This window comes from Pseudomonas kitaguniensis (assembly GCF_009296165.1).
GTDB lineage: Bacteria > Pseudomonadota > Gammaproteobacteria > Pseudomonadales > Pseudomonadaceae > Aquipseudomonas > Aquipseudomonas kitaguniensis.
Window position 1 is genome coordinate 1 of sequence record NZ_VUAZ01000015.1, and the last position, 57,216, is coordinate 57,216.

General features: G+C 55.0%; 52 protein-coding genes and 2 pseudogenes (1 of these 54 only partly in view). 22 read left to right on the forward strand and 32 right to left on the reverse strand.

All coding sequences use genetic code 11. The features are described from left to right. The 4 genes from F0169_RS03165 to F0169_RS03180 form a co-directional block, all read right to left on the reverse strand. Positions 1-2,065: lipase family protein (locus F0169_RS03165; protein ID WP_152745486.1), on the reverse strand; the 2,065-nt coding region annotated here is incomplete at its 3' end. Between the two features lie 11 nt (positions 2,066-2,076). Then, positions 2,077-2,853 carry a hypothetical protein gene (locus F0169_RS03170; protein WP_152745488.1) on the reverse strand — a complete coding sequence of 259 codons (777 nt, stop codon included), beginning with the start codon at positions 2,851-2,853 and terminating at the stop codon, positions 2,077-2,079. A gap of 133 nt (positions 2,854-2,986) precedes the next feature. Next, positions 2,987-3,763 (reverse strand): hypothetical protein, encoded by a 777-nt coding sequence (locus F0169_RS03175; protein WP_152745490.1) that lies wholly within the window; start codon positions 3,761-3,763, stop codon positions 2,987-2,989. Further along, positions 3,760-4,029, reverse strand: a complete 270-nt coding sequence (locus F0169_RS03180) for a hypothetical protein (protein ID WP_152745492.1) — start codon at positions 4,027-4,029, stop codon at positions 3,760-3,762. Before F0169_RS03180 ends, F0169_RS03175 begins: the two co-directional genes overlap by 4 nt. Between F0169_RS03180 and F0169_RS03185 the strand changes: the two genes are divergently transcribed. Then, entirely contained in the window at positions 4,022-4,324 is a 303-nt protein-coding gene (locus F0169_RS03185; RefSeq protein ID WP_152745494.1) for a hypothetical protein, read from the forward strand. The two genes, F0169_RS03180 and F0169_RS03185, sit on opposite strands and share 8 nt — an antisense overlap. Before the next feature lie 77 nt (positions 4,325-4,401). Here the strand turns inward: F0169_RS03185 and F0169_RS03190 are convergent, their stop codons facing one another. The 11 genes from F0169_RS03190 to F0169_RS03240 all read right to left on the reverse strand — a co-directional run bounded on the left by F0169_RS03190 (position 4,402) and on the right by F0169_RS03240 (position 13,707). Next, positions 4,402-5,526, reverse strand: a complete 1,125-nt coding sequence (locus F0169_RS03190) for an ROK family transcriptional regulator (protein ID WP_058412581.1) — start codon at positions 5,524-5,526, stop codon at positions 4,402-4,404. Between the two features lie 95 nt (positions 5,527-5,621). Continuing rightward, entirely contained in the window at positions 5,622-6,389 is a 768-nt protein-coding gene (locus tag F0169_RS03195) for an inositol monophosphatase family protein (RefSeq protein ID WP_152745496.1), read from the reverse strand. After that, a complete protein-coding gene (locus tag F0169_RS03200; RefSeq protein WP_058412579.1) occupies positions 6,389-7,150 on the reverse strand; it encodes a glycerophosphodiester phosphodiesterase family protein in 762 nt (253 codons plus the stop codon). Before F0169_RS03200 ends, F0169_RS03195 begins: the two co-directional genes overlap by 1 nt. Positions 7,151-7,176: 26 nt before the next feature. Further along, on the reverse strand, positions 7,177-8,268 hold the full coding sequence (locus F0169_RS03205; RefSeq protein WP_152745498.1) for an ABC transporter ATP-binding protein: 1,092 nt from the start codon (positions 8,266-8,268) through the stop codon (positions 7,177-7,179). Further along, positions 8,265-9,158 (reverse strand): ABC transporter permease subunit, encoded by an 894-nt coding sequence (locus F0169_RS03210; protein WP_058412577.1) that lies wholly within the window; start codon positions 9,156-9,158, stop codon positions 8,265-8,267. The genes F0169_RS03205 and F0169_RS03210 overlap by 4 nt, the downstream gene beginning before the upstream one ends. Further along, positions 9,151-10,047 carry a carbohydrate ABC transporter permease gene (locus F0169_RS03215; protein WP_058412576.1) on the reverse strand — a complete coding sequence of 299 codons (897 nt, stop codon included), beginning with the start codon at positions 10,045-10,047 and terminating at the stop codon, positions 9,151-9,153. Before F0169_RS03215 ends, F0169_RS03210 begins: the two co-directional genes overlap by 8 nt. Continuing rightward, positions 10,044-11,351: an extracellular solute-binding protein gene (locus tag F0169_RS03220; protein ID WP_152745500.1), complete on the reverse strand. Its 1,308-nt coding sequence runs from the start codon at positions 11,349-11,351 to the stop codon at positions 10,044-10,046. The genes F0169_RS03215 and F0169_RS03220 overlap by 4 nt, the downstream gene beginning before the upstream one ends. A gap of 86 nt (positions 11,352-11,437) precedes the next feature. Next, positions 11,438-11,842, reverse strand: a complete 405-nt coding sequence (locus tag F0169_RS03225) for an ExbD/TolR family protein (protein WP_152745502.1) — start codon at positions 11,840-11,842, stop codon at positions 11,438-11,440. A 1-nt stretch (position 11,843) separates the two neighbouring features. Next, positions 11,844-12,533, reverse strand: coding sequence for a MotA/TolQ/ExbB proton channel family protein (locus tag F0169_RS03230; RefSeq protein WP_152745504.1), 690 nt, complete (start codon positions 12,531-12,533; stop codon positions 11,844-11,846). 9 nt (positions 12,534-12,542) lie between these two features. Continuing rightward, positions 12,543-13,325: an energy transducer TonB gene (locus tag F0169_RS03235; RefSeq protein ID WP_152745506.1), complete on the reverse strand. Its 783-nt coding sequence runs from the start codon at positions 13,323-13,325 to the stop codon at positions 12,543-12,545. Positions 13,326-13,386: 61 nt separating this feature from the next. Further along, complete coding sequence (locus F0169_RS03240; protein WP_152745508.1) at positions 13,387-13,707, reverse strand: glycoside hydrolase family protein; 321 nt, start codon at positions 13,705-13,707, stop codon at positions 13,387-13,389. 330 nt (positions 13,708-14,037) lie between these two features. Between F0169_RS03240 and F0169_RS03245 the strand changes: the two genes are divergently transcribed. Next, a complete protein-coding gene (locus tag F0169_RS03245; RefSeq protein ID WP_152745510.1) occupies positions 14,038-14,892 on the forward strand; it encodes an exonuclease domain-containing protein in 855 nt (284 codons plus the stop codon). Here F0169_RS03245 and F0169_RS03250 read toward each other — a convergent pair. The 4 genes from F0169_RS03250 to F0169_RS03265 all read right to left on the reverse strand — a co-directional run bounded on the left by F0169_RS03250 (position 14,889) and on the right by F0169_RS03265 (position 17,437). Further along, entirely contained in the window at positions 14,889-15,257 is a 369-nt protein-coding gene (locus tag F0169_RS03250; protein ID WP_152745513.1) for a hypothetical protein, read from the reverse strand. The two genes, F0169_RS03245 and F0169_RS03250, sit on opposite strands and share 4 nt — an antisense overlap. Then, positions 15,254-15,496: an IS66 family insertion sequence element accessory protein TnpB gene (gene tnpB, locus F0169_RS03255; protein WP_241679043.1), complete on the reverse strand. Its 243-nt coding sequence runs from the start codon at positions 15,494-15,496 to the stop codon at positions 15,254-15,256. Before tnpB ends, F0169_RS03250 begins: the two co-directional genes overlap by 4 nt. A gap of 263 nt (positions 15,497-15,759) precedes the next feature. Beyond that, positions 15,760-16,020: a DUF6124 family protein gene (locus F0169_RS03260; protein ID WP_152745514.1), complete on the reverse strand. Its 261-nt coding sequence runs from the start codon at positions 16,018-16,020 to the stop codon at positions 15,760-15,762. Between the two features lie 532 nt (positions 16,021-16,552). After that, positions 16,553-17,437, reverse strand: coding sequence for a hypothetical protein (locus F0169_RS03265; RefSeq protein ID WP_152745516.1), 885 nt, complete (start codon positions 17,435-17,437; stop codon positions 16,553-16,555). A gap of 744 nt (positions 17,438-18,181) precedes the next feature. Between F0169_RS03265 and F0169_RS03270 the strand changes: the two genes are divergently transcribed. The 14 genes and pseudogenes from F0169_RS03270 to F0169_RS03335 form a co-directional block, all read left to right on the forward strand. Next, complete coding sequence (locus tag F0169_RS03270) at positions 18,182-18,379, forward strand: helix-turn-helix transcriptional regulator (protein ID WP_102368055.1); 198 nt, start codon at positions 18,182-18,184, stop codon at positions 18,377-18,379. Positions 18,380-18,777: 398 nt separating this feature from the next. Continuing rightward, entirely contained in the window at positions 18,778-19,734 is a 957-nt protein-coding gene (locus F0169_RS03275; protein WP_152745518.1) for a YagK/YfjJ domain-containing protein, read from the forward strand. Positions 19,735-19,873: 139 nt separating this feature from the next. Continuing rightward, positions 19,874-19,989 (forward strand): annotated as a pseudogene (locus F0169_RS27525) (AAA family ATPase); the annotation flags it as partial. A gap of 190 nt (positions 19,990-20,179) precedes the next feature. Then, a complete protein-coding gene (mads1, locus tag F0169_RS03285) occupies positions 20,180-20,383 on the forward strand; it encodes a methylation-associated defense system helix-turn-helix domain-containing protein MAD1 (RefSeq protein WP_152745520.1) in 204 nt (67 codons plus the stop codon). Continuing rightward, positions 20,376-20,987: a DUF1819 family protein gene (locus F0169_RS03290; protein ID WP_152745522.1), complete on the forward strand. Its 612-nt coding sequence runs from the start codon at positions 20,376-20,378 to the stop codon at positions 20,985-20,987. The genes mads1 and F0169_RS03290 overlap by 8 nt, the downstream gene beginning before the upstream one ends. Then, the gene (locus F0169_RS03295) at positions 20,984-21,640 is read left to right on the forward strand and encodes a DUF1788 domain-containing protein (protein ID WP_152745524.1); all 657 of its coding nucleotides are present in this window, start codon (positions 20,984-20,986) and stop codon (positions 21,638-21,640) included. Before F0169_RS03290 ends, F0169_RS03295 begins: the two co-directional genes overlap by 4 nt. Positions 21,641-21,651: 11 nt before the next feature. After that, entirely contained in the window at positions 21,652-25,203 is a 3,552-nt protein-coding gene (gene brxC / locus F0169_RS03300; protein WP_152745526.1) for a BREX system P-loop protein BrxC, read from the forward strand. Between the two features lie 8 nt (positions 25,204-25,211). Next, positions 25,212-26,345 (forward strand): AAA family ATPase, encoded by a 1,134-nt coding sequence (locus F0169_RS03305; protein ID WP_152745528.1) that lies wholly within the window; start codon positions 25,212-25,214, stop codon positions 26,343-26,345. Continuing rightward, the gene (locus F0169_RS03310; protein ID WP_152745530.1) at positions 26,345-26,842 is read left to right on the forward strand and encodes a hypothetical protein; all 498 of its coding nucleotides are present in this window, start codon (positions 26,345-26,347) and stop codon (positions 26,840-26,842) included. The genes F0169_RS03305 and F0169_RS03310 overlap by 1 nt, the downstream gene beginning before the upstream one ends. A gap of 2 nt (positions 26,843-26,844) precedes the next feature. Next, the gene (pglX, locus tag F0169_RS03315) at positions 26,845-30,348 is read left to right on the forward strand and encodes a BREX-1 system adenine-specific DNA-methyltransferase PglX (protein ID WP_152745532.1); all 3,504 of its coding nucleotides are present in this window, start codon (positions 26,845-26,847) and stop codon (positions 30,346-30,348) included. 211 nt (positions 30,349-30,559) lie between these two features. Beyond that, positions 30,560-33,067, forward strand: coding sequence for a BREX-1 system phosphatase PglZ type A (gene pglZ, locus F0169_RS03325; RefSeq protein WP_152745535.1), 2,508 nt, complete (start codon positions 30,560-30,562; stop codon positions 33,065-33,067). 12 nt (positions 33,068-33,079) lie between these two features. Further along, complete coding sequence (gene brxL, locus F0169_RS03330) at positions 33,080-34,819, forward strand: BREX system Lon protease-like protein BrxL (RefSeq protein WP_241679040.1); 1,740 nt, start codon at positions 33,080-33,082, stop codon at positions 34,817-34,819. Then, a complete protein-coding gene (locus F0169_RS27665) occupies positions 34,819-35,181 on the forward strand; it encodes an MIT C-terminal domain-containing protein (RefSeq protein ID WP_241679041.1) in 363 nt (120 codons plus the stop codon). Before brxL ends, F0169_RS27665 begins: the two co-directional genes overlap by 1 nt. 522 nt (positions 35,182-35,703) lie before the next feature. Next, positions 35,704-35,919: pseudogene (locus tag F0169_RS03335) on the forward strand (bacteriophage T4 gp5 trimerisation domain-containing protein); the annotation flags it as partial. Between the two features lie 126 nt (positions 35,920-36,045). Here the strand turns inward: F0169_RS03335 and F0169_RS03340 are convergent. The 3 genes from F0169_RS03340 to F0169_RS03350 form a co-directional block, all read right to left on the reverse strand. After that, entirely contained in the window at positions 36,046-36,741 is a 696-nt protein-coding gene (locus tag F0169_RS03340; protein WP_241679042.1) for a hypothetical protein, read from the reverse strand. 195 nt (positions 36,742-36,936) lie between these two features. After that, the gene (locus F0169_RS03345) at positions 36,937-37,566 is read right to left on the reverse strand and encodes a histidine phosphatase family protein (protein ID WP_152745537.1); all 630 of its coding nucleotides are present in this window, start codon (positions 37,564-37,566) and stop codon (positions 36,937-36,939) included. Between the two features lie 94 nt (positions 37,567-37,660). Next, positions 37,661-38,014 (reverse strand): hypothetical protein, encoded by a 354-nt coding sequence (locus F0169_RS03350; RefSeq protein WP_152745539.1) that lies wholly within the window; start codon positions 38,012-38,014, stop codon positions 37,661-37,663. A gap of 138 nt (positions 38,015-38,152) precedes the next feature. Here F0169_RS03350 and F0169_RS03355 point away from each other — a divergent pair, with 138 nt between their 5' ends. Next, positions 38,153-38,500 carry a helix-turn-helix domain-containing protein gene (locus tag F0169_RS03355; RefSeq protein WP_152745541.1) on the forward strand — a complete coding sequence of 116 codons (348 nt, stop codon included), beginning with the start codon at positions 38,153-38,155 and terminating at the stop codon, positions 38,498-38,500. 66 nt (positions 38,501-38,566) lie between these two features. Here F0169_RS03355 and F0169_RS03360 read toward each other — a convergent pair whose 3' ends face one another. From F0169_RS03360 to F0169_RS03395, 8 genes are all read right to left on the reverse strand, one after another. Beyond that, entirely contained in the window at positions 38,567-39,460 is an 894-nt protein-coding gene (locus F0169_RS03360; protein WP_152745543.1) for a recombination directionality factor, read from the reverse strand. Positions 39,461-39,534: 74 nt separating this feature from the next. Next, complete coding sequence (locus F0169_RS03365) at positions 39,535-40,539, reverse strand: YqaJ viral recombinase family nuclease (RefSeq protein ID WP_152745545.1); 1,005 nt, start codon at positions 40,537-40,539, stop codon at positions 39,535-39,537. A 79-nt stretch (positions 40,540-40,618) separates the two neighbouring features. Continuing rightward, a complete protein-coding gene (locus tag F0169_RS03370; RefSeq protein ID WP_152745547.1) occupies positions 40,619-41,587 on the reverse strand; it encodes a DUF932 domain-containing protein in 969 nt (322 codons plus the stop codon). Between the two features lie 91 nt (positions 41,588-41,678). After that, positions 41,679-42,008 (reverse strand): hypothetical protein, encoded by a 330-nt coding sequence (locus F0169_RS27670; protein WP_152745549.1) that lies wholly within the window; start codon positions 42,006-42,008, stop codon positions 41,679-41,681. Between the two features lie 274 nt (positions 42,009-42,282). Then, positions 42,283-44,313, reverse strand: a complete 2,031-nt coding sequence (locus F0169_RS03380) for a DUF262 domain-containing protein (RefSeq protein WP_172979316.1) — start codon at positions 44,311-44,313, stop codon at positions 42,283-42,285. After that, complete coding sequence (locus tag F0169_RS03385; protein ID WP_152745553.1) at positions 44,303-45,799, reverse strand: DUF262 domain-containing protein; 1,497 nt, start codon at positions 45,797-45,799, stop codon at positions 44,303-44,305. The genes F0169_RS03380 and F0169_RS03385 overlap by 11 nt, the downstream gene beginning before the upstream one ends. Before the next feature lie 16 nt (positions 45,800-45,815). Next, the gene (locus F0169_RS03390) at positions 45,816-46,544 is read right to left on the reverse strand and encodes a hypothetical protein (protein ID WP_152745556.1); all 729 of its coding nucleotides are present in this window, start codon (positions 46,542-46,544) and stop codon (positions 45,816-45,818) included. 203 nt (positions 46,545-46,747) lie between these two features. Further along, positions 46,748-47,353, reverse strand: a complete 606-nt coding sequence (locus F0169_RS03395; protein ID WP_152745558.1) for a HEPN domain-containing protein — start codon at positions 47,351-47,353, stop codon at positions 46,748-46,750. A 225-nt stretch (positions 47,354-47,578) separates the two neighbouring features. Here F0169_RS03395 and F0169_RS03400 point away from each other — a divergent pair, with 225 nt between their 5' ends. From F0169_RS03400 to F0169_RS03410, 3 genes are all read left to right on the forward strand, one after another. After that, on the forward strand, positions 47,579-49,060 hold the full coding sequence (locus F0169_RS03400) for a hypothetical protein (protein ID WP_152745560.1): 1,482 nt from the start codon (positions 47,579-47,581) through the stop codon (positions 49,058-49,060). Positions 49,061-49,123: 63 nt separating this feature from the next. After that, positions 49,124-52,525 carry a TM0106 family RecB-like putative nuclease gene (locus F0169_RS03405; protein ID WP_152745562.1) on the forward strand — a complete coding sequence of 1,134 codons (3,402 nt, stop codon included), beginning with the start codon at positions 49,124-49,126 and terminating at the stop codon, positions 52,523-52,525. Positions 52,526-52,571: 46 nt separating this feature from the next. Then, positions 52,572-53,240 (forward strand): ankyrin repeat domain-containing protein, encoded by a 669-nt coding sequence (locus F0169_RS03410; protein WP_152745564.1) that lies wholly within the window; start codon positions 52,572-52,574, stop codon positions 53,238-53,240. Between the two features lie 49 nt (positions 53,241-53,289). On the opposite strand, the gene F0169_RS03415 is transcribed toward F0169_RS03410, so the two are convergent. Further along, positions 53,290-54,165: a BrxR family helix-turn-helix transcriptional regulator gene (locus F0169_RS03415; protein ID WP_152745566.1), complete on the reverse strand. Its 876-nt coding sequence runs from the start codon at positions 54,163-54,165 to the stop codon at positions 53,290-53,292. A 119-nt stretch (positions 54,166-54,284) separates the two neighbouring features. Here F0169_RS03415 and F0169_RS03420 point away from each other — a divergent pair, with 119 nt between their 5' ends. Next, positions 54,285-54,542: a hypothetical protein gene (locus F0169_RS03420; protein WP_054990308.1), complete on the forward strand. Its 258-nt coding sequence runs from the start codon at positions 54,285-54,287 to the stop codon at positions 54,540-54,542. Between the two features lie 10 nt (positions 54,543-54,552). After that, positions 54,553-55,605 (forward strand): ADP-ribosylglycohydrolase family protein, encoded by a 1,053-nt coding sequence (locus F0169_RS03425; RefSeq protein ID WP_152745568.1) that lies wholly within the window; start codon positions 54,553-54,555, stop codon positions 55,603-55,605. A gap of 472 nt (positions 55,606-56,077) precedes the next feature. Here F0169_RS03425 and F0169_RS03435 read toward each other — a convergent pair whose 3' ends face one another. After that, positions 56,078-57,216, reverse strand: the 3' portion of a protein-coding gene (locus tag F0169_RS03435; RefSeq protein WP_152745572.1) for a LeoA/HP0731 family dynamin-like GTPase. Its footprint extends 568 nt past the window's final position; only the last 1,139 of its 1,707 coding nucleotides appear in the window; the start codon falls outside the window, past its right edge — the gene reads right to left on this strand; the stop codon is at positions 56,078-56,080.

A 57,216-nucleotide genomic window follows, 5' to 3' on the forward strand; every position in this document is an offset into this window, starting at 1 on the left:
CCGCGTGAGCCTGCCAGCGCAACAGGCTGTCTGCGAGTGCTTCCGCGTCTTCTGAAAGCAAGCCGTAGACGTTCGCAGCGGTCACCTTCTCATAACGCAACGTGGCCAAGCGGTCACGCGTCTGTTGCACTTTATGGGTTTCTCGACTGAACGCTTCAACCGCAGGTTCGTGGTTTTCGCGGTATTTATCGCCACGCGCATACAAGTCTCGGCGGCGGAGGAACAACTGTTCGTTAATGCGGATCAGAGCAGTGTCTACAAAATCGAATTCACGCGGGGTGACCAGCGAGCGTTTGAGCTGCAGCGATTCCTGCGCGCGTCGAAGCGCGGCCCAGCAATTGGGAATGTAGCCTCCAACCATTGAATGGTTGCCTTTGTGCTTTAAGCCTTGAGCGATAAGCCCGGGGCGGTCGGGCAGTCCGTTGATTTGCTGCACGGCCAATGTGCAGGCGGCGTGCTGGGTAATGGTGTCGCAACCGGGCTGCCAGAGGATGGAAGAGGTTTCTTTGCCGCCCAACTCCACCGGGAGGAAGTGGCGTAACGTGCCGTGGTGTTCATACGGCTCGCCGCTGAGGTTGGTAATGCCCGCAACGAACACCGAGAGGCCGACGGGGACGTTTACGAAGGTTAAGGCGGCGCCAGTCGCGTAGACCGGGGTTTTGGTGTTCATCCAGGTGCCGGGCACGCTGGGCACCGGGTCGTTGTGGTTGACCATGCGGTAATGCACCAGGTTGGCGGCCGCTTTTACGAAGGTGGCGTCAGCCGCTCTTGGGGCGCCGTAGGTGTAGAGCGTGATGTCGGCACTATACTTTTTCTGCCGACGTAGCATTTCCGAGAGCAACAAGGTGATGGCGCCGCCCAGGCTATGACCGCAGATGATCAGTTTTTGGCCGGTGTAGAACTTCTCGAGATAATCGACCGTAAGTTCATAGACTTTAAGCGCAGCCTCATAGAATCCTCGGTGGACGTTACCCACACCTTCCGCAAAAGGTACTTGAAGTGCATCGGCATCACGCAGGGCGTCCGCGATTATTTCATTGGTGCCGCGTACGGAAATCAGGATCAACTCATCGTTGTGCGTGATAAACGCTTGGGTGTCGGTGTTATCAATTTGGTCTCGATCATCCAGAAAGTGAATGCTGGCCGGGTGCTCCTGTTTTTCTTCTAAATCCGGGCTGTTCGCGGGGTACAGATCAGGGTCAAACGGTACGATTTCCAGGCGTTTTGAATACGGCACATCTTCGTATAGTGGGTAGTACGCGGTGGTTTGGGCTGGGTCCACTGTCCAGATTTCATCGAATTTGGCCAACGCATCACCGAACCAGTTACCCATACTTGGTTTGCTCGGGAAACTTACTTTCTTGTCTCTGATGGGCGCCTTGTCGGGCTCTTGCCCAAACGGGTGGTAGCTCAAGGTGGCCATAATGGCGAGCTGATACGGGTTCAGTGCACAGAACTGCGGGTCAGTAGACAGCATCGGACACAGGGCGCGTAAAGGGCGAACCTCCAACACGCTGTGTTTATTGGCAAGCAAGCAGACCCCACGCTTTCCATGCTCTTGCATCAGCGAGGCCCAGCGCCGCATGGCCGGGTATTGACACTCGACTTCAGGCGGCAGATGCGCAACATGGTCGACGAAATGACGAACTTCGACCTGGAAGAAAAAGTCTGCACACGCTTGCGCAGGGTTTGTTGCAGTGCGCGAGCCGTCTTTATGAAGGTGGCGGGTTTGCTCGGCGCGAACTTGCAGTTCAGTTATCGGGAGTGGGTAGTGAGGCCTTTTCTGTAGATAGGCATAAAATTCATTTCCACCCTGATACGGCTTTTTGAAAATCAACGCTACCGGCCCCGCGAAGTGGTTCTCGACTTTGCCTGCGCCTGTAGCGTCGAGTTTACCCTCGTAGGTATAACCTTCTGAGTCAATGACTTCGTAAGTTAATCCGGAATAAGGTTGCCCTTCACCATTTTCATCAACTAACTGAAAGCTGGTCCATTTGCCTCGAATAGGGCAGGTAAGCATGCGATCGTTTAGCGGGTGCCTCAGCTCATCATCCAACTTACTCATTGATATATTCCTTATTCTGTACAGTTGGGGTAAATGGTGCAGCTGCGCCCATCAGGCATTTTGAAACTGCTGAAGTTTTTATGGTTTCCAAAACAGAACGCATACTGGTCTTCAAGGGCTTTGCCCATGCAGCGTTTCCAACCATTCGGGACTTTGACCCAAGTATCTCCGATTGCAGGTATTTCTTCTTGAGTCAAATTGATTTTCAGTTTTACGGTTTTATCTGGTAGTTGATCCAAGGTGTAAGCCCCTACAGGACGCCCTTTAGTTACCAAGCCGTGGTCGTCGATTTTTTTGCACACGAGCCCCTTTGAAATATAACGTTCAGCCCCCATGGTACGAAATAGCCATTGACACTGACCATTTATCGCACTCTCGTTAGCAGAGTTGAAATACCCTTTGTACTTATCTTCCAGTTGCTCTCTAATAACTATCATCGCTGAATCAACTCCGAACTCGCCGCGATGCTTTCCATAAGTTCCGTAGACTTTAATTTCAACGCGATAGATAACTAATGGGCAGCCTTCAATGGTGCGATAGATGGGGATTTCCAAGTCGCGCTTGTAGCGTTCTTTATAATCCAAGTGCCATCTTTGGTTGTAACCTATATGAGGCTTTTTAACCGTGCATGTTTCTCCCTTGGCAGGTGCGTACCTGGCGACTGCTTCGTAAGTAAAGTCAGGAGGAAAATCAGCCATGAAGGTGAAGCTCTCCGAGTCCCCGGTAGCACACCCTGTTGTCAGCATTACGTAGCCCCCCAGGAACAGGGTTTTAAGTGCATTCGTCATAGCGAGGCGTTCCCTTGCAGAGATCCATCAACTAGCTGAAGAATCGTCCAGTTGCCTTGGGGTGGGCAGTTAAACGTGCGGCTATGTAACGGGTGCTTTATCTCTTCATCCAATGCGCTCATTGAGCGTTTCCTTATTCTGTACAGCCGGGGTAAATGGTGCAGATGCGCCCATCAGGCATCTTGAAACTGCTGAAGTCTTTGTGGTTTCCAAAACAGAACGCATATTGGTCTTCAGTTGCTTTGCCCATGCAACGTTTCCAGCCATTCGGGACTTTGACCCAAGTATCTCCGATTGCAGGTATTTCTCCTTCAGTTAAGTTGATTTTCAGCTTTACAGTTTTACCCGGTAGTTGATCCAAGGTGTAAGCCCCTACAGGGCGCCCTTTCGTCACCAAACCCTGATCGTCAGTTTTCTTGCAGTCGAGAAGCTTGGAAATATAACGCTCAGGCCCGATAGTACGGAACAGCCATTGACACTGGCCATTTATCGCGCCCTCTCCAGCAGAATCAAAAACCCCTTTGTACTTATCTTCCAGTTGTTCTCTAACAATAATCATCGCTGTATCTGCGCCGAAGTCACCACGCGCTTCTCCATAAGCGCCGTACATTTCAAGTTTGACGCGATAGATGACTAATGGACAACCTTCAAAAATTCGATAGATGGGAATTTTCCACGCCGGCTTGTATCGTTCTTTGTAGTCCAGGTGCCATCTTTGGTTGTAACCGACATGGGGCTTTTTAACCGTGCACGTTTCTCCCTTGGCGGGGGCATATCTGGCGACGGCCTCATAAGTGAAGTCAGGTGGGAAATCAGCTATAAACGTGAAACTCTCCGAATTCCCGGCAGTACACCCTGCTGTCAAAACTACGCAGGCTCCCAAGAACAGGAATTCAAGTAAATGCGTCATTGCGAGGCCTCTCCTTGCACAGACCCATCACTTTGCGCAACGCGGTAAATTGGCCCAATACCTGCGCCAGTGCTGTTGAATACCATAAAGGCTGGTGTGTGCAGTAGACGTCCGATATTCAAGCCAGCAGGTTCGCTGACCCGTTCCAGCTCAAAAGAAAAGGGCGTGCTAATGGACGGCTGGCCAATGAACGAAAAAGCCTGAACCTCATGTTTTAAATCGTTGGTCGCCAGGTTGAAACGCGTTTGAGAAGTTGCTTTGAACATCCGCCTGTTCCTTGCCGGACTTGTAGCGTGGACCCACTTGCAAGCCATGGGCGAACGCTTGCATGCGCGCCTGTGGCGTGTGGGGGCTAAAAATCAGGTTAAACAAGGTGCGCAAAGAAAATATGCAGGAAACTTCCTATATATAAATGGAATTTTCTCTGATTCAGGTTGGGCTTGGGATGAAGTTGCCAAGAAAGGTGACGGAGTGAAGCGGTTATTGCCCGAGTCCGAGTTCGATGAACCCGACCGTTTAATGTCATCAAGCAATCGCGCTGGCTACGGTTGCGCAACCTGAAAACCTGAAGACGCCCGCACAGCAAGTGCGCGTGCAGTGTTTTTGGCAGCCAGCCAAACCCTGCAGCGCCTGGCGGGCTAGAGAAAAAAGCGCTCTTTCAACGGGATCAATGCAGCACCAATGGCGGCGGCATCACCGTTGCTTTCGGTCAGTAACAGCTTGGGCCGGGGCGCGGGCGTTCCATAGCGCGGTGAGCCCCAGAAGCTCACATTGTCGATCAGTCGCCGCCCGAGTTCGGCAGGCACCTGCCCGCCGAATACGATGGCTTGCGGGTCGAACAAGCCGGTCAGGGTATTGATCAAACGATCCAGACCGGGCCGTACATGCTCGACCCACTCATCGACACCCGGCCAGTTGATGTCGAACCGGTTGCGCAGGTCTTCGATGGAGTCGATCTGAATAGCCTGCTTGTGCAGCGCATCCATCAAGTAGCGCAGCGCAGGGCGCCGCTCGACTTCATCGTGGGTGTACAGCATGACTTCGCCCGCATTGCCATTGCTGCCGAAGTACGGCTTGCCGTCGATGACGATGCCGGTGCCGAAGCCGTAATTGAACGACAGGTACACGAAATTGCTCGCCCAGGCGCCTACGCCGATAAGGCTTTCGCCAATCGCCCCGGTGGTGGCGTTGTTCTTCAACCACACCGGCATATCAAGCGCCTGTTCCAGCAGCGGGCGCAGGTCGATCAGTGACCAGTCTTGCAGCGGCTCGGGGGCGTTGACGCGGCCCTCGTCGATAAAGTAGCCGGCAATCGCCACGCCGACACCCAGCAGATGATCGCGGCTTAGCCCATTGCGCAGGAGCATGCGGTCAATGACTTTGCCGAGTGCTTCCAGCGTCGAATTCAAGCTCAGCGGCGGGGTGCGCAGCGTGACTTCTTCCAGCACGTTGCACGCAAAGTCGGCGATGCACACCACCGCCGAATCCGTATTGATGGAGATGCCCAGTACATAAACCGCCTCGTTGGCGAGTTCCAGGCGCAGGCTCGGTTGACCGCGGCCGTTCTTCACGGCTTGACCCGTGCGAATAAAGCCTCGGCTGATCAAGTCTTCGATGATGCGGTGCACGGACTGTTGCGCCAGGTCCATTTCTGCCGACACGGCGGCTCGGGTGATTCCACCGCTGCGCCGCAAAATATCGAGAATTTTGCGCTCGTTCAGGCTGGGGTGGTAATCGCGCTGTAGAAGGTGTTCTGCGTCCATGAGTGTGTCGGCTTCAACTGTGCAATGAGTAGATTTTGCGCTAGCGCGGCAGTCTAAAGCCTCTGATGGCGCAGGGGGTCGAATTCATGAAATTTTCATGCGGGCGCCGACAGAACAGTGTGGGCCAAGTCACACAGTGGTTGGGTGCCCGCCACGAGTGTGAGCCCGAAGGGTACGGCGAGCCCTTGGGTCGAAATGCTCAGGCCTGCTTCGCTGCAGAGCAAACGCCCGGCGGCGATATCCCACACGCTGGTGTAGCGTTCCACGTAGCCGCTTGTGTAGCCGAGTGCTGCGAAACCCAGGCCGATGGTCGCGCAGCGGTAACCTGCAACGCCCCAGCCGGCCTGGCGAAACTGCAATTCCATGGCGCCGATGTGTTCCGGGCGCCAGTGCCGGTTCTCGCCAATGGCGGCCACTTTCAGCCCCTCGCACTGCGCGGTTCGCTCGGTATACACGCCGTTCTTGCGCAGCCCAAAGCCCTTGGCGGCGCTCAGCGTGTAACCCAGCGCGGGGTAGGCCACGGCCCCCACCTGCGACTCGTCGCCTTCGACATAGGCAATCGAAATGCCCCACAACGGCGACCCGCTGACAAAGTTGGCGGTGCCATCGATCGGGTCGATCACCCAGCCACGCCCCTGCAGGTCACCGCCCAGTTCTTCGCCGAGTAACGCTTCGCCTGGAAACTCGCGCGTGAGTTGCGCGCGCAGATGGTTCTCGACCTCCAGGTCGGCACATGACACCAGGTCTTGAGGATGCTTGACCATCACCGACAGCGAAGCGAGGTTGTGGAAGTAGCCCAGCGCAATGTTCGCGGCGCTGGCGGCCAGGCGTTCAGTGACGTGCAGCCGATACTCCAGACTCATCAGATAGCTCCCTGACGTACGTTGATGTCCAACAGGTTGGGATAATCGGTCAGCACCGACTGGGCGCCACGGCTTAACAGATAGCGCGCACGCTGTGGGTCATTCACCGTCGCCACGGCAAACTCGACTTCGCTGTCGCGCAGACGCCTCAAATGGCCCTCATCCAGAAACGGGTCGACCACATGCAGGATCTGGCAGTCATATTCCGCCAGCAGCGCGGCCGGATCCGCCGGCGCAACCAGGCTGGCCAGGCACAGCGGAACCTCTTCCCACAGCGCCCGCGCCTTGCCGAGCGCGCGCGTCGAAAAGCTCGACACGAACAGCCGGTGAGGGCCGAGCGGCCATTTCTGGCGCAATAACGGAATCACCGCCTCAGCGGTTTCCAGGTCATCACCGATGGTCGGCTTAAGCTCGACCTGCAGGCCCAGCCCCAGGCAAATCGCGGTGTCGACCACTTCTTCGAAGGTGGGCACAGTCACGCCCGCGTAGGTGTTCGAAAACCATCGGCCCGCGTCCAGTGAACGAATCTGCTCAAGCGTGTTGAGCACTACTGCACCGTGCCCGGAGGTGGTGCGATCCAGGGTGTCGTCATGGATGACTACAAGGGCGCCATCGCGGGTGAGCTTGACGTCAATCTCGACCCACTGCGCGCCCATCCGCGCAGCGATTTCAATGGCGGTCAGCGTATTTTCCGGGGCGAACGCACTCGCGCCACGGTGCGCAATCAAGTTGCTTTGAACCACGCGTGTTTTATCGTTCATGTGTAAACGTCATCCTCAATGGAAGATCAGGAAATTCGTTGACCGCTGGCGCCGTCGAACAGCAAGGCTTCGTCGGCCGGAAACCACAGGCTGATGGTTGCGCCAACGTGCACTGCCGGCGACTCCGAGTGACTGACCAGCACCGGCTGCCCCGCGACCCGGCAATGAATGACGCGGTGGCTGCCCAAGTCCTCCACCGCGTTAACAGTGGCGACCACGCCGGTGGCGGCGACTTTCAGGTGCTCGGCACGCACCCCCAGCACCAGCGGGCGAGGGGTTGCGACAGTGGCCGGGGACCTGAACGGCAGGACTTGGCCGTCGCCCAAAATCAACAGGCCTTCAGGGCTGCATGCCACCTCGATCAGGTTCATCGGCGTGGCGCCGAAAAAGCGCGCAACCACCGTAGAACCCGGGCGTTTATAGAGCGCGTGGGGCGTGTCGATCTGTTCCACCCGGCCCTTGTTGAGCACAACTACGCGGTCCGCCAGGGTCATCGCCTCGGTCTGGTCATGCGTCACGTACAGCACGGTGGCGCCGGTGTCCTGGTGAATGCGCCGCAACTCTGCGCGCATCTCTTGGCGAAGGCCGCTGTCGAGGTTGCACAACGGCTCATCGAACAGCAGCACCGGCGGGTTACGCACCAGCGCCCGGCCAATGGCGACGCGCTGGCGCTGGCCGCCAGACAATTGCCCGGGCTTTCTGGCCAGCAAGGCGTGCAGCCCAAGCGTGCTGGCGATGGCCTGCACACGCGCCAAGCGTTCTTCGCGGCCAACCCCCGACAATTTCAGCCCGTAGCCGAGGTTGTCTTCGACCGTCATGTGCGGGTACAGCGCATAGTTCTGGAACACCATGGCGCACTGGCGCTCGTTGGGCGGGCGCCGGGTAACGTCGACACTGCCGATATGAATGCTGCCCGCATCCGGCTTGTCGAGGCCGGCGACCAGCCGCAACAGGGTCGACTTGCCGCACCCCGACGGGCCGAGGATGACGCTGAACTGCCCGGCGGGGAATTCCACTTCCAGCCCATCAAGAATCGCTGGGCCGTGCTTGCTGTAGCGCCTTGATAGCCCACTGACACGAATGGCCGGCGCTGCGCTGTCGACTGTAGACCGAGTCATTTACCTACCCCTACAAGCCCTTTGACGAACCAGCGCTGCATCACAGCGATGACCAGAATGGGCGGAATCAGACTGAGCAAAGTGGCGGCCATCAGCAGCGACCACTGTGGAAGTTGAGTGGCATCGGCGGGCGCAAAATTGGCCGCGCCGAGTACCAGCGTGCGCATGCTGGTGCGGTTGGTGGCCACCAATGGCCACAGGTAGTCCTTCCAGGCCGAAATAAACACCAGCGTGCCGAGCGCCGCGAAATTGGTTTTCGACAGCGGCAGCAGAATGTCGACGAAAAACCGCCAAGGGCTGGCGCCATCCAGGCGCGCGGCCTCTACCAGGTCGGAGGGCAGCGTTTGATAGAACTGGCGGAACAAAAACGTGCCGGTCGCCGACGCGATCAATGGCAGCGCAAGCCCCGGATACGTGTCGAGCAAGTTGATGTGCGGCACCGGGATCGCCGCAATCCCGAGCAGGTCGAGCAGTGCGCGCAGTGGCCCCAGCACATCGCCTGCGACCGCGTAGGTCGGGATAATCCGCACCTCCACCGGTAACAGCAGGGTGCCGAGCACCGCCACAAAGATCAGCGATTTAAACGGCGTCTTGAAATACACCACGGCAAATGCGGTCAGTGCCGATAACGCCAATTTGCCGACCACCACCATGCCCGTCACGATCAGGCTGTTGCCCATCAACGTGACTACGTCGAGTGTGTGCAGCACCTCGCCCACGTTGACGAACAACTGGCTGCCTGGCAGCCAGGGCATGCCGTGCGCAAGAATTTGCTCGTTGCTCACCGACGCCGCGCACAGCGCCAGGTACAGCGGCCCGAGCGCAAACACAGCGCCCAGCAGCAGCAGGGCGTAGGCCAGCGCGGTCGAGAGCGGGTGACGTTCAACCATGATGTTCTCTCCGGCGATTGCGCCAAGCCAGGTAGCGGTACTGAGTGACGCTGAGCACGACCACCACCACCAGCATCAGCACCGACAGGGTTGAAGAACCGGCCAGATCGATGCCGACAAAACCATCCTGATAGATCTTGAACGCGAGGATTTCGGTGGCATTGCCCGGCCCGCCGTGCGTCAGTCGCTCGACCAGGCCAAAGCTGTTGGACAAGCTGTCCAGCAGCCCGACCACGAACACGAAGAACAGATAAGGCGCGACCATCGGCAGTTGGATGTCACGCAACCGCTGCCATGGGCTCGCGCCATCGAGTGCCGCCGCCGCCAGGCAATCCTCGGGCACCGACTGCAAGCTGGCGACGATCATCACGATGTTGAAGGGCAACTGGCACCAGGCGTAGGCAAACACCAACAGCGTCATCGCCTGCCAGCCTTTGGCAGACGGCGCCCAGGCTTCGGGCACCCAGTGATTGATCCAAGCCAGCGGGCCGAAGATCGGGTTGGCCAGCACCTGGAAGATGATCCCCAGCGTTGCCCCCGACACCGCATAGGGCCAGATCAGCACATTGCTGAAAATCTTGTAGCCGCGAACTTTCAGTTGCAGGCAGGCGGCCAGCACCAGCGCCATAGCCAAGGCGAGCAACGTGCTGAACAGGCTGAAGACCAAGGTTGTGCCCAGCGATGAGAGCACGCTCGGGTCGTTAAGCACCCTGACGTAGTTGGCCAGCCCTGCGAAGATTTCGCTGCCGCCAAACGGCTGCACATAATGAAACGACCACCAGAACGCCTGCACGGTCGGCCAATAGAAGAACAGTAGCACCGCCAACAATTGCGGGAATGCAAGAAGCAACGGCAAGAAGCGCTGGGAGAACTGCGCGTTATGGCTCATGGTTTGACGCCTTTGTTTGTCGCGCTGGGGCCGTAGGTGTTCTCGAACAAACGCAGCAATGCGTCACCCTTTTGCGCCGCCTCGTGCAACGCATCTGCCATCGGCTTCTGCCGGGCGAGCGCACTCCATACCTGTTGTTGCCAGGCGAGTCGCAGCAAGGTGGTAAACCCTGGGCGTACCTCGAATGCCTTTGCTTCATGACCCAGCGCCAAGGCATTAAGGCCGACCACGGTTGCATTGCGGGCAGGCAGTTGCGCAAGGGCGGCAGCGGCAGCGCCCTGTGTGACCGGCAAATAACCGGTTGCCTGGCTGAACAGCGTCTGTACCGACACCTCTCGCAGAAACATCAGAAACTCGGCAACGGTCTGGTACTGAGCCTCACTTTGCCCGCGCAACACCCACAACGCCGCCCCACCCGGGAGCGACGCGGCGCGTTGCTGACCAGCGAATACCGGTAAAAAATGGGCGTTCACGTCATCGGAATCAGCGCTGTAGATCAGCTTCGACGCGCCGGTCGAGCCCACCAGCAGCGCGCAGTCGCCGGACGCGAACGCCAGCTCCTGGCCGCCGCTGCGGGTGGCGGCCTGATCAATCAGCAAACCATCGGCCATCCACTGCGCAACCGATTGCATGAGGCGCAGGTGCAGGCCTTGATCGAATACCCACTGCGTGGCGTCTTTACTCAGCAAGGGCGCGCCCATCACGGCGCTGCTTTGTTCGAGCCACACCCAGGGGCCAAAATCTGTGACCGAGGGGCATTTGCTGCCATGCGCTTTCAGGGCGACCAAGGCCGCGCCGAAGGCTTCCCACGTATCCGGCGCTTGGGTGATTCCCGCCGCCGCGAGCTGATCGGCATGGCTGTAAAGCACCGCCGTGGACGTCGCAAACGGCTGCGCCCAGAGCTTGTCATCGGCATTGTTGTAGTACGCGGCCACGGCGGGCAACAAGCGGTCTTGAGGCACTTTGTGCCACGCTTGCAGGAACTCTTCCAGGCTCAGAACCGCCGCGCTGTTGAGCATCTCCGGCGTGGCCACATCGTAGATTTCAACCAGCGCCGGGGCTTTACCCGAGCGGTAGGCGGCCACGGTTTTTTGCAGGTTCTGCTCATAGGAGCCCTGAGCGATGCAGCGCATTGGCAGCAACTCCGGGTGGGTCGAGTTGAAGCGCTCGCACAGGGTCTGGATCGCCGTACTGGCAGCACCGGTATGCCCATACCAGAATTCGACGCCGGCATCGGCGGCGCATGCCGAGCCTGCACTCGCCGCCGTCAGTATCGCAGCCGCTAAAACTGTTCTAAAACGCATGGTCTATAACCGCTGAAGTCAGCACGGGCCGACGTAAATAACGTGTGCAACTCAGGGAGTTGCCAGTAAGTCGTTCCAGCCGGGTGTTACTGACTTTGCGTGATCACCGACAGCCGGGCGATGTCCGCTTTCTGCACCAGCGCGAGCACTTGAGCGACGCGGCCGTAACCCGTGAGCGTGTCGGCACGCAGTGTCAGCGCAACCTCGGGGTCTTGGGATTTAAGGGCGACCAATGCTTGCTCGAGCCCATCGAGCGGCGTCTTTTTTTCATCGATGAACACGCTGCCTGCGGCATCGATACTGATCGCCACCGGCTTGCTGTCGTCCAGGGTCGCCGTGGCGACGGTCTGCGGCAGATTCAGCGGGATCGCGTTGTTCAGCAAAGGCGCCGTCACGATGAAGACCACCAGCAGAACCAGCATCACATCGACCAAAGGGGTGATGTTGATGTCGCTGATGGTGCTCTCGTCGTTGCTCGTAGTGAAGGCCATGTCAGGCTGCTCCGCTCAGTTGGCGCTGGGTGTCGCTGAGGTGCCCGTCGCCGAGGTCGAAGCCATGCCGCTGCGCGCGGTTCATCAGGTTAAGCGCGAAGCTGTCGAGGTCGGCCGTTATCAGTTTCAGGCGCCGACCAAGAAGGTTGTAGGCCAGCACCGCCGGCACAGCCACCGCGATACCCACGCCCGTGGCGATCAGCGCCTCGCCGATCGGCGCCGCCACCACCGCGATGCTGGCGGACTTGGCGGTGCTGATCGCTTGCAGCGCATGGATGATGCCGAACACGGTGCCAAACAGCCCGATGAAGGGCGCGGTGCTGCCAATCGACGCCAGCACGATCATCCCGTGCTCCATCACATGCCGCTCACTGTGAATCTGCTTTTGCAGTGAGCGCTGGAGCACTTCCTGACGGCTCCAGCCATCCACCGGGCAAGGCCCCTCGCGGCCTTTGCTGAGCGCCAGTTGCGTGGCGCCGGCTAACCGCGCCAGTTGCCCCTGATGCTCTTCGGCGGTCACAGACGCCTTGAAGCTGGCGGTCGACCAGAAGCGTTCGGTGTAGCGTTGGTTCTGGCGGCGCAGCTTGATCAGTTGAACCCATTTGGCAATCAGCAACGCCCAGGTAGCCAACGAAAACAGCAGCAAAATGCCCATGGAAGCCTGGTGAATCAGGGTTGAATAATCGGTCATGGCAAAACCTCAACGAGATAGTTTGAGCTCAAGCGGCACGGTGACCCAGCCATCAATGGCCGTATCGCCACGTTTAGCGGGAATGAACGTCCACTGGCGAACGGCGGCCAATGCCGCCTCGTCCAGCGCAGGCGAGCCGCTACTGGCAGCGATCTGCACAGTGTCGGGTCGCCCATTGGGCATAACGTGCACGCGCAATTGCGTGGTGCCTTCCTGATGCCTGCGCGCTGCCGCAGGCGGGTAGGCCGGCGCCGGGTTATTCAGGTAGCCCGCTCGGCCCACGGGGCCGGTGACCGGCAACGGTGCAGGCGCCGCGATAGGCTTTGGCGCGGCATCCTTGGTGGGCACAGCATTTGGCGGCGCAGGGGCGGCGACAGGCTTGGGCTCGGCAGGTCGGGGCGTCGTCTTGGCAACAGGCTTGGGTTGCGGACGCGGCTTCGCTATCGGTGACGGCTGTTCCATTGGCGGCGGAGGTGGTGGAGGTGGCTGCTCCGGTTCAGGCGCGGGCGCGACCGTTGCAGGCGGCGGCGCGACCATCTGCATAGCGATCGCAAGGGGCTTGGCGGGTTCTTCCAGTGGCTTGGCCGGTCGATCGGTTTGCAACCACGCCCACAGCGCGATATGAGTGCCCACCGCCACCACCACGCCAAACACATACACCTGCCATCTAACGGCGGGGCGGTTAGCGTCGGGTATCGGCAGCGCAGCAAATACCGCCGGCGACAACAGTGCACCCGTGGCTGGCCCGCCCCGGAGCGACGGCGGGCGGCGCGATAAACAATGCGAAAGCATGGCAATACCCATCTGTGAACAACGTGCTTAGTCGTAATCGGAGGCCGGAACAAATATATTACTACGTGTTATGTGTATTAATTGTGACGTAGCGGCGCATCAAGGCCCGCCGCTCGTAATGCCCTGCCTCAGCGCGAACCACACAGCCCGACCATGTGGTGTAATCGTCCCTGCTCGGCGTGGCTGCCGGCCAGAGTGCATCCGGCAGGATTTCCCAATTGCGCAAGTCCGCAGACCGCGCAGGGCCGATCCGCACGTTCCAGTGGCACAGGTTGGGGGCGTTGAGGCTGCGCGGGGCGGACAGATGGAATCGATGCGTGTGGTCTTCGTGTTGGATGAACCAGAAACCCCATACCCAATGCTCAGGCAGGAATAACGGCATTGACTGCTCCGGAATATTACTACTCTTTATGGGTTGTAATATGGCGCACGCATGTTTCGGTTTTGTTGCATTGAGGATGGGGTCAACGACGAGAGGATTTAGCAGGCTTTGATCAGCAGGATTTTGGGGGGCGATATTTTGAGTGATCGTAACGGTGCTGGAGTCGCCATGCATCGCGGATAAACAAAAAGGGTGGCGACCGTGCGCGAGTTAGCAGACCAGGAATCAAGGAACCCGGCGCACCTCTTCTGATAGGGATGTAGAGTCTCAGGGGTAATATCAGCACACCTGAGCGAGGTCTAGTCCTTGCTCGTCGATCCGGAGTTGAAAATGGATTTTACTGTCATTGACGTTGAGACCGCTAATCCCAATCTAGCGAGCATTTGTCAGGTAGGGATTGCAGTATTCCGGGGCGGGGTGCTTCACGAGTCCTGGAGCTCGCTGGTCAACCCTTACGACTACTTTCACCCGATGAACGTATCTGTGCACGGAATTGATGAAAGCATGATCGCAAGCGCCCCATCTTGGGCGGAGGTTTATCCTCGGATCCTTCCATTTGTGACGGGCCAGATTGTTGCCAGCCACATGCCTTTTGACCGGATTGCTACGCAGAGAGCTTGCCAGAATTCGGGCCTGGACCACTTTGACTGCTCCTGGCTAGATACAGCGCGAGTGGCGCGCCGAGCATGGAGTGAATTTTCCCGATCAGGATATGGGCTGAAAAATCTAGCATCTACTTTCGGCATTACCTTTCAACACCACGACGCACTTGAAGATGCGCGTGCGGCTGGCGAAATACTACTTCGCGCCATAGCTCACACTGGCTCCTCCGCTGTTGAATGGTGTTCCATCGCTGATCGCCCCCTGTCGCCAGCGCTACGCACTACCGAAGGCCTCACAGTGGTGCAGGATGGCGTCCTGGCTGGAAACGTAGTTGTGTTCACCGGGGCGCTATCTATATCTCGTCGGGATGCTTCAGAGATGGCAGCGGCGAGTGGCTGTGAGGTGGGCGCAGGCGTGACCAAACACACCACGCTTTTAATCGTTGGCGATCAGGACATCAGCCGATTGGCTGGAAAAGATAAGAGCTCGAAACATGTCAAAGCAGAGGAGTTAATTTCTAAAGGGCAGAAAATTCGCATATTGGGGGAAAGCGATTTTAAGGCACTGCTACGGTCGGTTTAGACAGGCAGAAGGTACTTGGCTATGTCCGGCGTAAAGGTCACAGTCATTTTCGTTTTCGTGCAAACAAGTGTGCGCTCTGTCTTTAGGTCAACGTCGAGGTCTTCTCCCCGGAGGCCTTGCCACTGTGCCAGGTACTTGAGCGAGCCAAATTTTTCAAGCTTGAGCAACTGGCGACCTACACCGCCTTTCCATCCAAGCACTGGAAGCTCCCCATTCTTGCATCCAGCGGCGAGTTCCGGTTTCTCCTCAGCGCGCTTGCGGCCAACTTCCCAGCACGTGATCAAGCCATGATCTGAGCTACTCCACATTTCCTCGTGACTTAATCCGGTTCTTAAAGGCTCATTGATATTGCGTCGAACGATCATCTCTCATTGCTCCTGTTTTTTTCGCGCCTGAGTTGGAGGTGCCAAGTATGCATCACTCCTGATGGCTGACCATGTTGTCGTAAAAACCGCGTCATGGACGTACCTGCTTTGTGAGTGAGGTCTGTCGAGGTTTTGAAATGCGCAGACTCGAGGTGCCTGGACCAAAGGTAAAATGCATTGTGCTCCCCGTACAGGATTTTAACGCCGTTGCGGAGTTCTTTGAGGAAGACGAAAAGCATCGGCCCGAACGCTGCCACTCTATATCCAACTCGACCAAGGCAGCCAGGCCGTCGACTGATTTTCGAAAGTCGACGGCTTGGGACAGAGATAGAGGTTTTCGACTTTAGCGTCGGGTCGCTTCATGAGGTGCCGGCTCCGGAAAAGAATCGGCAGCACCGCATTGGAGACCAGTTAATCGCTTTGAATGTAGAGTTTTTGGAATGCTTTCGGAGTTTCCAAAAGGCCGGGTTGCTGTAACGCGACTCGGCCTTTTTTTGTTGTGCTACTGCGAGGATGCTTTTGCGTTGTTGGTGGGCACCAGTATCGCCAGCAAACGCTCGATGAATAATGTTCCCAAGACCACTAATTGTTGGCTGCCCAACAGCTTTTGACGGTGTACGCCTTCAAGCTCGAAGGCAAGGTCAGTGATGATTGCGTCCAGCGAGGCGAGGGTTTCGCTGGCTTGGATCAGCAGTGTTTCGGTATTGGCGCTTTCATTGATGCTGAAGAGAGAAGCTGGAGGATTGGGCGTGATTTTTTTCATGATGAAGCTCCCACACTGTTTGAGGAGCTGACACCCTCTGCTGTCAAACAGTAATGGGTGGCAGCTGTACGCGGGTTGACAGACCGGAAGTGTAGGAACCCGGCGCACCCGAGGATGCCCCACGCACAGCCGCCATGAACGAGACGGAACACGCAAAGCATGCCGCTAAATCAAGGGGTGTGACAGGTTACACTTTTCGGCCTGTCAAAGCCGGTCGCTGATGGGCAGCGACAAAGGGAAGTTAGCGCCAATTTTGGAGCATGCGCCAGTTCACCGATGGCTCGACATTTCGTAGGAAGGATCCGAAGGCTTGGCTGCTGGGGAGTTTTTAATCTCCAGAAACGGCAAAACCCGCACTGGGCGGGTTCTGTCGATGCTTCGAATTGGTGGGCCGGGGTAATCTGAACAGGTCATCCAATATATTGATTAATAAAGAAATTATCTGTTAAATTATTTTAATGGAATACCATTTGGAATACCGATTCATAGAGTGCGGGGAAATACGATGCGCCCCGTTTTTCTTAGGGAGTCACTAGGTTAACGGTTTTCCGATTTCCGTCAGGTATTTGCCTGCTTTCGCTTCTGCTGTAATCAGCCGCTCCAAAAACGAGCCACGCTTTAGATCGTGCGTTTTTGCCAGCTCATCGAGGAGTGTGATTACGGTTGTCGACAACATAACGTTGACTTGCTTCTTGTCTGGTGTGCGTTCGCCGAACTGCTGGCGGCTCCATCGCTGCTTGATACGCTGAATAATGGCCTTCTGCTCGTTTCTTTCAATCTTCGCTCTGTCGAAGAAGATGAGCAGGTCTTCATAGCTGCTGATAGGCAGCTGTCTTCTCGGCATGGACTGATGGTTTCTCTCCAACCACTCCCATGCGCATTCGCAGCGTTTTGCGCCTGTCTTCTTATCTTCAAACCAAGCGAACGCGCCGTCCCCTGCTTTGTGCCTAAGCCACTCTCGACGGAGGCGTTCGATTTCGTCTGCCTTATCTGCAATATCGGCATTCCAGAGGTCGAGCATGGCTATCAGGCGGTTTCTTCCGGCGAGGTGTACTGCTCCTCGGGGCAGACCTCGAAGAGGCCCTAAATCCGTGATGCCTTCAATCCGGCCTAGCAGCCACTGATATTGCCTTTCGTCGCCGTCAATCCATTTGAGGTGTTCATCCAGGACCATAAACCGGTCTTTCTCCTGGCTCAATCTCCTGCGCACATCATTTTTCCGCGTCAGGCACTGAGCGATCGTATTCCTCATGGTCAGTCCGTTGCACGTGGCGGGGTCTAGGTCGGCCTTTTCAAAATGGTAAAGGTACAGCCATAACCAGATGTCGCGACGGGGGCTCTGTTTCGACTCGTTGAGTAGCTGAGCCAGCTCATCTCGCCCAGCATCCTTTACAGCAACGCCATCTCTTACGGCCATAGATAAATCCTATCAATTACAACAAGTATTAAGTTTATAGCTATTTTTATAGATCGCTATTCTAGTGCAATTCTATGTCAGCTCTATGATTGCTCTATGAAGATTCAATGAGAATTGTATATCTATTCTAGGTTAATTCTATGTTTTAAATAATCGTAAAAAACTTCGTATTTATTGGAGTCTAGAAGGGTTTTTAAAGGGTTAGTCGGTAAGCGGATGATGCATTTACCGTATGATTTTATCAATTTCAATAAGGATCTTTTTTTGGAGCTGCCACAAGGGCGCTGGCGGATGGTTGAAACAGAGGTTGTGTCGAGTACCGATGAGGTCAGTCGGAGCCTGCGGAGGCGTTGATGGTGGTGCTCTCATTGCCAATGAGTTAGTGATGTCGACTGCACCTATGAGCGGTCATGGGAGAGGAGATAGGGTTTGCCTCTATTAGCCCGTCGCGGCTTATCCAGGCAAAGGACATGGTCGAGGGAAGGGCTGATCGCGGCAGGGGCCATTCGTCGTCATGGCGATTGAGCGGCTAAGGTATTTGCGGAGCGACTGACATCGGAATGGATGGGTAGCCATTGAAATCCTCACTAAAATCGACTCGCACTTGCAGGTAGGTTTTGCCTTGGCGGATTCAAGACAGTTGAAGCATCAGGAAATGCTAGGGCGATTTACGCTGCGAGGGAAGTAACCAGTTTTTTCATACCGGCCCCGCCAATTCTCTGAACCAATCAGAGGGCTGCGGCCATGAAGAAATTGCTCCGTAAGAAAGACGTGCTGGCGGCTACAGGCTTTAAGAACTCGACGCTGTACAAATACATCTCCGAGGGCAGATTCCCGAAACCTGTGTCATTAGGGGAGCGTGCGGTCGCGTGGGTAGAAAGTGAGGTCGAGGCTTGGATCGAAGCGCGGATCAGTGCGCGTGATTTGGCTGAAGAGATGTAGGCCGGCAACCACGGTAACGGGTTTGAGTCACGATTTTTCATGATGCGCCATGACTGGCTCACTGCCGGTCATGGCGTTTATGCGGCCTGGGGTGGGTGTGCTCTCGGCTAACTCCCTCAGAAGGCGGTTGGGTAAATTTCTCGGAAGGCTTGGGAGCTTTGATCCTTATTGCCCTATCTGGTCGGGAGCGTTCACTTGAGTCGGAGCTGCATCTATTTATATAGCTAATAGCTCCTAGTTAGATATTCACTACCAATCTACTAGCCATGAGATAGTCATCACGACATATGGATAATTTACCTACAGTCCAGTCATTGGAGGTTATCAAGGCGGGAGGTCACTGGTTATAAATTGCACAGTCGGTATCTGGTATGAAAACGACTACCAGGTCCACAATCATGAGCAACTGCAACCCCTACACCAGCCTCCCCCAATCCGATGTCTCGATTCAGATCGAGCGACTCGTCAAGGCTATCGAGCAGTGCGACACCCCTGCATTCCGGTTGCCAGGCTTACGCTCAGCTCATGAGCCGCCAGAGCGGACAAGGCTCTCCCGGTACTTCGATCGCATCCAGCAGATGGTTGATTTATTCGATGATCGTTGCCAATACCGTTACAGCGAACACCTGCAAGCGTTCTGGGACGCCTGCCAGGACATTGGGCTGGAGCGGAGCTGTACAGGGCCTGTTTGCTTAAACGATAGCGCTACAGCCTACCTGGACCATTACAGCAGTATGAACGTGCTAGTTAACCGGATCCGTCAATTGACTGGTGAGCTGCGGTATGGCCGCCAGAAGGGGGATCGTCGCTATCTGGCTCAGCAGCAGGCGGAGCGTGTGTGTGACTACTCGGATGCTATGGTTGATCGCTACTCGCGGACCCTAATCATTCGGGTCAATCTGTATTACCGCCAGACGGTTCAGACTAAGCAGCGTGTCGAGCAAGTATTCGACGATCTAGACCGGTTGCTCGCTGAGCGTGAGCGTAACCCGATTTTCGACTATCTCATTGGCTATATCTGCGCAGTAGAGCAGGGGGAGGATCGCGGCTACCACATCCATGCGGCTTTCTTCTTCAACGGTAACGAGGTATGGGCTGACGTCTACAAGGCCCAGCAGATTGGTGAGTTGTGGGAGCGCATTACTAGAGGGCAGGGCTACTTCCACAGCTGCAACCACGACAAGGAAAAGTACAAAGACGACGACAGGCTGGGTATAGGCATGATTCTTCGAAGCGACCGGAAGATACGCAGTCATGTCCACTATGCGATGCGCTACCTGGTCAAAGACGATCAGCAGCTCCGGTTGAAGCCCTTTGGGGCTCGATGTCTGCGGATAGGGCAGATTAGCAGATAGCTCGTCAGCGACAGCGTCAGGGTTATGTGTGGGCGGCAGAATGGAACTTGACGCGCCGCGACAAGGTAAGTTGTTTGCTGACTGCCTCAAGTGTGGAAGCCGGAATTTCAGCCAACGGCGTGCAGGAGTTATGGGTCTAACGCTGGGCGACGCGATCCTCCATCGGCTGTTCATAACGCTTATCGGATCGAACTGAGGGGTGAAACGATGCGCAGACGCGTGACGAAATTAACGACGACAGGGACTTCAGTTTAACAATGCAAAACTGCGTTGCTGCACTCCGACTTTCTGGCCGTATGAGCGTGGAGTGGATGGCGGGATGTTGGCGAGCTTGGTGGCCGGATAGCGTGGAATGCGCAATTGAATCCTGAAAATCAGCTTTAACCTTATTTAAACGGACAAAAACAGCTAATATCAGCACGTTTTTTTATCGGCAGATTTAGCTATGACTGATCGTTGGTACAGCGTTGATGAAATTGCCGAACACCTCGGCGTCAGCAAGGATACCGTTTATGCCTGGATCGCCAAACGCAGCATGCCAGCCCACAAGGTCGGTCGGTTGTGGAAATTCCAGAAGGTGGAGGTAGATACCTGGGTCAAAGCAGGCGGAGCCAGTGACGAATCGCAACAGGCGCAAAGCGATGGCTGAGCGTTATCGTCTTTCTTTCACCACGGGTGGGCTATTTTTGCAGGAGGCACCGCTGGTTGTGGAGCGCTATCTAACGCTGCGTGATTGGAAGAATACGCGGGAGCAGGTGCGTGGTGAAAACCTGTTGCAAGTTCGTACATTATCTGCGGCGACACGTATCAGTAAGGAATTGATCGCGCGTCTGGAGCTGTTGAGTCCAGAGGAACTGGAGTTCTTGGTGGATGGCAGCATGCGCGAACAAGGCTACCTCCTGTGGGCTGCAACATGCCGGCGCTATGCATTTATCCGCGATTTCGCACGCGAAGTTCTGCGCGAGCATTACCTGCTTATGCGCCTACAACTCACGACAAGCGATTACGATGCCTTCTGCAATGCCAAAGCTTTGTGGCATGCCGAGCTGGATGAATTGGCTGCGTCCACGCAAAGCAAATTACGGCAAAATCTGTTTCGCATGTTACGAGATGCCAGCTTGATCAGCGCACAGCAGCAGATTCAGCCTGTGTTGATAACTCCAGTGCTGGCCCATTTACTGGCCCGCCACGGTGAAGAGCAATTGATGATATTTCCGGCAACTGACCATGAAATTAAAAGGTGGCTGCAATGAGTCAGAAAATCAGTCAGCAGCCGCTGGCGGCTCGTTTTGAGCACCTAGTGAATGTCATGAGTGGACGGCGCTTTCTGGAAATGAAGGGGCTGAATAACGATCTGCCGTTCTATATCTGCGAATTCAAGGCGGCAGAGGCCTTTGAGATACAACGCATGCAGCGGCAATTGGTCAATACGCTTGCTGGCTTGCGTGTCGATTGCATACACGGGCGTGGCGTGAAGGTGTTGGAAATCAGCCTCTATGACCTGACCATCGATCTTTTAAAAGCTCGTGAAGGCGGTGACGAAGGGGTCAGTTTGTGGGAGCAGATCCGGGCAGTTGAATCTGATTTAGACAAAGATAGCCTATTAGAGCTTTTGCAGGGTGTTTTGGATGTCAAGGAACATCTGATCCCGGCTATTGGTGAGCGGATTACCCGGGAGGATTACGACGTTTTGTTTCTCTCCGGCATCGGAGAAGTTTTTCCCTATATCCGCTCGCACAACGTACTCAATAACTTGCAAAGCACGGCCAAGAACAAACCTACGGTGATGTTCTTCCCCGGTGAGTATCGGCATTCGCTGGAACAGGGCGCGTCACTGGAGTTGTTCGGTTTGCTACACGACGACAAATATTACCGCGCATTCAATATTTTCGAGTCTCAGGTGTAAGGAAGCAGTCAATGGAACTCAATGGTATTTTCAAAAACTCCGTCGGCCGTCCGATTGAAGGCGTCATTAAAGCTGACGACGAGACCAGCCTGTACAACGAGCTGAGCGAATACGTACTCACTGACGAAGTTGCCAAGCGGCTTGAGCATTTCCTGGATGCCTACACTGATTACCATCATGCCAACGGCGTCTGGGTGTCTGGTTTCTTCGGCTCGGGTAAGTCGCACCTGCTTAAAATGCTTGCCTTATTGCTGGAAAACCGCCGAGTTGATGGTAGTACTGCACTGGATATTTTTCTGCCCAAGATCAAGGGTGACGATGAGTTGCTGCGCGCTCAGCTCAAGAAAGCTGTAGCCATCCCGTCGAAAAGTATCCTCTTCAACATCGACCAGAAAGCCGACATCATCAGTAAGACTCAGATCGACGCCTTGCTTTCGGTGTTTGTCAAAGTGTTTAACGAAACGTGCGGTTACTACGGTAAACAGGGGTATATCGCCCAGTTTGAGCGCGATCTAGACAGTCGCGAAATGTTCCACCCGTTCAAGGGTGCCTACCAGAGCATCGCTAACAAGTCCTGGGAGCGTGGTCGCGAACAGGCGCTGCTGGAGGCAGGTAACATCGCTAAAGCCTACGCTCAGATCACTGGCGAAGACCTGGCACTATCCAAGGGTATCCTCGACAAATACCGTGCCCAGCACAGTGTCTCCATTGAAGACTTCGGCAACCAAGTCAAGGAATGGCTGGATAAACAACCAATCAACTTTCGTTTGAACTTCTTTGTCGATGAAGTCGGCCAGTACATCGCCGATAACACGAAGCTCATGACCAACCTGCAGACCGTGGCGGAAAGTCTGGCCACCAAGTGCCAGGGTAGGGCGTGGATTATAGTCACCGCACAGGAGGATATGGACTCCGTGATGGGGGACATGAGCAAGCAGCAAAGCAACGACTTTTCTCGGGTCCAGGCGCGTTTTGCCAACCGCCTCAAGCTAACCAGTGCCGACGTGGCTGAGGTGATCCAGAAGCGCTTGCTTACCAAGAACGATACCGGTGCGGAGTTGCTGAAAACCGTCTACGAACAACAGTTCAACAACTTCAAAACCCTCTTCGAGTTTGCCGACGGCGGCCAGCACTATCAGAACTTCCGCGATCTGGAGCACTTCACCTACTGCTATCCATTCGTGCCGTACCAGTTCCCGCTGTTCCAGTCGACTATTCGTGGAATATCCATGCACAACGGCTTTGAGGGCAAGGCTAACTCGGTGGGCGAGCGCTCCATGCTCGGTGTATTCCGCGAAGTAGCCATGGCTATCGACAACGAACCAGTGGGCCAGCTGGCGACCTTCGATCGAATGTTCGAAGGCATTCGCGGCGCGCTGAAAAGCGCTATTCAAAGCGCCATCAACAATGCCGAGCGGCACCTTGGCGACCCATACGCGGTGCGCGTGCTCAAAGCACTGTTTTTGGTCAAGTACGTCAAGGAGTTCAAGGCCACTCTGCGCAATCTCAATGTACTGATGCTGGAACGTTTTGGAGAAGATATTCCAGCCCAACGTAAGAAGCTGGAAGCGGCAGTTAACTTACTGGAGCAGCAAACCTACATTCAGCGCAATGGCGAGATCTACGAGTACCTGACCGACGAGGAGAAGGACATCGAAGAAGAGATCAAGAATACTGAGATCGAATCTGCCGATGTCATCAAGGAGCTGGAAACCTTACTTTTCGACGGTGTGATCAAACAGCGCAAGGTCCGCTATTTAAACGGTCAGGACTACGCGTATACGCGCAAAATGGACGACCGCTCACTTAGTCGTGAGTTTGAATTGGCCATCCACATAGTCACTCCACTTAGTGATAATTTCGATAACCTCTCAGTGCAACGCATGCAAAGCATGGGCCGCGATGAGCTGCGCGTGGTGCTGCCGGCTGATGCCCGGTTCATGCAGGATCTCACCCTGCACAAGCGCACTGAAAAATACATCCGGCAGAACAGCAGTACCCAGCAGGAAGCGGTCAAACGCATCATCGATGCCAAGGGCTTTCAGAATACGGAGCGTTTGGCTGAGCTCCAAGGTCGTGCCAGAGAGTTGCTCGGCAAAGCGCACTTGATTATCAACGCTGCCGATGTAGATGCCAGTAGTAACGACGGTCAAGCCCGTATTCTCAAAGGCTTCTACCAACTGATCGAAACTACTTATCCGAACTTGCGTATGCTGCGCGATGTGCCGTTTAACGAGAACGACATCGGCAAATACTTGCGCCAGGCCCAGGACGGCTTGCTTGGCAACGACGTCACAAGTCTGACCGAGCCTGAGCAGGAGCTGCTGGCTTATATTCAGAGCAACGCCCGCAGCGGTGTGCGTACTACGGTCAAAACTCTTTTGGAGCGCTTCGAGCGTAAAAATTACGGTTGGTACTATGCAGCTATCCTCTGCAATCTCGCTCTGCTTTGCGCACGCAGTAAGGTGGAAGTCCGGCAAGACAGCAACCCTCTGGAAGGCGAAAACCTGGAGCGCAGCCTGCGTAATACCAATGCCCACACCACCTTGGTGCTGGAGCCGCAAATAGAGTTCAGCGCCTCCCAAGTTCGCCATCTCAAAGAGTTTTTTGCTGACTTTTTCGACCGTCCCGCCAGCTGCAACGAAGCCCGTGCTCTGGCGCGTGAAACCATCGAAGCCATCAAAGAACTGGAGACTGGCTTAGCTGAGCTGCATGGGCAAAAAACCTTGTATGGTTTTCTCACCGTGCTGGATGGAGTGATGGCTACTCTCAAGGAAATTGGCAGCAAAAATGCCAGCTGGTTTCTTACCGACCTGTCCCGCGCTTCCGACTCCATGCTCGATACAAAAGAGCAGATTATTGAGCCGCTATGTCGTTTCATGGGCAGCCCGCAAAAAGCTATTTACGATCAGGCTCGCCAGCTGGTGCTGGAGCAGGAAGACAATTTCGCATATGTGGGCACGCATGACGTCGACATTGTTCGAGGGGTGCTGACTGACAATCGCCCGTGGCAAGGTAATCGCCTGCAGCAAGCCAAGCCTATACTGGACTCTTTGCAGCAACGCATTGTCAATCAACTGGAGATTGAAAAAAAATCCGCCGCCAATCGTCTCGACGAACTGTCCCATCGGCTGCAGAGCACTGATGAATACGCGGGCCTTAGTTCGGAGGATCAGGCAAAACTGGCCAAACCTTTCGCTGGCGCTGTGCTGGCGCTGCAAGGTCAGAAACGGATTGCAATGATCCGCGATCAGTTGCGTGACTTTGAAGATGAGCGCTATCCGCAGTTGTTGTTGCAACTCGAATGTCTGGCCAAGCCAAAATCGGTCGTCCCTCCTTTCAGCGCTTCAGCTGGGACTGCCGAGTCGCCTGATGGCGGCAAACCAGCGACTACAACACCTCCAGCATCCCCCGTTGAACCCCGCCTGGTGCCAGCCCGCACGATCAAGGTGGCTTATGCCAAACCTTGGCTGGCCAACGAGTCTGAACTGGATGATTATCTCCAAAAACTGCGCGAAGCCTGGCTGAAGGAAATTCAGACTGGTAATCGCGTGCAGGTGTAAAGGCTCATATGCTAGAAAAACTCGAACTAAAGAATTTTGCTAAGTTTGCTGATCTCATCATTCAATTTTCGCCACGCATCAATATCCTCATTGGCGAAAACGGCACGGGGAAGACTCAGTTGCTTAAGGCCGCCTACGTCGCCCACTCAGCTTTGAGCGATGAGCTGCAAGGTGCAGATCTGGCCAAGCGGCTTTGTAGAGTCTATCAACCTACAGGCGACAGTCTTGGCAAACTGGTTCGGCATGGCACCCCGGTGGGATCGCACGCCGAAATACACTCTCAATTTGCTGGCGGCCAACGCTTGCGGGCCAGGTTTACCTCAGCCTCGAAAACCGCATCATTAACCGAGATCATCGCTCAACCCGCTCTGGGCGCCCCGCTTTTCTTGCCCACCAAGGAGGTGCTATCCCTGTTGCGCGGCATTAAAAGCAAAGATGCTGACCTGAAAACCATAGAGTCTATCTTCGACAGCACCTACTTGGATCTCTGTGGAAAACTGATAGTTAAGAAACCACTCAAGACGGGAGACCTCATCGAAAGTGATCCTCGTTTCGGTGCTGTTTACGAAAAACTGGTGAATGCTCTGGAGGGGCGCTTTAGTCTGACCGACGTCGGTGGGTCGGTGCTGATGTCTTATGATCCGGGCCAGTACCTCGTGCAGCGAGACAAGGATCAGCACAACCTGAATACTCGCGTGAAGGAGGCATTTATCGCCAATAAGGGCGAAAGCGTGTCGGCAAACATGGCGGCTGAGGGTATCCGAAAACTTGGTATTCTTCAGCTGTTACTGCGAAATCGCCAGCTCGACCCGGGTCGAACTGGCACCGTGTTCTGGGACGAACCTGAAACCAATATGAATCCCAAACTGATGAAACTGTTGGTGGAAATAATGCTGGAGCTGTCACGCAATGGTCAGCAGGTCATTCTGGCAACTCACGATTACGTTCTACTTAAATGGTTTGATCTTCTTGTAAAAAGAGGACAGGGCGATCACATTATGTTTCATGCGCTTTCAAATGCAAATGGACAGTTGGTCGTACAGTCTGCAGATGACTACCGGCAATTGAACTGTAATGCCATCGCCAATACCTTCAGTAACCTCTATGACGAAGAAATCAAGCGCTCACTGGGAGTTGCTTGATGACCATTTTATCTGAGGATGACCTGGAGTTTGACTTCAATTTAGCTGTTGAGGCGATATGCTTCGATAACAACACCTTGCACCAGCAAAGCACGATGAAACGTGTGGATTTCATCGCCGAATTCGCCGACCACTATGTCTTCCTTGAGATTAAGGATCCTGATAGGCCGGCGGCCGCAAATCCAGACGCATTCACGCAAAAGTTACTAGGCGGGAACTTAATTCCAGATTTGGCTGGAAAGTACAGAGACAGCCTCTGGTTTCGAACGCTGAGTGGTAAAGCTGACAAACCCATTCAGTACATCGTGTTGCTGTCGATGGCCAGTTTAGAGCCTGCATTGCTTCTGGCAAAACAGGATGAGCTACAACGCGCATTGCCAATCCGGCATACAGACTGGCCTACGCCATGCGCTCAGGCCTGTGCCATTTTGAATTTAGAACAGTACAAAAAGAAGTTCGGCGCAGATTCTGTCCGCCGCTTGAGTGCCGGGGAGTAATTATGGAAACCACCAAACTACGCCGTTTTGCCCAATACGCCCGCCGCACGCTGTTGGAGCTGGTCGAGGCGCGCCTGCAACTGGTGTTGCAAGTCGGCAGCGCCGCGCGACGTGAAAACGCCGAGGCCATCAAGACGCTTGAAGAGGCGATTAATAGCCACAGCGAAGCGCAGGTGGTCGAGCGTGTGGCATATACCTGGTTTAATCGATTCTGCGCGCTGCGCTTCATGGATGTGAATCGCTACACCCGCATTGGCGTGGTATCGCCCGCCGAGGGGCAATTTCAGCCCGAGATCCTAGCCGAAGCCAAGATGGGGCATATTGACGGAGAAACGGTGCCGGAAAAAATCCATCAACAGATCCTTGCCTTGCTTGGCGGAAACGCACCTAGCCATGACCCGCAGGGCGAAGCTTATCGCCTGCTGGTGGTGGCAGCTTGCAATGCCTGGCATAAGGCCATGCCATTCCTGTTCGAGCGAATCGACGACTACACTGAACTCCTGATGCCCGACGACCTGCTCTCGGGCAACTCCATCTTGGCCTATACCCGTGAGGCGATGACGCCAGATGCCTGTGTCGATGTTGAGGTAATCGGCTGGCTTTACCAGTTCTATATCTCTGAGAAAAAAGACTCGGTATTCGAAGGGCTAAAGAAGAACCAGAAGGTCACACCTGAGAATATTCCCGCTGCCACCCAGCTATTCACACCGCATTGGATTGTGCGTTATCTGGTAGAAAATTCTCTCGGCCGCTTGTGGCTGCTGAACCATCCTAGTTCGAAACTAGCTGAGCAGATGGAGTACTACGTCGCACCTGAACAGCCGGAAACCGATTTCCTGAAGATCGCCAGTCCAGAAGAAATCAAAATTTGCGACCCGGCCTGCGGTTCCGGCCACATGCTCACCTACGCCTTCGACTTGCTCTACGCCATTTACGAAGAGGACGGTGTTGACCCGGCCGAGATTCCGGAAAAAATCCTGACCTATAACCTTTATGGCGTAGAGATCGACGAGCGAGCCGGGGAGTTGGCCGCTTTTGCGCTGACTATGAAGGCCCGCGCCAAACAGCGCCGGTTCTTCAATAAAGGCATCAAACCTAACATCTGCGTGTTGGAAAACGTGAATTTTGCCGCAGATGAACTGGCTGAGTACATGAGCTTTGTCGGACGTGATCTGCTCACAGCGCCATTGCAAGCCACTCTGCGCCAATTCGAAGAAGCCGACAATTTTGGCTCCTTGATCCGGCCAGATGTCACCGATGTGGCAGAGGTACTCCGTTTGCTTGCCGCTAAAGACGTGGCCGGACAGCTGTTTCTGAGCGAGACGCACAGAAAAGTAATGCGAGCCCTGCGTCAGGCGGACTATCTCAGCCCTCGATACCATGTTGTGGTTGCGAATCCGCCTTATATGGGCTCAGCAGGGATGAACCCTACGCTGAAAGGTTTTGCAGCGAAGCAGTACAAAGTCAGTAAGGGTGATCTTTTTTCTATGTTCATTGAAAGATCCTTCGAACTGTCGAGACAGCATGGGTATATAGCTATGATCACGCTTCAGAATTGGATGTTTTTGTCCTCATATGAAGCAATTCGATCAGAAGTCCTCAAGTCTGCTCCAATCAAATCACTGGTGCAGGTAGGGTTTAACTCATTTCCAGAGCTAAACTCGAAATTCGCACTGGGAGCAGCCTTCGTTCTTCAGTTGCAAGGGACTGCGAAAGTTAGCGAATATATAAATCTGAACGATGCGCCCCATTCCTCAAATAAACAGGAAGTTTTTCTCGAGAGAAAGCGAAGTGGAAAAATATTTCGTGTAAATCCTCGGCAGTTTTTAAACATTCCAGGATCGCCCATCCAGTATTCTTTGAGCCAAGATGTTTTTCATGCTTTTGAGAAAAATCCGAAGTTCGGAGAGCTTGTCAATGCGCGTAACGGCATGACTACCGGTGATAATGAAAGTTTTGTCAGACGCTGGACCGAGGTGTCTTTTTCACGGATAGCCATCTCATCCCTCACTGATGCGAATACATCGAATGCGCGCTGGTTTCCTTACAATAAGGGTGGCCAGACTCGAAAATGGTATGGCAACCAAGAAATGATTGTCGACTGGAGAACCGATGGATATGCGATAAAGGCGATAAAGCCAAAGTCGACACCTCGAAACACGGACTTTTTTTTCCGTGAGAGCGTTTCGTGGTCAGATATAAACATCAAGAATCCATCATTCAGATTTTACGACAATAGTTTCTGCTTTGATGCTGCGGTAAATAGTGCATTCCCAAAAGATAGAAGTGAGCTCCTAAGGATTCTCTCCGCGTCCAATAACTGCTTTGTGTCCTGGATGGCACCAATCTTAAATCCGACAATGCATTTCAAAATTGGTGACTTCAGCGCATTGCCTGCGGTTTTTAGAACGGATGACAGAGTTGAGCAGGAGATGGAGGCCGTCTTAGCGATCGCACGCGCCGACTGGGACTACTCGGAAACCTCATGGAACTTCACGAGCTTGGCGCTATTGCATCCTGACTACCGTCAACCAACTTTGAAAGCCATTTACCAGAAGCTGAGAACTCATTGGTGCGAGATTACGCTGGAGACGCAGCGACTTGAGCAAGAGAACAACCGCATTTTCATTGAGGCTTATGGCCTGCAGCGTGAGCTAGTACCCGAGGTGCCGATCCGCGAAATTACCCTGACCTGCAACCCGCATTACCGCTACGGTGGCATCAAGACCGACGATGAGCTGGAGGCGCTGCTGCTTGCCGATACCATCCGCGAGCTGGTGTCATATGCCGTGGGTTGCATGTTCGGCCGCTATTCGCTTGACAAGCCTGGCCTGGTTCTGGCTAACCAGGGCGAGACGATCGAGGACTACTTAAAACAAGTGCCGGAGCCGAGCTTTGTGGCCGATGACGACAACGTCATCCCTATGCTCGACGGCGACTGGTTCACCGATGACATTACCGAGCGCTTCCGTAAATTCCTGCGCGTGGTCTTTGGCGAGGAGCATTTTGAGGAAAACCTGAGATTCATTGAGCTGGCTTTGGGCAAAAATGGCAACGCTCGCAGCATTCAGGAGTATTTCCTTAAAGATTTCTACACCGACCATGTAAAGCGCTACAAGAAGCGCCCCATCTATTGGCTGTTCAGCAGCCCCAACGGCACTTTCAATGTGCTGATTTATATGCATCGTTACCGGCCAGATACGGTGAGCGTTGCGCTCAATGGATACCTGCGCGACTTCCGCAAAAAGCTCGCAGCGCACTTGGACTACCAGCAGCAGGTGGGTATTAGCACCTCCGCGAGCCAGGGTGAGAAGACCCGCGCCCTCAACGAAATCGAGACACTGAAGAAGCAACTGTTGGAGCTGGACGACTACGAGCGTGACACTTTGTACCCGTTGGCCATCGAGCAGGTGGTCCTGGATCTTGATGATGGCGTTAAAGTCAATTACCTCAAACTAGGCTCGGCGCTCAAGAAGATCAATGGACTGGATGCCAAGGAAGACTGATATGTCAGGAGGCTTCGAGAAGGCGCTCACGACTCGCCAAGCGATACGCAATATCGATGGCTGGACGTTTGTGCTCCCGGCAATCCAGCGAAATTTTGTCTGGTCGCCCCAGCAGATCTGCATGCTATTTGATTCCCTAATGCGCGAGTAGAGGAACGTTTTCGATGATCGAGGAAGTGTTGGACGAAGATGAAGAGATCGAGGCCGCGGCATGAGTAACGCCAAAATCACTCAGGCCCTGAGCAACCTGTTCGACAAGCAGCGCATAGTGTTCTGGTATGACACGCGCCTTGAGTTTCGTGCTGATTTCGAGACGCTGGAGTTGCCGGATGTCGAGAAAATCGAGCTGGCTAACAATGAGTTTGGCGTGAAGTACCGCCTCCTACGGGAGCAACCGGAACAGAAGTTTCTGCTCTACCGTGAAGGTGCTGAGCCTCCGCATTTGCACAATTGGCTGTTGGATGTGCAGCTCGCCAGTGGCAATTGCTTCCGTACCGATCAGGTTGCCCTGTGGCTGGCTGAGCTGGAGTTGGGACCGGACTGCTATCCGTTGTTGGAAGCGCATGTGGCGTTTTTCGAATCAGCCAAGCGCCGCGAGGCACTCGGTAAGTTACTGGAGCCAGGTGATTCGCAGAACCTGCTACAACGCAAAATGCTTGCTGTATGCGCCGGCAACGAGCCGCGCCTAGATGTGATTCTTGAAAACCTGCTGGGTGATCTGGCCGCTAGCAAGGATGTGCGGATCAAGTTAATCGAAAGCAGCGGCTTGAGTGCCTATCTGTGGGAGCAGGTGAAGCGCGCCTATGGCTATAGCTCCGAGCAACCAGGGTTGCACGACTTCGTTATCGAGCTGTTTAAGGCTTGTTTCATGCTTGGGATCGACCCGGCTTATAAGGCGCGACTGTCCGCTGAGGCGCTGGTGTTCCTCAAACGCTGGAAGGACAGTCGTTCCCATGAGCAGAGTTTCGAGACACTATCTGAGCAGTGCGCAGCGGTGCTGCAGATCGACGACAAGCTACAAGCCCTGGACTGGCGTAGCCTGCTGGAGCTGGATTATTTCGAGCTGATCGACCGCAAGATCCTTAGTGAGCTGGTACGTGCCGTTGTGGCCCGTACAGTGACCGCTCAGGAGGTGGAGCAGTGGGTACGCCAGCGTCGTCAGAGCCACTGGTTTGAGCGCTTCAAGGATGTGTACCTGGCGCTGGAGCATGCGGCGCAGTTCATCCAGGTGCTGGATATCACGCAGCTGCAAATAGAGTCGCTGACTGATGGAGTGCAAAAGTACGCCAGCCATTGGTTCAGACTGGATCAGCGTTATCGCAAGTTCGTCTATCACCTGCGCGAATCCGGCCAGGCTTCGTTGCTGGGTGAGTTGGCTATTCAGGTCGAGAATCTGTACGGCAACAACTACCTGAGCCGTCTTAATGACCGCTGGCAGCAGCACGTGGATGCGGCTCAGCAGTGGGAGGCTGCGCCCGTTGTGCTGCAACGCAATTTCTTCAACCGCTTTGTGCAGCCCTTTGTGGAGCGAAAAACTAAGGTGTGCGTGCTGATTTCCGACGCGTTCCGCTATGAAGTAGGCGAGGAGCTGCAAAGTCTTATTCGTCAGGAAGATCGCTTTGAGGCCGAACTGGATCCGATGCTATCGATGCTGCCGAGTTACACCCAGCTAGGAATGGCGTCGCTGCTACCCAACAACAATCTGCAACTGGCCGACAATGACAGCGGTGATGCCATCGTGGATGGTCAGAGCGCTCAAGGCTCAGTCAACCGGGGCAAGATATTGGCGACCAGAGTTCCAGCATCCCAGGTGGTACGAGCCAAGGATCTACTGGCGATGAACCAGGCTGACTCTCGTGCCTTGCTGCGTGACAACGAGGTGGTTTACGTCTATCACAATCTGATCGACAAGACCGGCGACACTCGTGATACCGAGGAACGGGTATTTGCCGCGGCCGAGGAAACGCTTAGTGAGCTTATCCGTCTGGTGAAGAAGCTGACCAACGCCAATGCCAGTAATCTGCTGATCACTGCTGATCATGGCTTCATCTATCAGAATCATCCGCTGCAGGATAGTGATTTTCTCAGTAGTGAGCCGGAGGGCGGTGAGGTCCTCTACCGCGATCGGCGTTTTGTACTGGGTCGTAGCTTGCGCGAAGGAGCCAGTTTCAAAACTTTCAGCCCGTTGCAGTTAGGGCTGGCGGGTACGCTTATGGTACAGATTCCCAAGTCCATTAACCGTCTACGCCTTAAAGGCTCCGGCAGCCGTTTTGTGCACGGTGGTGCCACGCTGCAAGAAGTTGTGATCCCGGTCATTCGAATTAACAAGAAGCGCCAGAGCGATGTGGGCCGGGTGGATGTGGAGTTCATCGGTGGTGGTGGGAAGACCATCACCACCGGGCAGTTGGCGGTGGTCCTCTATCAAACCGAGGCAGTGACCGAGAAGCTGCAGTCGCGCCGACTGCGAGCAGGTCTGTTCACGCTGGATGGTGAGCTAGTATCCGATCAGCATGAGCTGTTGTTCGACTTCAGCTCTGCTAACCCGCGTGAACGGGAGTTGCCCGTGCGCTTCATTCTTAGCCGCAGGGCAGATGAGGCAAATAATCAGCAGGTGGAGCTGCTCCTTGAAGAGACCGTGGAAGGCACTACACACTTCACACGGTACAAAGCCGCTCGTTACTCCATTCGCCGCTCGTTCAGTAGCGAGTTTGATTTTTAAGCAGGAGCTCCAATGAGTCAGCTCGACGACAAGATCAACCAGCACTTTGCCGGCCTGGTGGTGCGCAAGGACCTGGTCAAGGCGGTGAAAGGCAACGCTATTGTGCCTTCGTATGTGCTGGAGTACTTGCTCGGCCAGTACTGCGCGACCAATGACGAGGCGACGATTCAGACCGGTATCGAGACGGTCAAGGAGATCCTGCGCAAGCACTATGTTCACCGCAACGAGGCGGGGCTGGTGCGTTCGACCATCAAGGAAAAGGGCAGGCACAAGGTCATCGACCGCATTAGTGTCTCATTGAATGACAAGGATGACGTGTACGAGGCCGAGTTCGCCAACTTGGGCATCAAGAAGGTGCTGATCGACTCCAGCACTGTCAAGGCTCACCAGAAACTGCTCGTAGGCGGTGTTTGGTGTATCGCGGACGTGGAGTATGAGTACACCGAAGACAAATCAGCTTCGCCGTGGATCTTGTCTTCGCTTAAGCCGATTCAAATCTCCCGCTTTGATTTCGATGGCTACTTGGAAGCGCGCAAGCAGTTCACAACAGATGAGTGGATCGACCTGCTGATCCAGAGCGTCGGGTTCAATCCGCAGATGTTCGGTAAGCGCAATAAGCTCGCGCAACTTATTCGCTTGATCCCGTTCTGCGAGCGCAATTACAACCTGATCGAACTGGGGCCGAAAGGTACCGGTAAGTCGCACGTTTATTCAGAGTTCTCGCCCCACGGCATTCTGATCTCCGGTGGTGAAGTGACGGTGCCAAAGCTGTTCGTCCATAACGGCACAGGTAAGCTCGGCCTGGTGGGTTACTGGGATGTAGTGGCTTTCGATGAGTTTGCCGGCAAGCAAAAGCGAGTGGACAAGGCGCTGGTGGATATCATGAAGAACTACATGGCCAACAAGTCGTTCTCACGCGGAGTGGAAACCTTGGGAGCAGAGGCCAGCATGGTGTTTGTGGGTAATACTGATCACACCGTGCCGTACATGCTTAAGCACACGGACCTGTTCGATCCGCTGCCGGAAAAGTTCCACGATTCAGCCTTTCTCGATCGCATTCACAGCTACATCCCCGGTTGGGAAGTGGATGTCATCCGTGGCGAGATGTTCTCCAGTGGTTACGGCTTCGTGGTGGACTACCTGGCCGAGATCCTGCGCTCGCTTCGTAGTCATGATTACTCGAATCGCTACAAAGGCCAATTCACCCTGTCCGACCAGATTTCCACCCGCGACCGGGATGGCATCAACAAGACCTTTTCTGGTTTGATGAAGATCCTGTACCCGCATGGCGAGGCGACAGACGCTGAAGTGGAAGATGTATTGCGCACTGCAATTGAAGGGCGCAAGCGGGTGAAGGATCAGTTGCTACGCATTGACGCGACCTATCCGGCCGTTCGTTTTGCCTACAAGGGGGCTGATGCTCAGGAACGGCTGGTGCGCACTCTGGAAGAGGATGAGTATCCCAATCAATACCATCGAAGGGGAGCGACTGCAGTTTCTACTGCAGACTTACCCCAAGTCGGCACTGACCCTTTGGCGCTTATCGAGGCAGCGCCAGCCATGCAAGGGCCAACTTCGCGGGCATTCAACCCTGCGCGAATGGAACCAGTGCTGAGGGAGCAGCATTTGGTCTTCCACGAAAATCAGCGAGGACTGAGTTTTGACAAGTTGTTCAGTCCCTATCTGGTAGGTGCCAAGCGCATCATCATCACAGACCCCTATCTTCGTATGTTCATCAGTTGCGCAACTTGATGGAACTGATGGAGAGCATCAGCAAGCTGCAAGGCCCAGAAGATGAGGTAGTTGTTCATGTGGTGACCGTTGAGGATGATTCCAATGGTGGTCGTCAGACCGAATGCCTGCAAAAAATTGCAGATGCTTGCATAGGTGTTGGAATTCACTTTACCTGGGCTTACGACACCTCTGGCACCAAGCATGACCGTGACATCACCACTGATTCGGGTTGGAAAATTGTGCTTGGTCGTGGCTTGGACGTGTTCCAGCGCTTTGAACTGAATGATGCCTTCAGCTTTGCTAATCGCTTGCAGCAGCATAGGCAGTGCAAAGAGTTCAGCGTGACCTTTGTCAGGCTTGAGCCGGCTGCGGATTCGTAAGTTGTTTATGGTGACCAAGTAATTTGCAGTCTGGTTGCTGCTTGGTGCCAGGTATAAGGATAAAAAGGCTAATATCAACCGCCTAAGCGACACATAAACCAGGCACGGCAAAAAAACGAGGCGTGTATTGAGAGCGATGTTAGCGGTGCCGCCGGATTCTACGACAGCTCCAAGAAACACTACGCATTCACCCTACGTTCCGCGAGCGGAGCTGATTTTGTTCCAGAACTCGACTACATATACTCATCGGAGGCCGTCTAGGCACGGCGTAAGGCGTCGATGTGTGCTACGTCGGCCAAGGTTGAGGAAAATGTGCGAAAGCCAATATCAGCGGATACCGTAGAAATGCCCCTGAAGAAGATTAGCTGGTTAGATCGAGTTGCAGGATTCTTGAAATAAGGGTACGCGTCAGGCGGACACACCTTTCTGAATGCGCCGGCGTCCTGACTGCACTTGACGCGCTCATAACCATAAGGCCGGTGGCACATGCGGCAGTTCAAATGTTGGATTCCCGCAACCGGCGATCAAACCCGTACCGTGTTCAAAACACTCAGTTCACACGGTGGCGGTGGGTTTAACAAACTGCGTATCGAAGATCAGAAAGGTGCGGTAAAAATCTTTCTGTATGCCCAGCGCGACTGGGACGAAAACATCGAACACTACTAAATAATCCGCGTCGGCAACGAGCGGCATTACACCATTGAGAAGAACACTTACACCGAGCTGAAGGCTGAAGAGCGCTGCATATTATCGGAATCGGATTGAAACAGTTGAGTCGTTTGATAGGCGATAAAGGTTGTAGCTGTACATTATGTTTTTCAGTTAAACAAAAAATAAAGGCACGGGAAAATCCGTGCCTTTATATTAGTTGATTCCGACAGGATGATCATTTTTATCATAGCAAATTGGATACTCGCAGTGTCCGCCTGCGTTGAGAACTTCTAGTTCGTAGACAGCTGGCAGGTATTGCTTAAGCTCCTCCTTGAGCACTTTCTCACCGTTGATGGTGCATTCATCGTCTGCGCGCGGGTTGCACCAGGCTTCCTTTACGTCGATTGTTTTGGTGGGTTTTGTCATGGGTGTCTTTTTGACCTGTGGTTCATCATCGATTGATAGGCCACTCGTTGCATTCGCATCCAGTGAGTAGGCAGCAATAGAGTCTTTTAAACTCGCATTACTAATGCCGTGATCAAGTAAAAAGTTCTGAAGTATTGTCCGGGATTGAGCGTAAGTAACTTGTTTCCCCTTTTTATTTGGTCCACCATCCATGCGATAGGCAATCGGATAACCATCCTCACTTTCATAGATGTAATAGTAAATGGAGAGACTAAAACTGAGGTCTTGGCCGTACATGCCATAGATACCTGAACCATTGGATGCACGGCAAGTGCCTCGTACGCATTTACCGCTGATGTGGTTGCTGAAGGTGACGTTGCGCTGTTGCTGTGCATTCCATTGAGTGATATTTCTTGGAATGCTATACCAGGTGCAACGGTAGAATTTTGCCCCGTACTGGTTTTTGGCCTCTGCGCACGGAATGGCATAAGGTAAATCGTTCATATTTTGTTCATTGGGTAGCATGGGTGGATACATGTACCCGTAGTCAACTTCGGCTTGTGCGTTCAATGAAAGTGCAAGCGCCAAGCAGCATGCTGCTTTGAGTGCAACTGATTTATATTCACTGTCTTAAACTCAGTGTGGGAGGAAGGAAGCGATTGGATTCTTTTGTAAGTTATTTATGAATGACTTTCTGTGTTAAATCGGCGATAGGTGTTTAGGGATGTCGTCAGCATTTAACGTGCCGACAATCTGTATTTCATTTTTGCTTGTTGTTTTTGCAAATAGGAGGCTCCCGTATTCGGGGCTCCATGATTGCCTGTGTTCGCTGAATTTTATTATATCTTTCATGCAGGTGTTGTGGGTCATCACTATAAGATTTCTGCCGGAGTTTTTGTGTTTGAGTAGCTTATCCACGATGTCGTTTCCGCAAATGGCCTCTCTATCGGATAGCAGGCTCGCTTTGCCTAGCATGAAGTCGGATGTTTGAACTGTTCTAGTCATTGGGCTAGTGAAAATAACAGCATCGTCAAAATCAAAGAGTGCTTTTAAATGAATACCTGTTTCTTCTGCTCTCTCGCTTCCAAGAGCTGTGATTCCTTCGTCTGGGTCTAAGCAGGGGTTGTTTGAGCGATCATAGCGCTCTTCGTGCCTTATTAACAAAATAACGTTCCCACCTTTCCAGTATTCAGAAAGTCCAGAGTCGATTAGTTTTTTATGTGTGTCTAAAACTTCTACGGTGTTTCTTGTAAAAGCCTCGTAAGCAAAAAATGTTGCGCTTATAAAACCAGTACTTAGTAGTATTTTTTGTAGACTGATATTTACCATTTGGGATGTCCAATATTTTAATTCTTATTGGTTGCGGTCGGTATTCATAGACTTTTTGAGCGTGAGTGCGAGCGCGGGCTGACTGTGTTGATTGCTATTTTTTGTAGATGACTTTCAGTTTTTTATTGACGTAGTCTTTTATGATTTCGTAGTCGGGATTGTAGGTGGCTAGAGTGTGGCCAGTACTGGCGACGGTAGCCGCAGCGGCTAAGACGACGCCAACAGGTAGAGATGCAGCTCCAATTACAGCGCCCAATATACCGCCTTGAGCGATAGCGCCTTTCACGTCGCTTTTGATTCGACACTTCAGCCCCTGGCTTTCAATCTTGGTTTCGACAAGTTTGATACCTGGTATGAAGTTGCCTCTAAGGCCATGGACCTCGAAGGATGTTTTGCTTCTCACGAGATCTTCAATCTGGGATTCGTCCAGGCCTTTTATGACATTCATGGTTTTTCTGAGCTCCTTGCAAGAGGTGGTAGTTAAAAGAAGGGTTGGATATCAACCTTTTGGGGTGAGTTTCGGCCTTTAAGGTCCTTCATGTCAACGGGTTGATGGTCAACCATCCAGGTTGGACTGGAGGGTGGCATGTCAAAAACCAAATCAAATCAGCTGGCAGAACTCGTTGGGCAGGCGATTGCCCGCCAGCGCGTTCGTTGCAAACTGAACCAGGAGCAGGTTGCGGAAAAGCTTGGAATTGGAAGCGAGGCTGTATCCCGTATCGAGCGCGGTATCGTCATGCCTAACATCGAGCGCTTGGTTGAGTTGGCGGCAGTTTTTGGCTGTGAGACCGCTGACTTGCTGACTGAAGGGAGTTCTCGCCCAGAGGACCAGGCGCGCAGGCTTTATGGTTTACTCTCCAGACTTGGGACGCATGACCGCGACTTTGTCCTGGACATGGTGGAGCGTCTTGTTACCAGACTTGATCGCGGCTGATTGGCCCCGTCATGAGGGTCCCAGAGCTCTTGCCTCGCCGATGTCCTCAGCACAGGCAGGTTTGACTTAGTTGGCCTGCGAAGCGAGAGATTCCAACTTGTCCGCAAGGCAGTTGGGTGTTGGCAACGACTCACCTTGGATTTTGGTGCTAGCGGTCTCCATGTTTCCAAAGAACTCCTCGATTACGACGTGACTGTCCTCCTCGCTTTCTTCGAAGGCGCGATTGCTGAAACCCCGGCGAGCGGCGTCATCCAGAGCCGTCTGGTCGAAACCAACTGCTATGCGTTGTGTATCAAGTTCGCTCGCCTTTTGTAGTGCTTCGGTCATGTCCATGCCACTACGTACCGTGAGGTCGACGTAAAAGATCGGCGTACCGTGGCTCTGGCGGGTGGATTTGCCGCGTAGACGCAGCTCCAGCGGTATGCAGGCCAGTCGACGGCCTGAGATTGCTTGGAAGTAATGCAGACGAGCGGCCAGGGTGCGAATGCTATTGAAACCGGTGGTGCGGAACACAAAGCTACCCAGCGAATCGTCATCGCCAATGACCACATTCAGTCGGCCATAAGGCTTACAGGCCCCTCCTTTGGCCAGTAGGCAAACATCCGGCGAAGGGCAGGGCAGCGACTGCATGCCGTCCTGGGTCATGCGTTTGCAGGTTTCACCGTTACCGACACACAGCGGGCGGCCGGATTGCCGGTCGAACAGGGTGTAGTCGGCCCGAAAATTCAGCTCCGGCTCGTTGAACAATAGACGTACTGGAATGCTGCGCAGCTTGTCCTCCTTACCCTGGCGCAGTTCATCGTTAAGTGGGTGCAGTAACCAGCCATCCCTGCTTTGCACCTGTGAGGTGATGGTGAATTGATCGTCTTTTTCCGGTAGGCGCTTACCGTTTTTCTCGACGATTTTACCAATGGAAATACGTCCGAGCACGGGCGGTGAAATGACCAGGCCTTTGAGCATGGTGGTTCTCCTTGGAAGTGAAAATGGCCACCCGAAAACTGAATCGCGTAAGGATGGCCAGAGAGGAAGAAAGATCAGTTGATAAGGACGCGGCGGCTGCCTTCCTTGCGCTTGCTGAAGCGGACTTGCAGATAGGGCTTCTCCTTCAGCAGGCGCTCGACATCCAGCACTGTGCTGTCTTTGGAGCGTTTCCAGCTGATAAAGCCATTGCTGAACTGCGCACGTGTGGCTTCGCCCATGGCTTGCAGCAGGATCTGTTTCAGTTGAGATTCGCGGCTTTCTTTTGCCGTAATGGACTGCCGAACAGCTTTGAGCTCCAAGTAGGTCGCGGCCAATCCAGCATTGGCGCTGAAGTCCACGGTTCGGCCGTTGTCCTGAGGGTAGAGGCAACGCAGTGCCGCTTCAGATGAGGCGCTGCCATCGACCGGAGGCGGGGTGTCGGTTTGTACGTATTGCCAGAACTTGCGTTCCAGTTCGATCAGGCGAGCAATCATCTGCTCGTCCCGTTCGATGCGGTAAATCTCTAAATGCTGGCCACCAAGCAGAACTGCAACATCAGCCGCCTGCTTGCCGGTGACAGCTAACTGGTGCATGACCTGCAATTGCACATACTCAGGCACGCCTTCTTTCCAGAGGCGTGCTCCGTTTATGCCGGCAGTCTTGCATTCAAGGATTTGTACATCATCGGCACCGGTCACTTCTCGGTCGATGTTGGCGAGCATCCAGGGCAGTTCTGGGTCAGGGTGCTGTAGCACGGCGTTTATTCGTCGCACCTTCTTACCGGTGCGTTTGCTGTAATGCCAGGCCACGATGGGCTCCAGCACATTGCCCCAATAGGCAGGGCTTTCCTCATCATGAGGGTCTATTTTCGGTAATGTAGCGTCCCGGCCCGTCTTTTCAAGCCACAACTCCAGCTGCGATTTATACGGGTTCAGGCCAACCGCTGCGCCTGCGTCTGAGCTGCCAATGCCTTGTTTGCGCACGGTGAGCCAGTCTTCACGGGGCAGTTCTTTGGTGCCGATTAAACGAAGGGCTGGACGGCTCTTGTAAGCATTTTCATTTCTAGGAATCGCTTTCATGAGAGATACCTTGCGGACATAAAAATGCCCGTTGAGCTGGATGCTGAACGGGCGTTATGGTTGAAGGGGAGAAGGCATTTCACGCCGCGAGTTGCAGGGCCGCCTCCAATGCCCGTTGCTTGATTTGCGCCCCCTGGCCGAACCAGGCGGAGTCCATGCGGTACTCGTTGCTACGTGCTCTGCGCTCGTGATCGACATACTCGGTCACGGCGTTGAGCAGACCCCAGGCAGTGCCCTGTGACGACTCAAGCGTTGCGCCACGCCCACGTCCTTCGTACAGGCTTTGTACTTTGCGCAGGGCACGTTCGTTGGGGAGGACTTCAGCTAGTTTGCTATTGGGCGTTACTTCACACAGCACGGACATGAAGAATCCCATAGCCTCGTGCCACTGGACTTTACGCTCGGCCAGCACGCGCATGCGATACATGAACTCGTCCCATTGCGAGACTGCTACACCCAATTGCTTTTTGACGACCCGAGCATCGAAGCGGGTGCTGTGCGGCACCTTGATGGCGCGTGTGGTGCCATCCAGGGCGATGGTCAAAGTGTTGTTGCAGACCACGCGAACGCTGGTCGGCGTGGCCGTGGTGGCGAGCGTGCCGTCACAGGAGGTCGCCAGCAACAAATAGCCATTGACCTGATCATTGCCCTTCAATGCGGTGTTTTGTCCCGTTCGCGCTAGCGCCCAGAACTTACGACCGCCTTTGAGCACTCCAGCGGTTTCCAGCTCATAGCCGGACACTTCAGTCAGGTCTCGGTAGAACTCCATCACCTCACGCGGCTGAACTATTTGATAGCGGTTGGAAACCACCGACAGCGGTGCCTTGGTGTCGGAACGGTACAGCACCTTTTGTTCCGGGAATGAGTGAATGCTGCCCATATGGCCGATAGCATCGGCCTTGAAGTGAACCGGGCTTTCCTGGATCTGCCAGTCCATACCGGCTTCACGCTGCCAGATTTCAATAGGTTGTTTTTGAGTCAGCTGACTGCCGAGGCCATGCCACGGAGTTGCACCAGCGTAAGCCATTTGTTCGATTTGATGAGCCATGATTATGATTCCTTAGGGGGCGAGCCGGCATAAAGGCCACGCATCGCGTGGCCCTGTCCGAACGTATTAAAAGAGAGAAGTGGGAAATGGTTTAAGCAGGGAGGTTAAAGCGATGCCCACAGATCAGGCAGAGGTTGTGGGCGAGTACATGACGGTCAAGCTTGTCGCCCAGTTGAGCGCCGAATGCACAGCCGCCAGCGCCGCCAACAAGCCCGCCGAGAATCGCGCCAGAAACGGCTTCGAGAGCGACGCCGAAGGGACCGGCAACTGCGCCGACGGTGGCACCCGCTTGACTGCCGGCTAATGCTGCACTGACACCGCGTGCTGCGCCGCCGACCGTACCGAGTGCAGCTGCAATTTTCATGGCTTGGTGAAAGGAAGCGATTTTGGGTGAGTTACAGCGAGGGCACTGCAATGACATGGTTTGAGGCTCCATGGTGGGGTGTCATAGCAGTGATGTAGGGTTAAGTTTTTTTCGAATCGAATATGCATTTATGATGCGTGATTTGATCGGTGCAGCAGAAGTCGGCCCAGGCTGTGTAAAAACTGAGGCGCCGTTTTATGAATATTGTGTTTTTGGGGCTACCCCCCCCCCCCGGGACCGATACGTTAAAGGGCGGCTAATTGCCGCCTGCTGGATATTCCAGTAGAGGACTTATCGGGATAGCGCCGAGTACGCTTGCTTAACCGTTACCCTAATCGATGGTGAAAACCCTTTGGTAATGGCATTGCAGTGCCGCCAGCATGGCAGCCTGATGAGCATCGGCCGCGACCTCTCCCCACGTTTCCTTCGAATAGATCAAGTCCATTTTCAGGGAGTCAGGCCGCTTCTCGTACGCCCGTTTGTTGAGGAATCGCTGGCGCTTTTCGTTGTAGGGCAGATTACCGTACTCCGAGTTGATACTGCGCGAGACAAGCGCGAGATTGCCAAAGCGGTCCAACCAATCCCGCGAGACCGTGTTGGTATCGATCGCCTGTGGGGTCTGCGGCGAAATATGCTCTACCGAGTTCTTCGCGGTGAAGCGGAAATTGCCCCAGAACTCATTATCACGTTGCTGTTCATACCAAAGCACGAAGTCCAGTTTATAGAACCAGTAATGCGCAAATCTGACGCCATGGTCCTCAGTCAGCACAGCTTCGAACTGCAGCGCCGAAGCGGTACGCCAGGGATCGTCCATAAACCGGCGGCTACGTACGACCAGCGATGCATCCGTCACTTCTCCAAGCAGCTGGTTATCCAGATGGCATAGGAAGCCGAAGTACCGCTCGATTTCACCGCCACCACCCCGCACGGTGTGCGCATGCTTGTGGATAAAGTACAGGAAGGGGGTCAGCCAGTAATGGGTGGTGATTTCCTGCGAGTGATACAGCATGCTCTGCAGCAACGATAGGCCCTGGTGCACGGCATTGTCGCGACTGCGATTGATGTAACGCTTGTCTTCACTGGCGGAAATCGAGGTGTGGCAGACCTGATGGATTTCGTCATCGCCCTGATCGATCCACTTGATCACATACTCGTCCCACAGCACACGCATGCGCCAGAGCAGATCAATGAACCCTTGCGCCCTTGCCACACGCTGCGCCGAATCCGCTGGCGTTAGCAAGTGAGCTTCAAATAGGGCGAGCAGATGCCGATCCATCACACGCGGCAGATCTGCTTGCCCTTGCTCCTTCAGCCATATACGCAACACATGCAGCAAGAAGAGTGGAAAGCCGATGATGCTCCGCGCCCAGGGGGCTTCTCCGTCATCCTCCGTGATAGCTGCCGAAGCCGCGCCGATATCGGTAACAGAGCCGTCAACGATGGCCTGCAAGGTTAGGCGGTCGTAGCCATCCGCTTGCGCGGAGTGCGTCTTTCGATCGAGCAGCCCGTGCACGGCGCCTGCATGGAGCAGTTGCCCCTTGTTATAGAGATCCCCCAGTCGGTGCGCCTCCAGCTGGGTTTCCAGACACAGATTGCGCTCGACAAAGCCACTCATGTCGGCACAGGCATTCCATAATGCCGCGAAACGGAAACGGCTTTCCGCGGGGATGTCCTGCAGCAACCTAGCCTTGAGAATCTCGTGATGCTGTAGCTGGATACCACGGTTGTTGATGACTTCGAACAGCTTGTTCAGGTCCATGCCCTCAGGCACCTTCGTGAGCACCAGGGATACATTGCGATACACGAAGCCGGCCAGCGCCTTGAGATATTCATCATCGACAGGCCCGCCGTCAGCACGCTTGTATGTCTGCGCGAAGGAGGCCATCAATTGCTGAGCCTCTCTCATACTCTGAGTATCGATGATTTCGCTGCTCGTCGCTTTTCCCCCCGGCATCATGCTGGCAAGGAAGTCGTTCACCTGCTCCCGGATGGAGAAGTGCAGACGCGGAATCGTCCCTTCCTTCAGCACAACCCTACTGAAGTCCTCCATCACCTGGCTCCATACCGGCACCGTGCTGAGCATCCACAACGTGGTGAAACGCTGCTGGCCGTCGATCAGGTCGAAGCGGCGCACGCCCTGAATGCGATCGTCATTGATAGTTTTTTCCACCAACAGCGTGCCGCCCAGGAAGAACTGCGTGTCTCCTCGATCGAAAGCATTGGCTATGTCTGTCAGCAGTGTTTTGATCTGCTCATCACCCCACACATACAGGCGCTGGTAAATCGGCACATTGAAACACCACGCAGCGTCTTTCCTGTTGGCCAGCTGTTGTAGAGTGCAGAGGCCGGAATCAATGCTCATGGCGAGCTCCATGGGAGGCTTTAAGAAACAGCTCAAGCCATTGTGATTTGTCCGCAAGGTTGCGGCATTCAGGATCCGCCTGCACCTTGTAGAACGCCAGAACAGCCCGTTTGTATCGACCTTGCACACCATTCCCCACTTCAATCGTTTCATCGGCATACAACGATGCCACGGCCTGTTGGCGTTTTTGCAGAAAGTCCAACACCTGTTTCGGATGGTAGCTTTGTGCGATCACATCCAGCAGGTTTAGCTCGGCCAACCTGAAGAAGTTGGCGGCGGTTTCCTGCTTGACCTGTTTTTTCTCCAGGCGAATTGCGCCCAGCAGAAACTCCAGGCGTAAGGCAAACGCGGTCAGTTGCTCGACTTCGAACTGATCCATGTACACCAGGCTGCAGAGCATGAAAATTTCGCGCAGATACTCTTGGTTGTTGCACAGCAGCTGTCGATATATCGCGCGGAAAAAACTCACCTGTGCGCAGGGCACAGCATCGTTCATCAGCCTCTGCAGCAGGGCGGCATACTTGTCTGCGTAGAGAAAGAAGCCCACGCCCTCATGAATGGGCTGGCGCAGTGCCATCGGCAAGTTCGCGGGGTTGTGGCTGATGCGCAGTTGACTGCCGTGCAGTACGTGCTCTCCGTCGCCCGTCAGCGTCAACGCAGTTGCCAGCCGATTGTGTCGGGTGGCGTAGAGCGGCACGCTGTCGACGCTGCTGCGGCTGTCCGCAACGTGGTTCCATGTGTCGCACTGGAACTCGGTCAGCAGCGTCTCGTGTCTGCCCGCTGGAGTTTGCGCACCGCGCCAACGCCGCGCACGCCAGAGAAAACGATTGAACAGGTTGGGGGCAAAATCATGGCCAGGCGATAGAATCGCGGGTTGACGTTGCAGCGCCTCCCAGCGCTCGGCGCAGTGCTGCTGCAGGGCTGTCTTCAGATGGCCCTCAGCGTCTGCGTGATCGATCGCACGCAGGTGATAGGCCTTGAGCAGGTCGGTGGCCCGCAGAGGCACGCCGCGATTGTTCTGGGTATCGAAAAAGGTAAAGGCAAGGTCGCTGCTGTCCACCTCGATCACCGTCAGACGAAGCTTTCCGATGATCTCCGGTGCAATCGGCTCTTGCTGCTTCAACGCTTGAATCCCTTCACGGATATGTCGTGCGGACTGCCCCGAATAGCTGAGCACCTGGCCCGCTGGCAGTGCACCGGTCGCGCGGTGATACAGCAGCGACAACGCCGTGATGCGCTGCTGACCGTCGATGATGAACCTTCTCGATTGGTGCACATCGCGATGCAGCAATACCGCGCCAATGTAGTATGGTAAGGTTTTGTCCGGCTGGCCTGCGAACTCTGCGAGATCACTGGTCAGTTGCAACAGCTTGTCCGGGCCCCACACGAAGCCGCGCTGATAACTGTCCAGTGCCAATGGCCAACCTAGCTTTAGCAGATCGTCGAATGCCAGGGTGCTGACCCGGACAGGAGATTCACGCGTCATTTATCGGCTCCCCTGCTCAGCTCTCTTCCCAGCGTTTGCGCAACGTCCTGATCCGGGCATCCCCCCGCAGCGCACGCCGATCCGGTCCACAGAGCGCGACCGAACCTTCCGGTAGACCGAAGACTTCCTCGATGGCTTCCCGAATGCTGCTGACCCTCGCATCCGAACGTGCGGCGCGGTAGCGGGCCGCCCTTCGCTCGGCAGTGGCCAAGGCTTGGTCTTCACCCTCCTCATCTTCGGGGACTTGTTCCTCGACATCCCAGTCCTCTTCATCCTCCTTGATAGGTTCCAGTTCATCATCTGCCTCTTCGGCCTCAGCCGTCAGATCAGCCAGGGCCCGACCATTGGAATACCAAGTGCTGGCGTCCTCCTGCTCCCATACCAGCCCATCCTCGACATGAAAGGTGCGAAGGGCTGTGGATGACGAAACGTAATCGCTCAGCCGCGACTTCACCGCTGGCAACCGTTCGAAGCCATCGCCCAAGGCCACTAGAACCTTCTTGGGGCCTGCAACCAGAAGGAATTCAGACCAGCTCGGCTCACGAAAATTGACGCTGGGAGAGGCGTACATGTAGAGGGTTGCGCGAAGTGATGCGTCCTGTTCGGCTAACTGGGTCAGTACCTGCATCACAGTGCGGTAGATACTAAAGCCCGCATTTTCGACGGAGTGCGAGTCGACCTCGACAGTGGGCAATGGCGACCCTTTGTTGACGAACGAGAGCTCCGATACCGATTTCTTGATCATTGCATTCTTTCCTTGAACAGTTCGTGGGCGGGAACGGGCGCAGTTTGCGCCCAAAGTCCCCGCTTTTTCGCAGTCCCTCTGATTGAGGACGAAGATGTCATGCTCGACAGTGGCAAGTTAGGTGATGAGGATGAACAGCCAGCGGAATCACTTCGTTTGTGATCGCGTGATTGGAAAGTCCCACGACCTAAGAAACAACCGGATCAAGCATCACCCCATAGCGTTTCCGGGTTATCCAGCATCAGCAAAATAATCACCGGCACCAACTTGCCGAGAAGGTTTGAGCAGTCGCGCAGCTGATCCCGGTTCACACTGCTGTTCCAGGTTGCGCCCCCATGCATGACCTGGTTTCGCAATGTATAAATTCGATTGAACAGAACGCCGAGCACTGCTGGGGTATTGCGGTTGGCCAACGCTTGCTGCGCTGCTCGCCGACCGCTGGCAAAGCGCTCGGTCCACTGTTGCTCGGTGATCTTGCCGTTCCGGTAATCCCAGAAGCTCTGGAACACGTAGGGGTTGTCCAGCAACGCTCGAATGCTGCCGGAGAACGCGGACCAGACCAGATTATCTATCAGGTTGGCCGTGTCGAGCGCGCAGAGTTTGTCCAGGAACGCCTTGAACGTGGACTGCTCGTCAATATCGGTGGCGTAGGCCGAGTTGAAGGCGATCCACAGGAAGATAAAACGCCCATCGTCAGCTTGCTCGGCACGATTGAGCCAACTCAGCGTCCGATGAACACGCAAGGTGAGGTTGGGATGATGACTTTCACGTTCCTGTCGATGACGGGTCTTGAGTGCTTGATGGTCCATGGGGTGCCGATCCTTGAGGTCATGGGCAGTACGTCAACAGCAACAGATTGGGAGCGTCTGAAAACTTTACATATTTTTGATTAAACCCAGGCATGGGTAGAGAAGTTTCAATCGAGGGCCTGAGAACCTGCTCCATTTGTTTACCTGTACGGACAAACAACATGGACGGGGGCTGTGCTTTTGCTTAGGGTATGGCCATTCGATATTACCTGCAAGGTGGGCTGCATGAAGCGCGAACAGTTCCTGGCGCAACCTGAAGTTGAGTCCTTCATCGCATGGCTTGCCGCGAACTTGCCGACGTTAACTTTCAAGCTGCGCTTCAAGTCGAGCAAATTTGTGCCTGGCGGTTTAATGGCTGATGTCCAGGGGTTCGAGCAGGTTCTTGAGCAATATCGCTGGAAGGCAAGCTGGCAAGATACCAACCAAAGCTCGGTGGATTCACAAACCTGGACTGAAACCCAACGCTCCCTCGGGCAACTTCGCGAGTGGCTGACGAGTGCAGTCAACGTGGGTGATGAACAACAAGCGCTTCAGGCCTGTTTGCAGATTCTTCGTTGGGGTGGCGTGCGGGGTGCTATTCCGTTCTTGCATCGGCTAGCCGCAAAGGGCGATTTGTCGAGCTATCTACAAAAGATGGCCGGGCTCATGTCGCTTGACGGTGACAATGAGCTGAATGATCTCGACGCAAGCAGTGTCGAGCGTTTCGATGCTGGCCTGACCAAGATTCACGCCTTGCTTGATCCGTCGGGGTCACCCATCTATGACAGTCGCGTCGGCGCGGCGATAGGCATGCTGTATTCGCTGTTTCGCCAGCAATGGACGGGGAGCGGTAAACCCTTGCTGGCGTTCCCGTCCGGGGGGGCTCGTGGCAGTCAGATCCGCAACCCGGGAGCGTTCTTGAACGGACTGGCGGCGCCGCAGTTTTCGGCGATCGATTATGCAGCGTGGGCACGTTGGCAGGTGCGGTTGGGGTGGATTATTCGCGCCTTGCTCGAGCGTACCGGCTGGTTTGCCGAACAAGGGGCTCTGCCCGCGCGATGCCACGCTTTCGAAGCCAGCCTATTTATGCTCGGTTATGACCTGCGGTGCTTTGGTGTGACGCTGGCGACTGATCCGAAGGCAGCAGTGTCAGTGATTGATGCGCAGAAAAACGAACGTGAGGGCACTAGCTGGGTGCCTACCGGGCACCCCTTCAGTCAGGTCCTGAAGGATTATCTGGCCTTCCGCCGCAGCGGCGCGCTCGACAGTAAAGCGACCTTCGTTGCCTGGCAGGTAGCCAATCCACGCAATGAGCAACCGCCTACGCGCACTACCGCGATGGGCTACTGTTTCCCGTTTTCCATCCAGGAGTTCGACCTGTTCGGGCGGCCACTCGCAGAGCTTGAGCAAATCGTCACAGGCGGCAAGGACGGATTGTGTGCGGCATTGGCTACTAAGACATTAGAACCGTTCACGCTCGGTGATGAGCGTGAAAACGTGTGTTTGGTGGATGTATTGATCACGGGCAATGCGTATTTGCGAGCGACGACCGATAAGGAGCGCATTGACTACATCCTGAGCGCCGGATATGCCGGTACAGAGAACGCTGCAAGGACGCTGATGGCGGTGGGGCGCAATGTGGGCAAACACTTCGGCTTGCTCGATACAAAACATTTGCCGACGACCTTGTTCGAGCAGTTTTTCCGCGGATGCTCGCTCGACGCCTGACTCACACACGACATTCAATCAGCATGAAGCGTTCCTGGACGCTTCACCGGACTGGAAGCGACCATGCAAACCCGAAACGGAATTCAGTTGTACTCCGCCTCAGATATCTGCGGTTTTCTTGAGTGTCAGCACCTCACGGCGCTAGACCTGCAGAACCTTGTCATGCCAATGGAAAAAGCGCCGGCAAGCGATCAGAACCGTTTGATCCAGGACAAAGGTCTGGCCCATGAAGCAGCCTTTTTCGAACGCCTCAAAAGCGAATATGCCAACGTCGTCGACATTGCAGAGGGCAATCCGAGTTTCGCGCGCCGGGTGGAACTGACTATCCAGGCCATGAAGGCCGGCGCCGATATCATCTTCCAGGCGTCGCTTCAGGAAGGCGCCTTTATTGGCCATGCCGACTTCCTGCGCAAAGTGCCGCGGGCGTCGGCGCTGGGCGACCACAGCTATGAGGTGATCGACACCAAACTGGCGAAAACGGCCAAGGCCAAGTTCCTTGTACAGGTTGCGCTTTATTCACGAATGCTGATCTCGATCCAGGGTGTGCAGCCAACGTTTATGTATGTCGTACTCGGTGATGCTGCGCGTACCGAGCAGGCATTTCGGGTCGCTGACTACGCCGATTATCTGGAGCATGTGCTACAGCGTTTCGAAGCGTTCGTGAACAGTGCCGAGCGACCCGTTACTTACCCGGAGCCATGCGGGCATTGTGGGTTCTGCGCCTGGCGTGATCGCTGCGACGAACAACGACTGCATGATGATCACCTCTCGGCGGTAGCTGGTATTAGCCGTTCGCAAATCCAGAAGTTACAGAGTGCCGGCGTGACCACATTGCACCAGCTGGCGGACAGTACTGACGACCTGCGCATTCCAAAACTGCAGACAGAGTCATTGAGCAAGTTGCGGCATCAGGCGCGTTTGCAGTTCCAGGGGCGTTCCAGAGATGTCCCGCTATTCGAACTGCTTCCCGTGTCGGGTGAGCGACGTGGCTTTTATCGGATGCCCAAGGCGGTCGAGGGCGACCTGTTCTTCGACATGGAGGGCAATCCGCTGGAAGAGGGTGGCCTGGAATACCTCTTCGGTCTTTACATCGACGAGGCTGGGCAGCAAACCTTCAAACCCTTCTGGGCTCATACCCGAGAAGAAGAAAAGATCGCCTTCGAGCAGTTTATCGACTGGGTCATCGGCCATCTCAAGCGTTACCCAGACGCGCATATTTACCACTACGCCAGCTACGAAGAAACAGCTATTAAGCGACTGATGAGCCAACACGGGACGCGCGAAGCGCAAGTGGACTGGTTGCTGCGCAACGGCAAACTGATCGATCTGTACAAGGTCGTGCGCGAAGCTATCCGGGTGTCCGAGCCCAGCTACTCGATCAAGAATATCGAGCATTTTTACATGGGCCGGCGCGACGGCGACGTGACCAATGCTGGCGCGAGCATCGTGTTTTATGAGCGATGGAAAGAGACCGGCGAGTCGGCATTGCTTGAGCAAATCGAGCGTTATAACGAAGACGACGTGCTGTCCACTTACCTTTTGCGCAACTGGCTGCTGGAGATCAAGCCGTCAAATGCAGGCGCTTTTCTCGGGACTGAAGCCGAAAGCGAGAAGTCAGCCGTGGAGCAAAAGGAAGTCGAGATTCTTCTGGAGAATTATCGCGTTCGTCTGCTGGGTGGTCTGCAAGCCGACGAAGAGGCCATGAGTGACGAGGATCAGGTCACGTTGCTCACCTTCCAGCTACTCGACTTCCACCGCCGTGCAGAGAAGCCAACGTGGTGGCAGCTGTTCAGCCGACAGGACATGACAACCGAGGAGCTGCTGGAGGATATCGAGAGCCTGGCCGGTTTGCGGCGCACAAACACACCGCCTGAACCGAACAAGAAATCGTTTTTGTATGAGTACAGTTTCGACCCTCAAGAAACCAAGATGCGTACGGGTTCTCAGGGTGTCATCACCGAGTCCCTGGTCAGCGTACAGCTGGTTAATCTGGACCATGACAACGGTCTGGCGACATTCAAGGCTACCGAGAGAAATGCACCGCCTGATTACTTCGACATGATTCCCGGGAGGCCGATCCCGTCTACTTCGCTGCGCAAGGCGTTGTTCCGTTATGCCGACAGCCTCTTGGCCGGCGAACAGCGCTTCCAGGCGGTTGCAGACTTTCTACATCGTCGCGCTCCGCGGGTGAAGGGCATAAAGCCGGGTGCACCACTGCTTGATTCAAGCCTGCCGACGATTGATGCCATCAAGCAGGTGGTGCGAAACCTCGAGCACAGCGTGCTGTTTATTCAGGGGCCGCCTGGTGCAGGCAAGACCTACACCGGCTCGCACGTCATCGTTGATTTGCTCAAGGCGGGCAAGCGAATCGGCGTAACTTCCAATTCGCACCACGCCATCAATAACCTGCTGGCGGCGGTTGAATCTCGTGCACAAGAAGAGGGATTCACTTTCACGGGATTGAAAAAGTCCTCGGAGGGCGAAGGCACGGAGTTCACCGGCCGCTGCATCCGTTCCATCGAGGAAAAAAAGGAGTTCCTCGATGCGTGGGGGCCGAACATTAACTTGACCGCCGGCACCGCCTGGCTATTTGCCGACCCCGTCTTCACTGAGCAACTGGACTACCTCTTCATCGACGAGGCTGGTCAGGTGAGTGTGGCGAATCTGGTAACGATGGGCTTGGCTGCGCGAAACATCATCCTGATGGGCGACCAGATGCAATTGTCGCAGCCGGTGCAAGGTGTGCATCCGGGCCGCTCCGGGGATTCCATTCTCGACTACCTGCTGGATGGCACGCCCACCATCGCGCCTGATCGTGGGGTGTTCCTGGCGCAAACCTGGCGGATGCACCCCCGCGTTTGCTCGTTCATTTCGCAAGCTGTGTACGAAGGGCAACTTTCTTCGGCGCCATGTACCGAGCGGTGCGTGTTGTTACTCGATGGTAAACGGCCGCAAGTGCCGGACAGCGGGCTGATGTTCTGCCCGGTGGAGCACGATGGCAACAGCCAGAGTTCGGACGAAGAGGCAGCTCAGGTCCAGGCGCTTTATGCGTATTTTTCGCAGCAGCGGTTTATCGATAGCAACGGTGAGGAACACGCGATCGGTGTCGACAACATCCTGGTGGTGGCGCCCTATAATCTGCAGGTGCAAGTGCTCAAGCAAGTTCTGCCCGCTGGTGCTCGCGTGGGTACGGTGGATAAATTCCAGGGGCAGGAAGCAGAAATTGTCATCGTGTCGATGGCGACTTCTAACGAAAATTACCTTCCGCGCGACATCGGCTTTCTGTACTCGAAAAACCGCTTGAACGTGGCCGTCAGTCGCGCCAAATCCCTGGCTTGTATCGTCGCCAGCCCGGACCTGACCGCCGTGCGCTGTATGACGCCCCACGAGATGAGCCTGGTCAATGGTTTGTGCATGGCGGTCAGATACGGGACGACTGGCAATGCTGTCGTGCTGAGTGAGTAACGGCTCGAAGGGGCTTGTCATCGAATGCGGGACAGGGGAGGAAGTCATGCCATACACACCCGCTTTGCTTGCCCTGCTGCAGAAGACACTGGCCTCGACGAAATGTTGTGTTGACGACATGGTGGAGCTCGGCCTTGGGGACTGGCATGCAGCAGTGCTTCTCGACAACACGGAGTATCTGTCGTCGTTTGACCCTCTGACGTTCAATGACCGGGATCTTGCAGGAGACACTCCACTGGACATCGCCTACCGGCTCAATCGAATCGCCCTGATCGAGAAGCTGGAGGCTCTCGGTGCCGTGGGCGACAAGCAACTGCGGGAGTGGAAAGGTCTCGGCAGCTTCATGCCCCACGATAAATACATGCATCTGCCCGCCAGGCAGGGAAATGTAAAAACTCTCGAAACGCGTTTCCGGCTGGGCGGAAGTCTCAACCATCGTGATGTGGACGGAAATACGCCTGTCCATTGGCTCGCAGTCAACGGCTACTTCAAGGCTGTCAGGTACTTCACTGACAACTACAGGATGTTCGAACTTGATATCAACGCGAAGAACAACGAGGGCCATACCGCTCGAAATCTGGCCATCCTCAAGGGCCATCACGATATCGCGCAGCAACTGTTGATTCGGGAGATCGAAAACTGGATCAGCGCTGCGCGTATCTGGCACGAGATGTCGGCCGGGTGGGCGTGGATGTTGCCGAATCGAGCCGACTGACGGACAGCGATCGACTCGGAGCAACACACCATAACCAGAGGCTTGTGGATCAGTCATGCATGAGCCAGGGACGCAAATCCTTGAGGTTGGTTGCCACGATTTGCTGTGCTTCGGGGTTAGTAGCCTGGTGTCTCGGGTCGATCTGATAGCGTTGCAATACGTACTTTACCAGCGCCCTGCGACTTGGCACCACGAGCTGGCCATCAATCATGCCGAAGTCGGTTTCGATGATTGACTTCTGCGCCGCGTTCAATCCCCCATCGGCTGCAAAGATGACGGGGATCTCGGTATTCCAGTCTTCATCCAGCTCACGGGTGTTCTGCGATTCGTCGAGCAAATCCGGCTGACCGCGCAGGCGGCTGAGTACAAAGTCGCGGTATTGGCCATTCTTCTCGCAATAAGCCCGAACATGCCAACGCATACCGGTGTAGACCAGCGTGTGAGGGGCTATGAGGCGAATCTCCACGTTCGGAGTATTGAGCGACACATACTCGGTTTCCAGGCGCAGGCCATCGCGACAGGCCTTGAGCAATGGGCGCAGGACCTCCGGCCGAATCGGACGATCTGGGACTTCCAGCACCTTGGTGTGGGCGTAGGCCAGTGCGAGCCCATCAATGTGCGGAGCGCGTTCGTTATTCTGATAAAGCAGATGCAAATAGGCGCTGGCGCTGTCGTCGATGAACAGCGGCGTGAACGTCTTGCTGGGCACGTAGCCTTTTATTTTTTTGTCATATGTAAGATTTTTAGGCGCATGTTCTGTGATGTAGGTGTTGATGTCCTTGGACGCCTGCTGACGGCTGATGCCGAAGCTCTGTATCAAGTGTCCCGTGGTCAACCGGCCCTCCCACCAGGCAACGGTCTCAATCAAACGATAGCGAAGTGCCAGATTCCAGCGGACCTGTTCGATGGACTGCTTGCGTTTCATACCCTCTCCATGTGCGCGAATACTTTACCTGTATAAGTCTACATTCTAGACCTGTCGTTTAACACTACATATCGTGTGTCTGTCTTCGAAATGAATTGAAGTCACGAAAGGAAGTGGACATGAGTATGTCGGAAGCGGTTTCGACAGGTGCATTGCTGATGATGGGAGCAATCCTGCTGGTGTTACTGCATCAGTGTCTGAGATTGCGTGAGCTCTGGCAGATGGCTAGGGGCTGCCAAAAAAATGTGCGCTGGGCGCGGATCTGGGAAATGGAAAACCGCGAACTGCGTTCGGCGTTGCGAGCCGAGAAAGAGCACGTCAAGCAGTTGCAAAGAAAGCTGGTGATTCTGCAGGAATTGATCCCTGCAGAGGGATAAGGGAAAGGACATGAACAGACTTGAACGGATCAAGGGCTGCCTGCTTGGCGGCGCCGTCGGTGATGCGCTAGGCGCCCCAGTGGAGTTTCTCGAGTGGTCTGCAATTGAAGCTAAGTTCGGTCCACAAGGTATCGTTGATTTTGCCCCTGCTTTCGGTACCACCGGCGCCATCACCGACGACACGCAGATGATGCTTTTCACCGCAGAAGGCTTGCTGCGGGCTTATGTGTGCTGCAGCTCACGAGGGACTTGCCACGTCCCCAGCATTATTCACCATTCGTTGCTGCGCTGGCTGATAACCCAGGACTACCCTACGGCGATGCCGATCGGCGTGGACGGCTGGCTGATCAAGCAATCGGAGCTCTGGTCTCGGCGTGCCCCTGGCACTACTTGCCTAGGTGCACTCAAGGCCAGTCCGCGGCTGGGCGCAGTTGCCGAGAACAACAGCAAAGGCTGTGGCGCCTTGATGCGCGTTGCGCCCTGCGCCTTCTTTGCAAACGCCTTTGACTACGCTGTCCAGTCAGGGCGCCTGACTCACGGACACCCTACGGGCTACCTGGCGGCCGGGTTGTTTGCCGATATTCTCCAGCGCATTGTCGATCGGCAAGACAGCCTGGAACACGCAGTCACTCAGAGCCTGGCCCAATATGGACAAGTGCCCGGCATGGAAGAAATACGGAGCCTCATTGAGCGCGTACTTTTCTTCTTTTACGAGGGCTACCAGCCCACTCCGCAACGAATAGGCGAGCTCGGTGGCGGATGGGTCGCCGAAGAAACGCTGGCTATCGGATTGTGGTGTGCCCTGGCAGCGCCTTCGTTCGAAGAAGGCGTAATCACGGCGGTGAATCACAGTGGCGATAGCGACAGTACCGGGCTCATCGCCGGGCACTTGTTGGGCGTTCAGTATGGTGCTGCAGCGATTCCTGCTCGGTGGTTCGAACAATTGGAGCTGCGCGAAGTGATTGTGCAAATCGCCGAGGACGTCGAGCGCATTCCGCGTGAGTACTGTGGGTATGACGGAGAGTTCGATCTGCAGATCGAGCTGGCGTATCCCGCTGGCTGAGAGCGCTGATGGAGACGACTATGGATAATTTTCAGGAGAGCTGCGATGCCTATAAAGCCCAGGCCATTTACGTTTGTGTGTGGTGAATGTGGTTGGAAGAAAACGGTGGCACCCCGGAGTGATGCGCTGGGATCGGGGGAATGGTTCAAGCAGTGCCCGAAGTGCGGGAGCGAATCGTTGAAGGCGCGCGGCGCGGGGTGGCTTGAGCGGACGTTGGCAGAGTTACTTGGGCGTCGCTAAGTGCTTTTTAACAGTAGTAGCTGGGTGAGGTCGCTGGGCGAGGATTGTCAGCTCCTTGCCGTTGGCACCCGAAGAAATCAGCGCGCCATGGGAGATCAGCGCGTATGGACTACAAGCGTCGTCGACATCGCCCTGGCACAGATGCGCCAGGGCGCCTTTCTCGGCGCAAGTTTTAGGACTCTATGGAGAAACCATGAGCCAGCGGCTCACGCACATCCTGTTCATGGTGAGCTTATCCCTCGATCCGGGTGAATTCGGCTTCGATCAATTCCCCGCTTTGGCGCCATTCCTGGAATTGTTCACGTAGCCCTTTCTGCGTATCGATGGCGATTTGTACGTCTGCGGCATTGGCATCAAGAGAGGCATAATCGGGGAAGAAGCGCTCCTCGAACGAGACGTCCTGAATCATGGTCAGCAGTTCTTCACGCTGGTTGTTGAAGTTTTCCACCATCTCGGCGATGGCCTGTATGAACTGATCTTCTCGTTTCTTGCGCTCATAACTGTCCCAGGCTTCCAACGCCAGGCCTGCAACCGACAGGATGCCATTGAGGTTCTTCGCCAAGTTAACCGCACCCCAAGGCTTGAATTTCAGTGCCTTGCCTAAATCCACGCCGAGGGTCTTGGCCACGCTGACGATGCCGTCGCGGGCAGCGAGAATGCTACCGTTGTTGATCAAGTTGCCCTTGATCACATAGTTCACGCCTTGCTTGCCCAGGTTGATCACGTTGGTGTTGAAGTGATCGATTTCGGAGTCGAAGCTCAGGCGCATGCGGGTGAGTTCCTGGCTCACCCCGTTGAGTTGACGATCGAATTCGTTCTGCAGGCGCGTGGTCACCATGACGCCATCACGCCCAATCTCACGCTCGAAGAACTCCTTGAAGGTTTCCTGGGTCAGTCCCTCCGTACGCATGATCAGCCCGGAGAAATAGCGTGAGACAAAATCACGCAGGCCGATACGCACCTCGCCTATTTGACTCTTGGCGCCGACGAGCTGACGAATGAGCGTGCGGCTGACGCCACTTAGGCGCTCGACTTCATCGCCCAGGCGCTGATCGTTTTCCACCGCCACCGGCAGTTCCTTATGCAGCACGTCGAGGATCACGCTCTTGCGCGCTTGATCGACAATCGCAGCAGGGCCGCCACTGGACTGAATCTTGCTCGCCGTGGCCTGTTGCAGGCTGGCGATGTGCGACAGCGTCTTGAACTGGCCAAGGCGTTCGAGCCAATAGTCGTTCCCCATGTCGAACGGGTTCGCAGCCACCGCGACGATACTCAGGGCAGCCACCTCCGCGTCGCTGGCGTCGATGGACTCGCGAAGCCGGCTTTCGACGTTGTTGCGTTTGATCTGCAGGTGCTGCGCGTAGCTCGCCT

What these genes read in the sequence shown, in the direction of transcription:
- brxL (WP_241679040.1), top strand. Translation starts at nt 33,080, where the DNA reads ATGAGTCAGCTCGACGACAAGATCAACCAGCACTTTGCCGGCCTGGTG.
- F0169_RS03270 (WP_102368055.1), top strand. Translation starts at nt 18,182, where the DNA reads ATGAAGAAATTGCTCCGTAAGAAAGACGTGCTGGCGGCTACAGGCTTT.
- F0169_RS03250 (WP_152745513.1), bottom strand. Translation starts at nt 15,257, where the DNA reads ATGATCGTTCGACGCAATATCAATGAGCCTTTAAGAACCGGATTAAGT.
- F0169_RS03420 (WP_054990308.1), top strand. Translation starts at nt 54,285, where the DNA reads ATGAGTATGTCGGAAGCGGTTTCGACAGGTGCATTGCTGATGATGGGA.
- F0169_RS03310 (WP_152745530.1), top strand. Translation starts at nt 26,345, where the DNA reads ATGACCATTTTATCTGAGGATGACCTGGAGTTTGACTTCAATTTAGCT.
- mads1 (WP_152745520.1), top strand. Translation starts at nt 20,180, where the DNA reads ATGACTGATCGTTGGTACAGCGTTGATGAAATTGCCGAACACCTCGGC.
- tnpB (WP_241679043.1), bottom strand. Translation starts at nt 15,496, where the DNA reads ATGCTTTTCGTCTTCCTCAAAGAACTCCGCAACGGCGTTAAAATCCTG.
- F0169_RS03345 (WP_152745537.1), bottom strand. Translation starts at nt 37,566, where the DNA reads ATGGTAAATATCAGTCTACAAAAAATACTACTAAGTACTGGTTTTATA.
- F0169_RS03415 (WP_152745566.1), bottom strand. Translation starts at nt 54,165, where the DNA reads ATGAAACGCAAGCAGTCCATCGAACAGGTCCGCTGGAATCTGGCACTT.
- F0169_RS03215 (WP_058412576.1), bottom strand. Translation starts at nt 10,047, where the DNA reads ATGAGCCATAACGCGCAGTTCTCCCAGCGCTTCTTGCCGTTGCTTCTT.
- pglZ (WP_152745535.1), top strand. Translation starts at nt 30,560, where the DNA reads ATGAGTAACGCCAAAATCACTCAGGCCCTGAGCAACCTGTTCGACAAG.
- F0169_RS03295 (WP_152745524.1), top strand. Translation starts at nt 20,984, where the DNA reads ATGAGTCAGAAAATCAGTCAGCAGCCGCTGGCGGCTCGTTTTGAGCAC.
- F0169_RS03365 (WP_152745545.1), bottom strand. Translation starts at nt 40,539, where the DNA reads ATGAAAGCGATTCCTAGAAATGAAAATGCTTACAAGAGCCGTCCAGCC.
- F0169_RS03395 (WP_152745558.1), bottom strand. Translation starts at nt 47,353, where the DNA reads ATGGACCATCAAGCACTCAAGACCCGTCATCGACAGGAACGTGAAAGT.
- F0169_RS03265 (WP_152745516.1), bottom strand. Translation starts at nt 17,437, where the DNA reads ATGGCCGTAAGAGATGGCGTTGCTGTAAAGGATGCTGGGCGAGATGAG.
- F0169_RS03195 (WP_152745496.1), bottom strand. Translation starts at nt 6,389, where the DNA reads ATGAGTCTGGAGTATCGGCTGCACGTCACTGAACGCCTGGCCGCCAGC.
- F0169_RS03340 (WP_241679042.1), bottom strand. Translation starts at nt 36,741, where the DNA reads ATGAACGATTTACCTTATGCCATTCCGTGCGCAGAGGCCAAAAACCAG.
- F0169_RS03225 (WP_152745502.1), bottom strand. Translation starts at nt 11,842, where the DNA reads ATGGCCTTCACTACGAGCAACGACGAGAGCACCATCAGCGACATCAAC.
- F0169_RS03190 (WP_058412581.1), bottom strand. Translation starts at nt 5,526, where the DNA reads ATGGACGCAGAACACCTTCTACAGCGCGATTACCACCCCAGCCTGAAC.
- F0169_RS03180 (WP_152745492.1), bottom strand. Translation starts at nt 4,029, where the DNA reads ATGTTCAAAGCAACTTCTCAAACGCGTTTCAACCTGGCGACCAACGAT.
- F0169_RS03405 (WP_152745562.1), top strand. Translation starts at nt 49,124, where the DNA reads ATGCAAACCCGAAACGGAATTCAGTTGTACTCCGCCTCAGATATCTGC.
- F0169_RS03290 (WP_152745522.1), top strand. Translation starts at nt 20,376, where the DNA reads ATGGCTGAGCGTTATCGTCTTTCTTTCACCACGGGTGGGCTATTTTTG.
- F0169_RS27670 (WP_152745549.1), bottom strand. Translation starts at nt 42,008, where the DNA reads ATGTCATTGCAGTGCCCTCGCTGTAACTCACCCAAAATCGCTTCCTTT.
- F0169_RS03400 (WP_152745560.1), top strand. Translation starts at nt 47,579, where the DNA reads ATGAAGCGCGAACAGTTCCTGGCGCAACCTGAAGTTGAGTCCTTCATC.
- F0169_RS03350 (WP_152745539.1), bottom strand. Translation starts at nt 38,014, where the DNA reads ATGAATGTCATAAAAGGCCTGGACGAATCCCAGATTGAAGATCTCGTG.
- F0169_RS03425 (WP_152745568.1), top strand. Translation starts at nt 54,553, where the DNA reads ATGAACAGACTTGAACGGATCAAGGGCTGCCTGCTTGGCGGCGCCGTC.
- F0169_RS03240 (WP_152745508.1), bottom strand. Translation starts at nt 13,707, where the DNA reads ATGCCGTTATTCCTGCCTGAGCATTGGGTATGGGGTTTCTGGTTCATC.
- F0169_RS03360 (WP_152745543.1), bottom strand. Translation starts at nt 39,460, where the DNA reads ATGCTCAAAGGCCTGGTCATTTCACCGCCCGTGCTCGGACGTATTTCC.
- F0169_RS03390 (WP_152745556.1), bottom strand. Translation starts at nt 46,544, where the DNA reads ATGATCAAGAAATCGGTATCGGAGCTCTCGTTCGTCAACAAAGGGTCG.
- F0169_RS03220 (WP_152745500.1), bottom strand. Translation starts at nt 11,351, where the DNA reads ATGCGTTTTAGAACAGTTTTAGCGGCTGCGATACTGACGGCGGCGAGT.
- F0169_RS03355 (WP_152745541.1), top strand. Translation starts at nt 38,153, where the DNA reads ATGTCAAAAACCAAATCAAATCAGCTGGCAGAACTCGTTGGGCAGGCG.
- F0169_RS03370 (WP_152745547.1), bottom strand. Translation starts at nt 41,587, where the DNA reads ATGGCTCATCAAATCGAACAAATGGCTTACGCTGGTGCAACTCCGTGG.
- brxC (WP_152745526.1), top strand. Translation starts at nt 21,652, where the DNA reads ATGGAACTCAATGGTATTTTCAAAAACTCCGTCGGCCGTCCGATTGAA.
- pglX (WP_152745532.1), top strand. Translation starts at nt 26,845, where the DNA reads ATGGAAACCACCAAACTACGCCGTTTTGCCCAATACGCCCGCCGCACG.
- F0169_RS03230 (WP_152745504.1), bottom strand. Translation starts at nt 12,533, where the DNA reads ATGACCGATTATTCAACCCTGATTCACCAGGCTTCCATGGGCATTTTG.
- F0169_RS03260 (WP_152745514.1), bottom strand. Translation starts at nt 16,020, where the DNA reads ATGAAAAAAATCACGCCCAATCCTCCAGCTTCTCTCTTCAGCATCAAT.
- F0169_RS03410 (WP_152745564.1), top strand. Translation starts at nt 52,572, where the DNA reads ATGCCATACACACCCGCTTTGCTTGCCCTGCTGCAGAAGACACTGGCC.
- F0169_RS03385 (WP_152745553.1), bottom strand. Translation starts at nt 45,799, where the DNA reads ATGACGCGTGAATCTCCTGTCCGGGTCAGCACCCTGGCATTCGACGAT.
- F0169_RS03305 (WP_152745528.1), top strand. Translation starts at nt 25,212, where the DNA reads ATGCTAGAAAAACTCGAACTAAAGAATTTTGCTAAGTTTGCTGATCTC.
- F0169_RS27665 (WP_241679041.1), top strand. Translation starts at nt 34,819, where the DNA reads ATGGAACTGATGGAGAGCATCAGCAAGCTGCAAGGCCCAGAAGATGAG.
- F0169_RS03210 (WP_058412577.1), bottom strand. Translation starts at nt 9,158, where the DNA reads ATGGTTGAACGTCACCCGCTCTCGACCGCGCTGGCCTACGCCCTGCTG.
- F0169_RS03170 (WP_152745488.1), bottom strand. Translation starts at nt 2,853, where the DNA reads ATGACGAATGCACTTAAAACCCTGTTCCTGGGGGGCTACGTAATGCTG.
- F0169_RS03235 (WP_152745506.1), bottom strand. Translation starts at nt 13,325, where the DNA reads ATGCTTTCGCATTGTTTATCGCGCCGCCCGCCGTCGCTCCGGGGCGGG.
- F0169_RS03200 (WP_058412579.1), bottom strand. Translation starts at nt 7,150, where the DNA reads ATGAACGATAAAACACGCGTGGTTCAAAGCAACTTGATTGCGCACCGT.
- F0169_RS03245 (WP_152745510.1), top strand. Translation starts at nt 14,038, where the DNA reads ATGGATTTTACTGTCATTGACGTTGAGACCGCTAATCCCAATCTAGCG.
- F0169_RS03275 (WP_152745518.1), top strand. Translation starts at nt 18,778, where the DNA reads ATGAGCAACTGCAACCCCTACACCAGCCTCCCCCAATCCGATGTCTCG.
- F0169_RS03175 (WP_152745490.1), bottom strand. Translation starts at nt 3,763, where the DNA reads ATGACGCATTTACTTGAATTCCTGTTCTTGGGAGCCTGCGTAGTTTTG.
- F0169_RS03380 (WP_172979316.1), bottom strand. Translation starts at nt 44,313, where the DNA reads ATGAGCATTGATTCCGGCCTCTGCACTCTACAACAGCTGGCCAACAGG.
- F0169_RS03205 (WP_152745498.1), bottom strand. Translation starts at nt 8,268, where the DNA reads ATGACTCGGTCTACAGTCGACAGCGCAGCGCCGGCCATTCGTGTCAGT.